Here is a 57,671-nt window from a genome sequence, read left to right as displayed (position 1 = left end):
ATCCCCATAATGGAGGTGAGCGGGTTACGCAGTTCCTGAGTTAGCTGAGCAATCAGTTCAATGCGAACGGCATTGATAGTAGATTGCAAAGAAGTTTCAGCTTTGGGTTGAAAGCTAAGGGCTGAGGTCGCAGGTGCCTGATCGCGGGAGGTTGCTTGAAATAAGCGATCGCGCTCAAACTCGCTAATGCTCCAGCGGGCGTTGAGTTCTAAAAACGCCGTGTCTTGAGCCGTGAACTGTCGAGGTACCAAGTCCATGACTGCTAAGCTGCCAACACACTCACCGCTAGAAATCATTAGCGGCACACCCAAATAAGATCGAATGCCGTAATGCTGTACTAGGCGACTTTGAGCAAATTCAGGGTGTTTGGCAATGTCTTCTACCGTTAAGACCTTAGCACTATCAATAACCTGAGAGCATAAGGCTTCTTGCCGAGGCAAGCGACGTGAGGCGGCTAGCTGGTTCATCAAGCCTAGCTGCGAAAGACCCACAGCTGACTTAAAAAACTGAAAGCCGCGATCAGCAACGCTGAAAACGCAAATAGGAACGGCTAAAATTCGAGCGGCAGTTTGAGTGGCTTCGTCAAAAACAGGAATGCTTTCGTCACTGAGCAATCCCAACTCTTGAATAGCGCGAAAACGCTGTTGTTCCGAATCTACAGGTAATGGTTTGTCCATGTGGCATGTCAAATTTTCACATGACTGAATAAGTGACATGCTAGTACCCATGACATATCTAGCACTTTGCTTCATTGACTCCGGTTGCACATCAAAAGCATTACAATTCAAGCATTCCCTAGTGTTGAGCATCTTAAACCTAAGAAAGGCAGGCGCTTTGCTAGAGAATGTGCCTAAAATTGCAGAGCTTTATTTTTAAGATTAAGTAGAAATGCTGGCGTCAGCAATACCTAATTCAGCACCGAAAAAGTCAAAGCTGTCAAAGCATTTTTGGGTAAAAGTGACGATAAAGAACTTGTAAAAAAATGCAGCATTCAGAGGCAATTCTTCAAGTTTAGATTAAGCGCAAAAACCCTTTTTGATAAAAAACTTTAAGTTCAGGCGACCCTAAGCGCTATCCCCCCAAAAGTAGAGTGAATTTGGCTTTTCTGGTTCACCCTTGGAGTAGCCCGCATTTTTTAGCTTTTTGTTAAAGCCATCTAAAAAGCTTGAATTCGTCGCTAGCTGGCAAAAAACGTCACCGTTAGGAAAGGACTAAAAGGCTTTTGGACAGCGGCGATCGCCAAATGATTTTCGCTAAGAGCTAAATTGATTTTAGTCAGTCAGCAATTATCAAACAAAGTATTTAGAAGTGTTTCAGTTTTTAGCTCCAAACCGGATGCGTCAAAAGTGAAGCCATGGCTCGAACGCCTCGCAGTTGATTAGAAAGGGGTAAATGCCCCTCAGGAGCTGATAAATCCCAAATAAATTCGTTAGGATAGCGAGTCCAGGCATTGCCTTTTTTCCAGGCAATTTTCTCCCAAAGTTTTTCCCAATTTTGATTATTGCTTAGCCATATTTGTCGCTGTTTTGAAAAGCCAAATCTACCTTCTGAATAGACCTGCCAAAGCTGATCTAAGGTGTTTAAATCTTGGCCAGGAAAATTTTCGACTTCTGTAAAGTATAGCCAGCCTCGTTGAACAGCCCCCGATCCGGCTAGCTCACAGAGTTTCTTTAGGGTAAGGCGATCTGCCGCTTCGAAGTCTTGACGCAGCAAAGACTGCTGCAACTCGCTATAGTCTAGCCCTTTGTCTGAAAGAGGGGTGACTAAACCGTCAGGCCAGTGGGCTTGCAAAAAAGTTTTTGCCTGGGGAGCATGACTCTGCCACAACAGCCGATAAGCGGTGCCATCTAGATAAGTGATAGCGGGCTGCTGACGTCTAGCTAGCAAAAAATCCATGAGAGGCTGTAGCCCTGGCTCCTCTAGCGTGGCTAATTGGTGAAGGATGGAGAGCTGTTTTTTGGGATTATCAACCTGTAGTTGAGTAAGAAGTTCGGCAATGAAGTTTGAGTCTGTGGGCACGGAGTTAGCGGCAAAGCTGCTCATATCAAAACGGCAATCGTGTTTTTAAGGGTATTTTTTATAGTCGGTATAGCCTGGTAGCTACCTCTGTGCGGAGCATGAGCCAATCGCTCACAGGCAGCGCAAAGCCGCTTTGAACAACGAAAGCGATCGCCTCAAGAGCTATCGCTAAGGTTATCCAGATTCCATAAGGCGCTACTCACTTCCCCTATCGATCATAGAGGGGATCGACCCTTCAGACTAGAGGCAATTGGCAACTCGTTCTTTTCTACTCTTCATCATGGGGTGGACGGTAGCCATGTTCAAAAGCAAAGCGAATTAGCTGTGAGCGATTTTCTAAAGAGAGTTTGCTCAGAATGTTGCTCAAATGAGTTTGTACGGTTCGAGGACTAATAAACAGGCGATCGCCAATTTGCTTATTGGTGTATCCCTGAATCACTTCCCAAAAGACTTTTTCCTCTGCAGGCGTAAGGGGCAAGGGTTGAGGAGGATTGGCATCAGACGAATCAGCATGGACGTTGGCTTGCTGGATTAACCGTACGATTTCCGTATGGATGCGGCGCGATCGCTCTAGTTGGGCTTCAATTTTGGCCACCAGTTCGCGCGGATGGAACGGTTTAACCAGATAATCATCGCCGCCAATGTTGTGGCCTTGCACCCGATCGTCAACTTCGCCGCGACTAGACAAAAAGATAAAAGGAACAAGCTGGCCAATGCGGCTTGAGCGCAAACGACCGCAAAATTCAAAGCCGTCCATCTCTGGCATTACCACGTCTGAAACGACCAGATCGGGCGGTTCCTCCTCAAACAGGGTCAGTGCTTCAACCCCAGAAGCTGCACCTCGCACTATATAGCCGCGATCTTCTAAGTGCCGGGTGAGGGCAGTTCGTAAGGTAATATCGTCATCAACTAATAAAATTCTTTTCATCCGTCTTAATCAGAAACGGTTGTGAAGAGCTATGGCTTTTACCATAAACAACTTAGGAAGCTACTGAATGTTTTGTGGATTATTCTCCACGATATCTAGCAGTTGCCTAGCGTCGACTGTAGTCAAATCTACAGTTTGAAACAAAGTTACAGCATACCTAAGAATTAGGAATGTCGTCAGCGGCTGCACTGGCTCGTTGAGTTGCTGCAACGATGGCTGATACTAGGTAAACATCGTAAATCAGACTAGCCGAACTAACCAACTTTATGTACCAAAAGATTTCGCCGCCTGAAACAGGCCATAAAATTACTTTCCAGAATGGTGAGCCCGTCGTCCCCGATGATCCTATTATTCCCTTTATTCGCGGAGACGGTACAGGCGTTGATATTTGGCCTGCGACTCAAAAGGTTTTAGATGCAGCAGTTGCGGCTGCTTACGGCAATCAACGTCAGATTGTTTGGTTTAAAGTTTATGCCGGGGATGAAGCGTGTGATCAGTACGGCACTTATCAGTATTTGCCGGAAGACACTTTGCAGGCTATCCGGGACTATGGCGTTGCGATCAAAGGCCCCCTGACGACACCAGTGGGGGGTGGCATTCGCTCTCTTAACGTGGCTCTGCGCCAAATTAATGATCTCTATGCCTGTGTCCGCCCTTGTCGCTACTATCCGGGTACCCCTTCGCCCCATAAGCAGCCAGAAAAGCTAGATGTCATTGTTTACCGAGAAAATACCGAAGATATTTACTTGGGTATTGAATGGAAACAGGGCAGTGAAATTAGCGATCGCTTAATCAAACTACTCAACACTGATTTGATCCCAGCTACCCCAGAACATGGCACTAAGCAAATTCCATGGGATTCGGGCATTGGGATCAAACCGATTAGCAAAACCGGATCACAGCGGCTAGTCCGACGAGCCATCAAGCACGCGCTTCGCTTACCCAAAGCGAAACAGATGGTGACGCTGGTTCATAAAGGCAACATTATGAAGTACACCGAAGGCGCGTTTCGCGATTGGGGGTACGAACTGGCCACCAGTGAGTTTCGGCAAGTATGCGTGACGGAGCGTGAGTCTTGGGTACTGAGCAATAAAGAAAAAAATCCAGACATTTCAGTTGATGAAAATGCCCGCAAAATCGAACCGGGCTACGACTCACTCACACCTGAAAAGCAGGCAGCGGTACAAGCAGAAGTCACGCAGATTTTAGAGAGTATTTGGGAAAGTCACGGCCAGGGGCAGTGGCAAGACAAAATCATGGTGAATGATCGCATTGCCGATAGTATTTTTCAGCAAATTCAGACCCGCCCAGATGAATATTCCATCTTGGCAACCATGAACTTAAATGGCGACTATCTTTCAGATGCAGCGGCGGCCATTGTCGGTGGTTTGGGGATGGGGCCAGGAGCCAACATTGGGGATCAGTGCGCCATTTTTGAAGCGACACACGGTACAGCTCCTAAACATGCTGGACTCGATCGCATTAACCCTGGCTCACTCATCCTATCGGGGGTCATGATGCTAGAGTATCTGGGCTGGCAGGAAGCTGCAGACCTGATTCGGCAGGGCATCAGCGCGGCGATCGCGAACCAGGAAGTAACCTACGATCTGGCGCGGATGATGGATCCGCCAGTCGAGCCACTGAAGTGTTCAGAGTTTGCTGAAGCCATTATTCGCCGCTTTAAGCAGTAGGCAGTCGCGATCGCCGCGTGGCGCTTTCGTCGTCCATCCTCTGGAAACTTGGCGATTGTCAAATCTGAGCTGAGGCTATGGGCGGCTGAGGTATGGCTGTAGCCACCAGCGTTGAGATCCTTCAACGCCTGAAAGCTACTGACAGAGAGCTTTCATTCTGCCCTCTGCCCTTGGCCTGTTACCTTTAGCAATACCTCTAGTCTGCCAAACACCTTCCTTTGTAAGTTCCCCTTTGCCAAGTAAGGACACTCTGGATCTGTTGCCTTGGCAAAGGGGAACTAGCGAGAATTTTGAAGCCAGACCCCCCCCTCTATCGCTGAATTAATTGGGGTCAAAGGCTTAATCCCAATCGGCCAGCGTGCTACGCCAGTCTTGGGCTAGGTTGAGCCACTGTTCCCGACGACGTTCAAAATCAGCCGCTATCCAAATCAGAGCCATTCCGGCCACAACGCCCAGCATCCATTTGACTAAAGGGTATTCGGCATTGAGAATAACAAGTTGCTCAAAAGCATTCACCCCAAAAGCAACTGTACCCACATAGAGAAAAGCGCGAATTCGCCAGCCCAAGCCCAACAACAGCGCCACCAGGCTAAAGGCCGCAACTGGCAAGCCACTCCAAGGTTCAAAAAGCAGACCATAGAGCAAGATGATGCCCAAGCCCAAGACCCGCAGCCTGTGCCGCTGAGTTTTGTGATTTGAGCTTTGCCAATGCGGATCTACCTGGGCAATGTAGAGCAGCGAACCGCCGCCCAGCAAAACGTAATAAAATCCTTCCCCAATATTTTGCTCAAACAGCCAACGGGCGATCGCCCAATCTATCAATCCCAGACTCAGGTAGCTCAGGCGAATTTGCTGCCGTCGCCAGCTAAGCCAACCGTAAAAGCCTGCCGCGAGCCAAAAGTTGACTAACGTTAGCGACAAGCTGCCCCCCACCGCCACTAGACTGGGCAAAACTATCGCTGCTTGCTGCCAAGGCTTTAGTAGCCAGCCCCAACGTGACCAGGGAAGCGTGTATAGCCCCACTGCTAAAACAACAGCGATCGCCCCGGCCCACGCATCAATAACGCCTAAAGGGGGAAACAACAGGCGCGTGTAAGCCACCAGCCCCAAAGCTTGCCCCAGCCCGACGTAGAGCCAGCTTTCTGATTGTTGACTACGGCTTTGCCCAATTGGATAAAGGGTAACGGCGATCGCTAAGCAAAGGGCTAATGGTGTTAGCGTCAGGCGAGTCATCCAAACGCTGGGTAAGGTTAAAAACAAGAGCAGACTGGCGATCGCCCAGTGCAAGTGAGCAGCAACCCCAAGTCTGAGCTGAGGATAGTGCAACCGCTGCATTATCCATTGGCCGCAGAGACGGTAGACACCCATGATCACAACGGCAACACCCGCCAAAATCACCAAGCCGTCTCCTGGATCACCCCCTTCAGCCTGACTCAGTTGATAAAGAACCAGTTCGTACCAGGCCGTTGAGCAGCCAATTAATGCCAGCCAGCCTAACCAGCGGCTCTGCCAGCGCCGCCCCACTTCTAAAACCATTAGAGAAACACCCAGCGTGATCCCGCCTGTTGTAGCAGTAAAATCGCCGCTGCGAAGAGCCAGCGCTAGCAGGCCGTAGAGTAAAGATAAAGTCTGCAAACTCCGCAGCGGTAGCTGAGCCTGTGGCGGTCGCCCAGTCACGATCGCTAAGCTGATTAAGCCTAAGCCAACGGTCGCAGCCGACAAAATGAGTAGATCGCCCCCTCTGCCAAGCAATGCCTCAGCCATGATCAGCTCAGCGGCCCAGCCTAGCAGATAAACTCCAGAATTTTTCGGCGTTTGCCACTGCCGCCAGAGAACCGCACCCGCCACTATTCCCATAGCGGCTAGATAGCTTATCTGCAGCGATCGCCCATCAAGGTAGAGAAAACCCACTTCCAGGCTCAGGCTCAGCAGCAAACCGAAACACAGGACATCGCCCCAAAAATCTGTAGCTTGTCCATATAGCCTCGGCAGTTGAGCAGTCGCTCCCGCTGGCTGGTGGGCTGCTGAATTTGACCAGCGTCGCCCTAAAAAGGGCGACACTTGCCATAGTCCTAAAAGGGCGATCGCACCGATGGGATACCATTGCACCCCGGTCAGTTGAGGCATTGCTGGCATTAAATCTTGAATTAAACTGGTGCCCCAGCCCAATCCCCAAAGAACCGTCAGCAGCGTTACCGCTTGTCTAGGCCAAAAGCGGCTGAGAAACGCCCCCAAACCTGTAGCCATGCCCAAGCCTACCAGACGTGTTTGGGGCAAGAACAAAGTCAACGGCACCGTAAGACCCAGCGCTAACAAACTCAGTTCATAGCTATAGCGACGGTTAGGTTCGCGCCAAGCCAACAAGGTTAGCCCCAAAGGTAGCGCCAAACCAGCTACGCTCCACGCATTGCTGAGCAAATTGCTCTGGAGGGCTGTGAGTAAGTTAAAGTAGCTGAGTCCAGCTAAGGCGCAGCCAAAATACCAAGCACTCTGCCGCCAGCGAGAAGCGCGATCGCCCACGCACAGCCCCCATTCCAACCAGGTAACACCGAGAGAAAGCAGCAACCAAGCACCTGTGGGTAAATTGGGCCAGCGATCGACGATGGCAATAGTCAGGGCTAGCAGCGCTAGAGCATGAGTGATGTTAATTAAAAAATGAGGCGACGGCGATCGCCGCAGCGTCACCCCTAAAAGCGTGATGGTGGAAACTATTAGACTGAGTGCCAACACAGTCAGGTCTAAGCTGCTAATAGCTACCAGCAGCAGCCCCAGCCCTAGCGCCAGTTTCTCGGTAAGCTGGGCTAATCGAGTTTGGCCACGGCGGTAAAACCAGTCTGCCAGACCCACCATCAGCACCAGGTAAGGTAGATAAGCAATACCTAGCAGCACTTCTGGATTCGTCTCAGTACCTGTCCAGCCAGCAGCGATCGCGGTTGCTAGCTGTTGCCAAGGTACGGGTAAGCTGCGCCAGCCCAGCCAGATTAGCTGCAGACCTATTGCTAAAGCGGCTATCAGGTGAAGCGATTGCCCCGTTTTGACCAGTTGCTGAGTACGCAATTTTAGCCCTAAGCCGCTGATCATGGCTGCCTGTAGCGGTAGCGAAAACACGCTTAAAAACCAGCCCAACCACAACAGCCCTCGCCCACTCCAGAGCCATAGCCCACCCAAAACGGGGTGAGAGGTGGCTGAAACCACCAGCCAGACCAGCAGGGCACCGCAAATGCCGATCGACAGACCTAACTGCTCGACATCAATGTCAGGCGTCCCTAGCCCTCGCAGCAGCAACACTCCCAGGCTATAAATCACCAAAAGTGAGGCCGCTGCCGCTAGCATGGCTGTTAGTTTTTCCGCGTCTTGACGACGAAAAGGCCAGAGAAAAGCGATCGCCGTTATTGCCGTGCCACAGTAGATTGCTCCCAGCGGCACCGCCAAACTGTTCCAGCCAAGCTGCAAATAAGCCAGTCCTAAAAAACTCCCTGCCCTTACCAGGCGACTGGGTCGCGCCAGGGTGCCAACCGTTTCAGGCAGGAGTGGATAGCGCCAAATTGTACAGACGGTTAAAATGCCAGCCGCCAGCAGACTGACCAAAAGCCCCAGCGGCGATCGCCCTACCTGTAGTGCATCAATCGCCCACAAATTAATGGGCACCAGCAGCAACGCCACAATTCGCAAAGTTTTGGCCGTGAGCTGTAGCCTCGGCTGGCTAGCTGCCCACCGTCCACCCAGCCAAAAAATGATGGTATAGGCCAATAGCACTAGATATTGACCTATCACGTTAAATTGGCTCCACTGGGTAGCAGCCAGCACAGCAGACGACAACACAACCAGCAACACCCCTAAACACAAGAGCCAAACTACGCTTAGCTCTGCCATGAGTCGTTCTGCCAGTTGGTGAATTGGCTGTAGCAGAGAAGTGGCGCTTAGAGCGGCTAGGTTGACCGCCGCCGGAGAGCGGCGGGGTTGAGCTTCGGCGACTGGCCTTCTGGCAGACAGAATAGCTGGAGGCTGGGTTTTGAGAGTTGGTAACTGACAGCTAAACGACGTTCGGCCTAGCGCTCGCACCTGTTCATCAGAAATCAGCGCTAACTGTAGCCAAGCTTCTAACCCTTCTAAAAGGGCGGGCTGATCGGTGGCCACTTCGATCCGAATAAATTGCTTAGACGACATCAGTAAAAACCGCAGGGGGATGCTTCATGATGATATCTCTCAGCCTTTAAGCGTCATGCCATCAGGACACTCTTTAAGGCGATCGCACTCGGCACCGATATTAAACAACCCCAAGCTTCAACAACTAGTACAGTTGCGAAAATAAAAAATGTACCAGCCAATTTTCTGCCAACTGTACTAGGTGAGGCCGGAGCAAATCGCCTACGCTGTAAAAATCGCTCACGTCGCGCCAACACCTGTGAAAATTCTTCTCGATCGCCAATCGCCTGCTCCCGTTTATTTGCAAATTCGCGATCGCCTGCGTCAGCTCATTCACGCCGGTAGCTTAAAACCGGGCGATCGCTTGCCTTCAATTCGGCAAATGGCGCGGACGGCGCAGGTTAACAAGCTGACGGTAATTGAAGCTTACGGAGTTTTAGAAGCCGATGGCTTGGTGCAAGCGCGGCAGGGCGCAGGCTACTTCGTCAATCCGTCGCCTGTCTCTACCTCATTTGAATCAACCTTTGCCCCAGCCCAAACGGTGATTATTCCAGCAGACGGCGTGCAGTCTTTTTTAGACGTTAGCAATGCTATGTTGCGGGCGCAGGTACGCCCTGATGTAATTAACTTTAGCTCCGGATTTCCGCCCCCTTGCGATATTCCTGATTTACAGCGAATTGCCCGCCGAGCGGTGAAAAATACTGCCGAACGCCTGTTTGAGCACAACTATCCCCAAGGCGATCCGCTGCTGCGGGAACAAATTACCCAGCTTTTGGTGCATCAGGGGTTGGCGATTTCAGCCGACAATTTGATCATCACCAACGGGTCAATGCAGGCGTTGTCGTTGCTGGTGCAGCAGTTTATTCAACCCGGCGATTGGGTGGTGGTTGAAGCGCCCACGTTTCACGGTTTTTTGTCGGTGCTCAAGCAGGCGCAGGCGCAGGTGATTGGTATTCCCATGACCGCTACGGGCATGAACCTGGACTTGCTAGAGCAATATTTGCAAAGCCATCGGCCCAAGCTAATTTACACCATCAGTACCCTGCACAATCCCACGGGCATTACCACCGATTTAGGCCATCGGCAGCAGCTTTTAGCCCTGGCGGAAGCCTACGACTGCCGCATTATTGAAGATAATGCTTATGAGCGGCTAAGTTTTGGGGCAACGCCACCGCCCATCAAGGCGCTTGATACTGGCGATCGCGTAATTTATCTCAACACTTTTTCTAAAACGCTCATGCCAGCTCTGCGGGTGGGTTATGCCGTCATTACCGGAGCAGACTATGGGCCGCTGCTAGAGCGCAAACTCCTCCATGACTTTCATGTCTCGCTCGTTTCTCAAGCGATCGTCAGCGAATATCTGGCCTCTGGGCACTATCGGCGGCGCTTGCATCATTTGCAAGCCCAAAATCAGCAAAACCAAGCGGTGATGCTGCAAGCTCTGGCCAAACATTTTCCGCCTGAAGCCAGTTGGACGGTGCCGCAGGGGGGTGTTTTCTTGTGGGTACAGCTATCTGCTCGGCGATCGCTGCAAAGGTTCTGCCAAGCTGCATTACAAGCAAATGTTTTAGTAGGACCAGGTTCAATTTTTTTCCCGGATCAACAAGGGTATCCAGGATTACGGCTTAGCTTTGCCCAGACGGTTGCCGATATTGAGCGGGGCATTGCCGTATTAGGGCGCTTGCTGCAGTAACTTCGCCGCATTCCTCAGCTTTGATAAATTTATTCTGAGGGGAGCGATCGCTGTCACCCGTTGCCTGGTATAACATTGGGCAATATCTCAGGCAATATTCATGAGCAGGCTCTGATGGGTGAAGCAAGCATGGCAGCGGATTCTAAAATTCATTTCACGATGCACCTGAGCGATCGCAGTTTGGATGAAGCCGAACGCGACCAGCAAATTCGAGAGCTGTTTGAAAAAATTCAGTCGCTCACTGGGATTGAAGCCCCCCGCTACATAACGGGCGCTGCTACTAACGGCCATCGCAGCGGCATTGAAATTGCCCAGCTTGAAGCCGATCGACTACGCCCCCTGCTAAGCCTGGTGGCCAATCGTCTAGACAAAAAACCGCTGGAAACACAGGTTGTTTTACAGGTGGGTACCACTCACCTGCAAATCCAGACCCGTAAATCTGAAGAAGTGTTAGCGCTGTTGCCACTGGCCGAACGTCTTTTACCCAAACATCTGGTTTATCAAGGCAAAGCGGCAGCTTACGCCCGTCGAACCGGGTTTACGCCCGTTGAGCGAGCCAATCTAGAATTGCTGCGCTACCAGCTTGACCTCAATCCTGACGAAGCTCAGGTGATTCAGGCCAAAGCCCTTGGGCCTTACGAAACCTTTGAGCAACGCTTGGGCCGCTATGAACAGGTGCTGAGCGAAGAAATTCGACGGCAATACCCCTTAAGCGATGAAACCGAAGCCGAGCTGAAGCGTTTGCAAGAGAGCTTAGGGCTGGACTATGAAGATGTAGCTGAGATTCGTGACAAGCATCTTTCTAGAGCGCAGAGCGATCAAAAGCAGGTGGATGAACTCAAAGCCACCATCACGCAGCTACAGACCCGCATTACCCAGCTACAGCAGCCTATCCCAGAGCCAGAAAAGCCGCCTGAACCACCGACGCGCGATCGCTACCGACAGGAATTTCAGCAGGTGATTCAGCATACGCTTTATCCAAACGACTTTGATCGCGGTCGCTTAGAGCAGTGCCGCCGCCTTTGGCAGCTTTCAACGGCAGAAGTTCAAGCCATTGAGCAGTCGGTTACCGACCAACTCTATGGCGCAATCACCTCTAGCAGAGGGGTAGACTATCGCCGCTTGCGCCAACTGCTGTGGTCTAAGCAGTGGCAAGAAGCCGACCGCGAAACCGAGCGGGTAATGCTACAGGCTGGTAGCCAAGATATGCGACCACTGAGCAGTTCTTTGCTCAATAGCTTTCCCTGTGTGGATTTGGTGACTGTAGATGGTCTGTGGCAACGCTACAGCGATCGCCGCTATGGCTTTGTTGCTCAACGCCAAATTTACACCGAGCAACCAACTATCCAAGATTTTTTGCGAATTGTGGGCTGGCAGGATAACTGGGGCTGGGGGGGGGTTTTGAGAATCTCCAAAGCTTACAGCGATCTCCAGTTTCATGAGGGTGCGCCCAAAGGGCATTTACCCACTTGGCGCTGGGCCTGTACAACGCTAGAAAGTATCTATGCTGTTGGCTCGGCTGAAATTGATGCTTTTTTTGATCGGCTCAATCATTGTCTGCCGTCATAGCTTTTCCAGAGGTGTCACTCCATGCAAACCACAATTCCAGCTCTGGACTACCAAGACCTCGATAACCTCTTATCAGAACAAGACTGGGAAGCGGCTGATCGGGCGACAGCCGATCTGTTGCGACAAGCAGCTAACCAACTTGAGGCGATCGCTCTCCCTACAGAGGCGATCGCCCATTTACCCTGTGCTGATTTGCATCGGCTTGATCAGCTCTGGACACAGCACAGTCGCGGTCAGTTTGGGTTTTCGGTGCAGCGAGAGATTTACACGTCTCTTGATTACAATGCGGTTCAATTTAGCCACGCCGTTGGCTGGACGCCTTGGGCCATCAAGCCCTTTGCTTTTTTTCGCTTCTATTCTCGGCTCAATTTTAGCCTCGATGCCCCCAGAGGCCAGTTCCCGGCACTTTGGTTTTGGCAGCTTTCTTTAGAAAATTCGTTTTTAGCGGGTGGATTTGGCAGCGGTCGGGGGGCAGGTTACGTAGATGCTGACAAGTTAGATGCTCTCATGCTTAGATTAGAGCGCTGTAGTTTGCAGTAAGTGCTAGCGATCGCTTAGCTCTATACTTTGCTAAACATACTGACCCCTTTCGCCTGCTGGGGGTCATCTGAGATTGAGCAATCTGAGATTGAGCAAGATGATTCACCGCCGAAATTTTCTCACAATAGCAGCGCTAACCAGTCTCATCACTCCCCTGCTGCCTCACCGCCTGGGACAGGCTACTGCTTCAGCCAAGTTAAAACCTCGCCGGCTTTTACCAGGTGATACGGTCGGTATTATCAGCCCTGCGGGGGCGACATTTCGGCGCGAAGAGTTAAACATTGTGATGGATGCCGTACGGGGGCTGGGGCTGGTGCCCAAGCTAGCTCCTCATGTGCTCGATCGCTACGGCTATTTAGCAGGCCGCGATCGCGATCGCGCTGCCGATATTAACCAGTTTTTTGCTGACCCAGAGGTAGCGGCACTGCTACCGATTCGTGGCGACTGGGGTAGTAGTCGGGTGCTGCCTTACCTAGACTATCAACGAATTCAGCAAAATCCCAAAATTGTTGTTGGCTTTAGTGACATTACAGCCTTGCTGTTGGGCATTCATGCCCAAACAGGTCTAATTACCTTTCACGGGCCGCATGGGCTAACTTCGTGGCGACCTGACCAAACGGCGTCCTTTCGGCAGGTGCTTTTTGAAGGGCAATCTCTAACCATTGCCAACACGGTCGCAGCCGAAGATTTAGATCGCCTCATGCCAGTGCGCAACCGGATTCAGACCCTCACACCGGGAGAAGCCCAAGGCAAACTAATTGGCGGCAATCTCTCAGTCATCGCTGGTATCGTCGGCTCGCCCTATATGCCCGACTTAACAGGCGCTGTCTTGTTTTTGGAAGATGTGGGTGAAAGTATTTATCGAATCGATCGCATGCTGACCCAGCTCAAGCTCGCAGGCATGCTTGACCAGCTTTCGGGATTTATTTTCGGCCAGTGTTCCCATTGTGGCCCCGGTGAAGATTACGGTTCGCTAACGCTAGAAGAAGTCCTGCAAGACCACATTGCGCCTTTGGGCATTCCGGCTTGGATGGGAGCCGCGATTGGACACGTAGAGCCAATTTTGACGTTGCCTATCGGAGCCGAAGTCCTGATCGAAGCCACTGCTGGCACCCTGCAGATGCTAGAACCCGCTGTTGCCTAGTGGTGTTTAAAGTTCTCTTTCGTTTTTGAGTGAGGCGCGATCGTAGACGCCACAATCAAAATAGTAGTCATTGATACGAAATGCTGCCAATGACCTCACACCGCTACAAACAAGGTCTTTATTTATGACGAATACTTTGTTGTCGGATGCCAACCGTCGCCTGGAGCGCGCCCTTAAGTACGCCCATATTTCAGACGACGCCAGCGAACGGCTGAGATTTCCCAAAGCTAGCCTCAAAGTTTCTATCCCAGTGCGGATGGACGATGGTTCACTCAGGGTCTTTGAGGGCTATCGAGTCCACTACGATGACACTCGCGGCCCCACCAAAGGGGGCATTCGCTTCCATCCCAAAGTAACGATGGACGAAGTGCAGTCTTTAGCCTTCTGGATGACATTTAAATGTGCGGCGCTCAATCTTCCTCTAGGCGGTGCCAAAGGAGGCATCACGCTTAATCCTAAAGAACTCTCCAAATTTGAGTTAGAGCGTTTGAGCCGAGGCTATATTGACGCGATCGCAGATTTTATTGGCCCCGACGTTGATATTCCAGCCCCAGATGTTTACACAAACGCCATGATCATGGGCTGGATGATGGATCAATACAGCATTATCCGTCGCCAGCGTTGTCCCGCAGTTATTACTGGCAAACCCATTGGCATGGGAGGTAGCCTGGGACGAGACACAGCCACGGGAATGGGCGCGTTTTACGTGCTAGAAGCCATGATGCCCAAGTTTGACAAAGCGCCCCCAGAAACCACTGTCGCTGTCCAAGGGTTTGGCAACGCGGGGAGTGTGATTGCGCAATGCTTATTTGATGCTGGTTATCGGGTAGTGGCTGTAAGTGACTCTCAAGGCGGGGTCTATTGTCCTCAAGGGCTTGACATTCCTAGCATTCGCCAGTTTAAGACTTCTACTCGCAGTGTCAAAGCGGTGTACTGTGAAGGCACCGTTTGCAACCTGGTAGACAACTACACCACCCTCAGCAATGCCGACCTTTTGACGTTGAAAGTGGATATCTTGATCCCCGCCGCTTTAGAAAATCAGATTACAGAAGCCAACGCCGCTGATATTCAGGCCAAATACATTTTTGAAGTAGCCAACGGCCCCATTTCTTCAAGCGGCGATCGCATTCTTGAAGAAAAAGGTACCTATGTCTTTCCCGATATCCTGGTCAATGCGGGGGGTGTAACCGTCAGCTATTTTGAATGGGTGCAAAACCGCAGTGGCCTTTACTGGACATTGAGCGAAATTAATAGTCGGTTGAAGCAGCGCATAGTAACCGAAGCTGAAGCTGTCTGGCGGATTGCTCACGAACTGGCTATTCCCTTACGAACCGCAGCTTATGTTCATGCCCTAGAGCGCTTAGGAGAAGCTCTCAATGCCAAAGGTACACGAGAATACTTTACAGATCCGCGCTTCTAAACCAGCGTCTGGCAGTTACCCCTCATCAGCTAGCGCGATGGGGTCGCTTGAGCAAAACGGATTGAGCAGCTAGTAGCAAATACAGCTCAGGAGGCTAGTCTGTCAGAGCTAAGCTCCTTTAGCCAAACCTTGCAGCTTTCTATACCCCCAATCCTTGCCCCATGCACGGGCACGATATTGTTTCTCTTAGTAGATGGCAGTCACTTGACTAAGATGCTACAGAAACTTTAGATACCCAGCATCTAAGTAAACGAGTTGATAGGGTAAAGCAGGAAGCTTGTATGCTAAAGCCTGGATTAGGGCACACTAAAGCTGGGAGACTTCTTGATATCTCAATAAATATCCTGTGTAGTCTAAAGATTCTTGCAAGGCATTTCATTTAGCTTTCATTAAGCTTGCAAGGCTAGATAAGTTTGATTTACTAGTCAAGTGCCCCCAGTGCATAGAATCTGCCCCCCCTGCTGCTCAATTCTGGTAAGTTCTTTATTTCACAATTTCGCTAATCCCTTTTAGGCACGGCAACTAGACGTTTATGCGTATTTTGATCTACTCATACAATTACCATCCTGAACCCATTGGCATTGCCCCCTTAATGACGGAATTAGCTGAAGGCTTAGTCAAGCAGGGGCATCAGGTTCGTGTGGTAACTGCAATGCCGAACTATCCGGAGCGTCAAATTTATCCAGAGTATCGGGGGAAGCTGTACTGCACTGAGGAAATTAACGGGGTAACGGTTCAGCGGTGCTACGTCTCTATCCGGCCTGATCCCGGTCTAGTTACTCGCGTTCTCTTAGATGGTAGCTTCATTTTCTTAAGCTTTTTTCAAGCTTTAAGGGGCTGGCGGCCAGATGTCATTCTTTCGACCAGTCCTTCTCTACCTGCATGTTTACCGGTAGCTTTGCTGAAGTGGCTTTATTCTTGTCCCACGGTTCTAAATTTGCAAGATATTTTGCCAGAAGCGGCTGTTCGTACAGGCTTAATTAGCAATCAATTTGCTATTCGAATTTTTGAAGTTTTGGAGAAGTTTGCTTACAAGAGTGCCACTAAAATCAGCGTTATTACAGAAGGGTTCGCAGAGAACTTAGTCGGCAAAGGCGTCTCTCGCGATCGCATGGTTTGCATCCCCAACTGGGTCGATATCAATTTCATTTGTCCTCAGCCAAAGCATGAAAATGCTTTCCGAGCAGCCCACAATCTAAAGGATAAATTTGTTGTTCTTTACTCTGGCAATATTGCACGAACCCAGGGTATTCGAACAATTATTCGCTCGGCTGCTTTGCTAAAGCCTTATCCCGAAATTGCTTTCGTCATTTCAGGAGAAGAGCGCCAACTCGCTCATTTAGACGAACTCCGACAAGAACTCGGTGCGACCAACGTTCTTTTGCTGCCTTTTGTAGCCCGCGAAGATTTGCCAGAAATGCTAGCCGCTTCTGATGTGGGTCTTATCATGCAAAAGAAGAGCATGGTAGGCTTCAACATGCCTTCAAAGACACAGGTACTCTTGGCAAGTGGTCGCCCTATTATTGCTTCAGTGCCTAGCGATGGAGCCGCTGCCAAGGCGGTTACTAGAAGCGGTGGAGGGTTAGTCGTAAAACCTGAAAACCCAACCAGCCTAGCCAAAGCGATTCTACATTTGTTTAAGCATCCTGAAAAAGCAGCCAAGCTGGGATATCAGGGACGACGTCACGCAGAAACCCATTACTCCTTCCATCAAGCTCTCCAAGCTTACGAAGAACTTTTTGAAGAACTGAGTCTGGTCTCTTCAAGCAGCATTGATCCAACCTCTAAAGCCTTGAGTGACCTCCGACATGGCTTATAAGCGCAAGATTCTTCCTGGGTTTTAGCCATCATTGGCGACTGAGGAAGAATCTCTCTCCGCTTCCCCACGCCGGGTTAAGGGCTATGTCACTAAGCAATTTGTAAAATCATGCCCTCTCTAGCAAGTCGGGCATTGGGAAAGTCACCTCTGATCTGCATCTCAATACAGTCTAAGGAATCATCGTCATGAGCAGGGTTATGGTGAAACATAATCAGCTCTTGGACATTCGCAGCTTTAGCCACTTCGATGCCTGATTTCCAAGGAGCGACTAAAGATTGCTTTTGAAAATTGTGATCGTTGTGATCAGCATAAGTGCCATCGTAGATTAGAACATCAGCCTGTTGCGCTAAGTATTGCAAATTTTGATTGCCTGCTTCTTGAGAATGATCGGTATCGGTTGCATAAACCACCGATCGCCCCTCCCAGGTAATGCGGTAGCCCAAAGCACTGGTTAAACGGTTGAGCGAGACAGTTTCAATCACCACATCATCAATAGAAATCACGCTGCCAGCCGAAATGTTGAGAAAATTAAGATGCGATCGCATCCGCTGTAGCGGCGTTGGAAAATTAGGCTGTAGCATCTGATCGGTTAGACACTGCTTAATGGAAGCGCCGTTAGGAGCAGTGGCTCCGTAGATGTGAAACTGGTTCCCTTCGGTAAAAGCTGGAACGAAAAAGGGAAAGCCTTGAATGCGATCCCAGTGGGTATGGGTAAAGAAAATATGAGCCTCAACCCGAGCAGTTTGCTTTAGCAGGTGTTTTCCTAAAACACTCAACCCCGTACCCCCATCTAGAATCAACCGTTTGTTGCCTACTAACACCTCGACGCAGGCCGTATTTCCTCCGTAGCGAACGGTACTAGCCCCTGGTGTGGGAATACTGCCGCGTACGCCCCAAAACTGCACTACAAAGGAAGAGCCAAGCTGCATTTCGCTAGGTAGGGAAAAGTCTACTGGATGTCCAGAGAGGTTCACATTATCAGGCAGGGAGATGGAATCGGGATCTAGCATTTGAGATTGGCTGAACTCTAATTGGTGGCGTGAATACTCGCTCTGCAATTAGGGAAAGTTTGCACTGTGGCGGTTAAAGGCAAATTAGCTTGAAAGGCGGATTTAAGGTCGACAGATCTATCTTCTCTGTATATACCGTTAACTGGATACTATTCGGGAAGGTTTCTGGTGAATTTGTCACGTAATGGCATTAGTTTAGAAGACTTTTTAGCACCATTGGTGATTTGATCCCGTTAATATAGTTCAGACAGCTAAAATAAAAAGATTGGGTATCTTAAACCCCTTGCGACCAAAACGTCTGTCAAGAGAACAGTCTTAAATAGCTAAGAACTGTTATTTTAAGATACCCAGCTTCAGTTTGGCTCTATAAGTGAGCCTTAGCTTTCGGGTTTGAAGTTATTGATGCATTCTTCAACTAAAGCGCTAACCCGCTCGACATCTTTCCAACCCAAGATTTCAGTTACCTTTTTTTCTAGATTCTTGTAGGTTTTGAAAAACTCTGCAATTTCATCTAGACGGTGGGGAGCTATGTCGTCAAGAGACTTGACGTTAGCATAGCGTGGATCAGAGTCTGGGACGCAAAGGATTTTCTCGTCGCGATCGCCTCCATCAATCATCTCTAGCATCCCAATAGGACGGGCAGCAATGACGCACCCTGGAAAAGTGGGCTGATCCATGATGACCATGCCGTCTAGCGGATCCCCGTCATCTGCTAGGGTATTAGGCACAAACCCATAGTCACAGGGATAGTGAACCGCCGAAAAAAGAACCCGATCGAGGGCGAAGGCCTGCAGATCTTTATCAAATTCGTATTTGTTCCGGCTGCCTGCAGGAATTTCAATCAGAACATTAATCAACCCAGGCTTAGGCTGAGCAGGAATGCGAGATAGCTCCACAACGCTTCTCCAAGCTTACTTTGACATAGACCGCAATTAGCTGAGCTGCTGCAAGCAGCTCAGCCAATAAACGGCTCGTTTAGAATTTTAGGCGAATTAAGCCCCAAATCCTGCCTAGGAAAACAGGCTTTAAGAAAACTGCATGCAAGCACTTACTTCTCTAAGTCGTGTTTTTCTCGCTGTTCCTTAGTCTCTGGAGCGCAGGATTCGATACGAGGGCTGATCAAGAACGTCGATCTTAGCAGAAGAAAAGTGGGCGATCGCGAACATTGGCAATACCAAGGTGGTTAGGGCAATGACAAAGCCAATAAGGCTGGACAAACGACTGTGAGGTTGTTCAGGAGGGTTGTCAGATTGACTGGCAGATTCCATACAGAGTTTAAGGCTTAGTCCTTAGAAACGAAAAACTGATTGCAAAGGAAACGCTAACGTAGAAGTGACCTAAGGTTAGCTTAGGAGCTAGGATGGATCGAAAGGTTGTTTAGAGAAACTTAAGATTTTCACCGATAGACTGTGTGACTAGCTACACAATAGATAGGTCTCCTTGCCCATTTGTTCAATTTTCTTAAAAACTAGCACTGCTGCGTTGAGATAGATAGCGCAAAGGGACGGATCTTTTGGCGGGGTACGGGTTACATTTTTCTCAATCAGGGTGGGGTCAAGGCCGCTGCGAGAGCAGTTGTCGAATACCTTTAAGCTCTTCTAGGATAGCTTTCAATAGCGCATGAGTAGCTGTCTCTGGCGACTCTCGCACTTCTATCTTGACCTGCTTGAGTCCTAAAACTTCCTGGGCAAAGCGGGCAACTTCATTGGGATGGAAGAGTAGGGGATCATCTTTGCTCAAGCGAATTTCTGGATTAAGCCGCTGGCGCTCATGGGGCGGATTGAGAATGTTCAAGTCTGTATTAGCATAACGATAGACGGAAGCCCGCGACCGATTCAAGTAGCGCTGGACGTCGTCAATCGTCATTAAGTTGCCAGGGTCATTGAGCGCTGTACTATGCCGCTCACCAAACAGCGAGCTAGCTGGGGAAGACTCCAAGTTGTCCATCCTTTTGTGCGTTAAGTCTTATTTTTATTGTAACTTGTCTCAAAATAAACCCCTGGTTGCTCGATGAGGGCTGGCTGAAGTTTGGTCAAGCGACTTCAAGGCTAAGGTGGGCATACTAGTTACGAAGACCTAGCCAACGTGCTGGCCAGGGGAACCGATGAGAGCAAAACGGATAGCGTGACGACTGATGTCTCGCGTAATTTTTAAGCGGTTTAGCGGAATCTTTGTCTTGACTGATCGGTTTTATTTAGATACTGGGGGTGCAGGTATCTATTTTTAATCATGAAGCTGGTTGAACTAATTTGTTATTGTGTCTGATGATATGCCGAATGACGCTTCCTATTCGCATTGTCACCGTACCAGTATCTTGATCGTTGACGATCAGCCAGATAGTCTGCGTGTTTTGGCTGCTATTTTGGAAGAAGCTGGTTATTTTGTGCGGAAGGCAGCTAGCAGTCAGTTTGCGCTGAAAACTGCGACAACTACTCAGCCTGACTTGATTTTGTTAGATGTCAACATGCCAGTAGTTGACGGCTATGAAACGTGCCGTCAGCTTAAGCGTCAGCCTCAAACTCAAACCATTCCGATTATTTTTGTGAGTGCCTTAGAAGCAACCGCAGACAAACTCAAAGCTTTTGAGGCTGGGGGGGTTGACTACATTACTAAGCCATTTAACATGGCTGAGGTACTGGCTAGAGTTAGCACTCAGTTGAGAGTACACCAGCTACAACACCAGTTACAAAGCCAAGCCCAGGCATTGCAGACTCAAAACGCCCAGCTACAGTTAGAAATTAGAGAGCGAAATCGCATAGAAGCAGAGTTGCGCCAGACAGAAGCCAAGTATCGCAGCATCTTTGAAAATGCGAGTGAAGGAATTTTTCAAATGACAACGGCGGGGCAGTATCTTTCAGTCAATCCTGCTCTTGCCAAAATTTATGGCTATGAGTCGCCTGCTGAACTAATGAGTTGTGTTACGGATGTGGGGCAGCAAATTTACAGCGATCCGCAGCAATACTCACAGTTAATCAGCTATTTGGAGGAATACGGCCAGCTAGTGGGTGCCGTTTCAGAAGTTTGCCGGAAAGATGGCAGCAAAATTTGGGTAATGGAAAACCTACATCGGGTTCAGGATACAGAAAATAACTTTTTGTACTACGAAGGCACGGTTCAGGATATTACAGAGCGTCGTCAAATTGAAATTCAGCTTCATCAGCAGCGGCTCGAAACAGAGCGACTGCTCACTAATATGCTGCCGCAGTTAATTGCGAAGCGGCTGAAAACAAATAACCACACCATTGCTGAGCAGTTTGACCAGGTAGGCGTTTTATTTGCTGATTTGGTTGGTTTTACGGCGACTGCGGCTCAAATGCCAGCTCACCAACTGGTAAATTTGCTCAATGAAATTTTTTCGATTTTCGATCATCTGGTTGAGCAGCACGGTTTGGAGAAAATTAAGACAATTGGCGATGCTTACATGGTGGCAGCAGGAATTCCTACGCCTAAGGCAGGTGCTCTAGAGGCGATCGCTCACTTGGCTCTAGACATGCAAGAGGCGATTGGCCAGTTTTGTAGACCTGATGGCAGACCTTTTGAGCTGCGAATTGGTCTAAGCGTTGGGCCAGTGATTGCTGGGGTAATTGGGTTGAAAAAGTTTGCTTATGACCTCTGGGGCAATACGGTAAACGTGGCGAGCCGGATGGAGAGCACCAGTCTACCTGGCAAGATTCAGGTGACGGAAGAGGTCTACCGCCAATTGAAAGGAAAATTTTTGTTTTCGTCGCGAGGCCCCGTTCCGGTTCGAGGGCTGGGGTCTGTCAGTACTTACTTCCTCTGCGATCGCCTGCCTTGTTCCGCTTATCCACCGGTTCAATCGTCGCTAAAGGTTAGCTAGTATAGCCGCAAGCACTAGGGTTGAAACCCTTGAATTGCCAAAAGTCTTTACCCAAGAAGCTTCGTTCGGCTGTTTTGGCCTTTGTCTTTGGCTATTCTTTATTCACCCCAATATGTCCTTACCTATTGAGGGCTATTCCCTGCCTTACCTAGAACTCACGTGAGATAGCTCACGACTGCCTCAGCGATCGCGTCATTACCATCAACACGAATCGGTTGAGATTGGCGAGGGGGGTGGGGGGTCTGCCGCAAAAAATCCCAGTCTCCGGCAAAAAAGCTATTTGGCTCAATAATTTGATGGCAAGCGGCGTCTTGAATGCCCTCTACTAAAAGGGCTGACTCGGCAAAGCCTTGGCGGGTGAGCGTCGCTACCGGAACGCCCAACCGACAAGCCTCTGAAAAGGTGCTAAAACCAGGTTTAGAGACAACGCGATCGCACAGCGGCATAAAGTCAATTGGCCGATACTGACGATCTATAATCCGGCGAAGATTGGGCAGTTCAGGCGCATTGCGATCAAAGCTGATAAAGGTTCGTTCTGGGAACTGTTGCAGCGTTGCATAAGGAATTTTCTGTAGCCCTAGCCCACCAAAGGAGAGTAAGATGGTTTGATTTTTAGGGGTTTTAATATCAAAGCGATCGCGCAGTTCAGCTTCGCTGTAATGAGGAGATCCTCCTGTCAGCCCCACATCGACCTTTTGGCCAAAAGCAGACATGGCTTCATGAAACGGCAGGCGAAACAGGCGATCGCACTGCTTGAAACAATCCACAATCCAATCAGCGATTTCAACAAACGCTCCCCCCCAAGGACGGTAAATAAAATCCCAACCAAAGTTGCTCATCATCCAGCAAGGAATCCCAGCCGCCTGGGCAATAGGGGCCGCTAGCGGTGGAATATCTGCCAGTATTAGTCCGACCTGATTTGCTTTAATAAATTCAACTTCAGCTTGAATGATCTCATCTTGTTGGGCACGAATTTTCTGCAACTGCACCAGCGTTTCAGCATAATTCATCGTCATACTGTCACTCTGGATAACGCCAACATCATACGCTTGCAGCCGCTGCTCAAAAGCATGGGGCAAATAAGACTGTAGCAGCCAAGCCGGCGCAGTTGTCGTCAGAATAATGCGCAACGCTGGGCAGCGGGTTTGAATTGCGGCTGCTACAGAGGCAGCACGGGTAGCATGGCCAAATCCATGATTGGTAATGGCGACATATAAGCTGGGTAAAGGCATAGCTCACATAAAGAAAAGACCCGTTCAATTGTGAACGAGTCTTTAGGATTGAAACAACCTACTGCGTCAAATACCTGACAAAAGAGCTAAATCTGATAGGCTAACTGCTCTTTTTCGGGAACAGTCGTATACTCAGAAACGATCTGGCGGAACTCATCGCCATCTAGCGTCTCTTTGTCAATCAACAGATCAGCCAAGCGGTCAATCACCACCCGGTTTTCCCGCACAATACGCTTAGCATCTTCGTAGCAATGCTCCACAATCGAGCGCACCTGCGCATCAATCCGCGAAGCAATTTCGTCAGAGTATTCAGACCGGGTCATCCAGTCACGCCCTAAGAAAACTTCTCCCTGCTGGCTTTCTAAAGACAGGGGGCCTAAATCTGACATGCCAAAGCGCGTTACCATCTGACGAGCCATATTGGTAACCTGTTGCAAGTCATTGCCTGCCCCTGTTGTTACCTCGGCATCGCCAAAAATAACGTCTTCAGCCGCCCGTCCTCCCAAAGCGCCTGTAATCCGAGCAAGCAGTTGCGCCCGCGAAATCAGCATTTGCTCCTCACTGGGGGTAAACCAGGTCAGACCTTGGGCTTGACCGCGAGGAATTAACGTTACCTTCTGCACCGGATCATGGTCTTTAACCAGGGTACCAATGATGGCGTGTCCTAGTTCATGATAGGCAATCAGCCGCTTGCTCTTGCTGTCTACCAGCGGCGTTCCTTCCATACCAGCAATTACCCGATCAACGGCGTCGTCAATTTCACTCATCGTAATCGCTTCTTTGCGACGACGGGCAGTGAGAATAGCCGCTTCGTTGAGCAGGTTGGCCAGATCAGCCCCGGTAAAGCCAGGTGTCCGACGGGCGATCGCTTCTAGAGAAATCTCATCAGCTAGCTTTTTGTTGCGAGCATGAACCTTGAGGACTTCCAAACGGCCTTTAATATCTGGTGGATCAACCGAAACCTGACGGTCGAAGCGACCAGGCCGTAGCAAAGCAGAGTCCAGCACATCAGCCCGGTTAGTAGCAGCGATGATGATGATGCCGGTGTTGCCCTCAAAGCCATCCATCTCGGTGAGCAACTGGTTGAGGGTTTGTTCTCGCTCATCATTACCACCGCCAATGCCAGCACCCCGCTGACGCCCAACAGCGTCAATCTCATCAATAAAGATGATGCAGGGGGCATTCTCTTTCGCTTTTTTGAACAAGTCGCGAACGCGAGAGGCACCTACCCCCACAAACATTTCCACAAACTCAGAACCAGAAATACTGAAGAAAGGAACGCCCGCTTCCCCAGCGATCGCTTTAGCCAACAGGGTTTTTCCGGTTCCTGGAGGGCCGACCAAAAGCACCCCTTTAGGAATTCGGGCACCGACAGCGGTGAAACGCTCTGGCTTCTTCAAGAAGGTCACTACTTCCTGCAACTCTTCTTTGGCCTCTTCAATACCCGCAACATCGTCAAACATGATGCCGGTTTTGGCTTCCATCATGAAACGCGCCCTAGACTTACCAAAGTTCATGGCTTGCCCTGGCCCACCCGGAACGTTACTGGAGCGACGGAACAAAAAGAATAGTCCGCCAATCAGCAAGATCGGAAACAGTAAATTTCCCAAAACGCCCCAAATAGCACCGTCGTTACGGGGCGGATGAGCATCAATATTGATGCCAGCATCCCGCAGGCGGCTAATCAGCTCAGGAGCATTACCCGGTAAATCTACGCGCCAGCGCTGTATGCGGTTGTCTAGCTCCGGATCAACGGCTTCAACGATAGCGGTGCGGCCTCCTTCGTAGAGATCAACTGCCGTTACCCGATCCGCTTCTAAGTAGTCTAAGAAACGTCCATAGGTCATGCGAGTATTAGCAGCATTTTGTCCTATGTTGGCAGCCGAACCTGAGAAGGCTCCCTGCCATAGGAAGAAGCCAATAATCAGCAGGGGCAGTGCCCACAGCAGGGCGACTCTCCAGGAAAATTTCATAGTTAGACGGCCTCTAAAATCACAAACGAAAACTTGACGTAAAAAAGGGATCTTGGCAGTCCCCCAACCCGTAGTCCAGACAAAGCATTTTGCTTAAAACTTTTTCTAGACGGAAGGCACTGTCTTAAACGTAGACAGCCCCAGGTTCCTCCCGATAATTAACTAGTTTATGAGACTTATCTTAACTAAATTTAACGTGTTTGTTTCAGACAGGTCAATTCTTGGTTAGGCTAGTGCTCCGAAATCAGACTTGGCTGCCGCTTCTGGGTCAACTGAGTGACTAACGACAGAGTCTTCATCTGCCGCTTTTGGCCATCGCTGACTTGTAAGCCTACCCGACCAACAATGGCTCTATTATGCGGGAAGGCCCAAGAAAGCGCTAATTTGGTTGCCGAATAGCGAGCTGGTAAGGATAATAAGCTCCCTGCCGATACGACCCCACCCAAACGTTATAGGTGCCTGCCTGCCACTGGCCAGAAAGGCGGGGATTGTGGTTAGCAGCATCGTCACTACACCAGGTACCGCCAACCCCCTGAACAATCAGCGTGGTGTCCCGCTGACTGGAAATCTGAATTTCTAGCTCTTCAAAAAAAGTATTCAGCGTTAATATGTGATCCGGCTGTTCACTAATAAAGCCATTGCAAGGCCCTGTCGGCGTTTGAGCGGTGCCTACGATGGTTTCTGCAGCGACCTCTCCTCCACTAACGCCACTCCGCTGAGTGGGGTTAGGGGTAAACCCAACAGCTAGCACAATAGGTTCTAGCACATCGTTTGTGTCACCTAAGCTCTGCTCAACCAATCCCAGAAAAGTTCCTGAAAATGCCAGCGTAAGGCTAAACCAAGCCATCATTGCCGAGTGCTGCATTGAGTTAAGTCTAACGGTAAGGGTCAATTCCTAGCCTGCTGCCCAACAGACCTTAGCTCTGTTTTAGGCAATTTGTCGCTAAAGTGCCCCAAATGATCGCCTGTATAAACTTACGCCACTTGGCGGATTAGAAATTTGCCGCCAAAGTAACGACTACCGCTAGCTTTTAGTTTTGGAGTTTTGGAGCAGGTTAGGTGCCAGCTAGGGCGATCGCGGCCTGAAGTCGTGGCTGGTCAAACCCTCGCTGATGCAAAATCAGCCAAGAATCAACCAGATCAGGCCCCTGCATATCAGCCATAAGAGCGGCTCTAAGCGATCGCATCACCAGTCCTTTTTTAGCGCCTTGCGCTTTGGTTACCTGGTTAATCAACGTCTTTGCTTCCTCAGCAGACGGGAGTGAGGTCTGGCGGAGTGCGGCTAAAACCGCTTGCAATAAAGGCGCAACCCCCGCCTGCTGAAGCTGGGTTTGGGCTGCTTCGCTAAAAGGCAGGGTTTCGCTGAAGTAAAAGTGACCCAGATCCACAGCGTCGCTGAGACGGGTAAGGCTAGGGCCAATTAGAGCCGCGATCGCGGCTAGCCAGTCTTGGTCGGCCTGGAGATCAAACGAGTAGCCAGCCTCTTGCCAGTACGGTGCTATCTGCTGGAGCAGTTCAGCCGACGGCATCTCATGCAGGTATTGGCTGTTGAGCCAGTCAAGTTTGTCCCAGTCAAACTTAGCCCCTGCTTTGTTAACTCGATCAAAGCTAAACTTTTCTGCTGCCTCTGCCAGCGTAAAGCGCTCTTGCGCATCCGGCGGCGACCAGCCTAAAAGGGTCATATAGTTGGCGATCGCGGCGGCTGTGAAGCCCATTTGTTTGAAATCTGAGATTGAAGTCACGCCATCTCGCTTTGACAGCTTAGCCCCAGCCTGGTTCAAAATTAAAGGCGTGTGGGCGAAATCAGGCACCGTTGCCGCCAGAGCTTCATAGAGCAAAATTTGCTTAGCCGTATTGGCAATATGATCTTCCCCGCGAATGACGTGGGTAATTTTCATATCAATGTCGTCTACCACTACCGCCAGGTTGTACAGCGGTTGACCAATAGAGTGGCTCGAAGCCGCCCGGGCAATCACCATGTCGCCGCCGAGGTCGCTGCCCTGCCAGGTCATAGCGCCACGAACCAGGTCTATCCAGCGAATCACGCGAGTGTCGTCGATTTTGAAGCGAATGACTGCTTGGCGACCTGCCGCCTCGTAAGCAGCTTGCTGCTCTGTGGATAAATCGCGATGGCGGTTGTCGTAGCGAGGTGCTTGGTTCTTAGCTTTTTGCTGCTCTCGCATCGCATCTAGTTCAGCAGCAGTGTCGTACGCCCGGTAAGCCAACCCCTTATCCAGTAACGTTTGAATCGCCTCGCGATAGAGGTCTAACCGCTTAGACTGAAAAAACGGCCCCTCGTCCCAATTGAGACCCAGCCACGAAAGACCCTCTAAAATGTTTTGTGTAAACTCAGGCCGCGATCGCTCTTGATCGGTGTCTTCCACCCGTAAGATAAACTGGCCGCCCTGATGTCGAGCAAAAAGCCAGTTGAAAACAGCGGTTCTGGCCGTACCAATATGCAGATTGCCAGTTGGACTGGGGGCAATGCGAACACGAACAGTCATAGTAAATAAGTTGAATTAAACGGGCCTGACGGGATTCGAACCCGCAACTTCCGCCGTGACAGGGCGGTGCTCTAACCAATTGAACTACAGGCCCCCGTTCGAGGCGATCTCTATTGTGCAGATAGACGTTGCATTCTGTCAAACATTTTTTTGAAAAATCTGCGACTTTTTCTGGTTTCAGCGGCGCAACCAGGATCGGCTAGCTTTTAAGGCCAAAAAGTTTGAGCAAAGTTCACCAACCACTCCTTTATGTGGTACGTAGCCCGACAGTCGTCTTCGTTATAGCGCAGGATAGCTTCTAAATAGGTGCGATCGCCCGTTGTCAGCCAGTCGTCATACCAGCAGATAGACTGCGCTCCATTCGCTCCCGCATCGCGCCAGTCAAAACCAATCCAGCGGGCAATGTGTTTGAGAGCGTAGCTTTCAATTGGCAACGTTACAGCTTCACTAAAGCATTTGTGAACATCAACAAAGCGATTGAGCAAAGGCTGAATTTCAGCCAAAGGGGTGCCAAATTCTTCAGCCAGTCGTTTAACCGTTTGGGCTTCGTAAGGGCAAAAATGATAAATTGGCGCTTCTGGATACTGCTGCACCAAGTTCTTAAATTGCTCCCAAGCAGCTTGCTCTTGATCAGGATCTTCCGCTAGCAACGCATAAAAAGTTTCGCTCTGGCGGCGGCGATCGACTACCAACACGCCATGCAAGTAAACTAAATTTTTGTCAGGAGCGGCTTCAATATCAAAGTAAAGCTCGATTTCAGTTGTCGGTAAATCTTCAGGCGCTAACGGAAATCCGTAAGGACTGTGAGGAGAGAGACGGGCGATCGCTTTGTTCATCAACGCCGCCTGTGCCTGATGTACTAACTTTTCTGCCACCTGTTCGCCAAAACCGGGGAGGGAGGCCAACTGCGCGGGTTGTGCCTGCGACAGATCTCGCAGAGTTGTTAGATTAGCAGCCTGCAAATGCGTGTAGCGGGCGGGGGTAATTCCTGGGATGAGCGAAAGGTGATTTTGCTGTTTGGCTTCTTGATGACAGTAGCTAAACCAGTGACACAAATCGCAGCGACTATGGGAAATAAACACCTCAGGTATTTGAGGCTGGCTCAGGGTGGCAATGCAGGCTTGCAGCAGTTCTTCCATGCGCGGCAGTTGCTTGGGCAAGTCAATTTCGCACACTTTACTGCTACGCAAAATCAAAAGACTGGTTTCTGGCCAGCGGCCTTGAACCTCAGCCAGCACATAGGCGTGAAAAGCCGCAATTAGCTGATACTCTAGCTTTGGCTTTTTACCAAATTTGATATCAGCAGGTAAATAATGCCACTCGCCAAAGTAAGCGTTGCCCGGTTGGCGAATCAGCAAATCAGGGCTGCTGAGCAAGCTTAAGTTGGGCGCAATCTCAAAAATTAAAACACCGCGACTGATGTAGTCTACTCCCTGCTCCATTAAACGATAGGTGGCGGCAGCTTGCTCAAGGCGATCGCCAGAGGGAGGTTCAGACAAAGGCTGATAGCTATGTAAAACGCTTTGGCGGTGCTCGGCGCTGTCTTGCCTAAGCTTGAGCAGATAGTCGTTCGCAGGAGCGCGTAAGCTGGTTTCACCGTGACGATCTAAAAAAGCCCGCCGACTACAGCGATGATATTGAAACAGGCAACTATCTGTAATCCAGCAGGGTTCGGCGTCAGGTTGAAGCTCCGTTGTCTGCAAATATCGTGGCAGTATTCTTGGTGGAACCGAGGTGGAACCCCCAGCTCCTGAAAAATAGGGCAGGGGGCAGCTAGCAGACAAAGGTTTCTAAACTAACGCTAACAGAGAAAAGAATCGTCTGAAGCACGCTTGACCGAAATGGCATAGACAAAGAAGAGAAAAGACTAAGTTGCCACAATGACCGCTCCCTTTCAACGATACATCATTCATCTGACAATGCTTACTTTCCAGCGAGTATTCTTTAGCCGGAAAACACAGGTTAAAGTGAAAAATGAACGGCTCACCCACTTTTGACAAAAGCTATGTCAGCTTCTTCTGCCTCTTTACCAGGGCCAGCAATGACCAAGATTCACCGCCAGCAGTTTCTGGCGCTGAACAACAAGCGCTATTTCAATTATGGGGGGCAAGGCCCAATTGCCCAGGCGGCCTTAGAAGCGATTCATGAAGCGCAGCAGCAGGTGCAGCAGAGGGGGCCTTTTGCCCAAAGCGTTAACCAGTGGATTAGCGAAACAGCAGCAGCAACGCGACAGAGTATCGCCACTGAATTAGGCACACAGCCTGACGCGATCGCTTTAACTGAAAACGTCACTGTCGGTTGTAATATCGCGCTGTGGGGTATCTCCTGGAAAGCTGGCGACCATATTTTACTGAGCGACTGTGAGCATCCGGGTGTGATTGCGGCCATTGCCGAAATTAGCCGTCGTTTTCAGGTAGAAGTGACTGTTTGCCCAATTTTAGGAACGGAAAACCCAGCAACAATCGCTGAAACCTTAGCCCAGCATCTGACTGAAAAAACGCGGTTGTTGGTTATTAGTCATATTCTCTGGAACACAGGGCAGGTGTTACCTTTAGCAGAAATTATCAACCGCTGCCATGCCCATACTCCAGAACCTGTTTGGGTCTTGGTAGATGCAGCGCAGTCCGTTGGCATGCTGCCTTTGAATTTAACAGCGTTGCCGGTAGATTTTTATGCGTTTACCGGGCACAAGTGGTGGTGTGGGCCGGCTGGCATTGGCGGCTTGTATGTTCGCCCTGACCGCCTAGAACAGTTGCAACCGACCTTTGTTGGATGGCGCAGCATTACGCTAGACAGTTCTGGCAATCCAACTGGCTGGAAGCCGAATGCTCAACGCTTTGAAGTGGCTACTGCCGATTACCCTTTGCTAGCAGGCTTAAAGACGGCGATCGCGATTCAAAACCAGTGGGGAACGGCCGAACAGCGCTATCAGCGGATTTGTCAGCTCAGCCAGCAGCTTTGGCAGCAACTCAAGGCGCTGCCAGCTATACGTTGCCTGTGTACGACCCCGCCCCCTTCAGGTCTGGTTTCTTTTCAAATTCAATCGTCAGTCGGCTCTCACCGGGAACTGCAAACCCAACTGGTGCAACATCTAGAAAAACAGGGGTTTTTCCTTCGCACGCTGCTCAATCCGCATAGTGTTAGAGCCTGCGTCCACTACCTCAGTTTAGAAAGTGAGGTTGATCAACTGACCCACGCGATCGCAGACTTTTTAGCAGCCCATTCTTGAGCATGAATATTGGTCAATCCCTTTTGGATAAAAGTCAGCAGGTCATCCAAGACTGGATCAGTTCGGTTGACCAAGAAGAAAGCATTCAAAGTAGCCACGATCTCAGTCGGCAAGCAATGCTAGATAGCCTGCCTAATCTGCTCAAAGCAATGGCCCGTACCTTAGATGATCAGTCAGCGACTGATCTGCAACAACTGGCTGAAACGGGTGTTGAACACGGCAACCATCGGGCTGAACAGGGGTTCAACGCGGAAGAAGTAGCAACGGAATATCGCCTGCTGCGGCAGGTGATTTTGACCCATCTCGAAGCTGATCTATTGCAGCTACCACAAACCCAACTGCTTTCAAGTGTACGCAAGATCGACTTACTCCTAGACGTAGTCATTGGTCAGTGTTTCAAGTGCTACGCCGACAACCGCCTGCGAGAGTTAGAAGATATCCGCGGCCAAATGCTCTTGACCAATCAAGAACTCGATCGCTTAATTACTTCTCAGCAAGAAGACATTGTGCATCTCGCTCACGACCTCAAAAGTCCGCTGACAGCAATTATTGGCTTCTCCGACTTATTTTTAAGACAGCAGCGTAAAAGCGAACAAGATAGCAGTTCTCCCCAAAATCTTCGCAGTATCGAGCAAGTCTTAGGCAATGCTCGACGCTTGTTACACATTATCAACGATGCTTTAGAGCTAGCCCGCTATCGATCCGGTAAGCTCAAGCTCACCCCCGCCCCCAATAGCGTTGCGCTTCTGTTAGACGAGGTGGTGGCTGCTTTAGAACCGCTGGCTCAGCGCAAAAACCTCGACCTTAAAATTAACAATACCTTTCCAGAGCAAGCTATCTGGATTGACGCTTTGCGGTTTCAACAGCTCCTGACTAATTTGGTGAGCAACGCAATTCGCTACACCGAAACCGGCAGTGTGACCATTACCTGCCAGCAGCAGGCAGAAGATAGGTTTACCCTTTCAGTTACCGATACAGGTTTAGGTATCAGCCCAGAAGAGCAGGCTCACATTTTCGAGCCGTATTATCGTGGCGAGCATGGCCTGCAACTCTCAGACAGCACAGGACTAGGACTCGCGATTGTGGCTCAGGTTGTTGAGCTATTGCGAGGCAAAATCAGTGTTCAATCTAATTGTGAACAGGGAACAACGTTTGGGGTTGAGCTACCGCTGCAATGGGCCGAATAATCAGCCAAAGCCAGCCAGACATAAAGCGCCACTAATCGGATTCAGCCAATATCTTCGGCACCTTGAAAAAGCTCTCCTCGCGATCGGGAGCGCGGCTGAGTAAATCTTCCCGCTCCGCAAAAGACTGTAGCTGATCGGCACGGGTGATGTTGCTGACTTCAATAGCGCGAGTAGTAGGCTCAACCGCTTCCGTGTTGAGTTCGTTCAGCTGCTCAAAGTAGTCCAAAATGTCGTTCAACTGCCCGGTAAATTGTTGTTCTTCGGCTGGTGACAGTTCTAGGCGGGCTAAGTGGGCAACTTTGCGAACTTGTTCTAAATCAATCATGGGAGGATGAGAAAGCGTGCTGGCTAAAGAGAATGAACCCCAAAAAGTTGGGGAAAGGGCACTAGCGGATAAGCAGAAAATAATGAGTTCTGTAGACGTTTGCAGGTCTTGGCTACGGGTTGAAAATGCTTTAGTAAAAAATATCTGCCTTCATCCGTCCCGTATTTTTCAGCCAGTTTTGCGCTTCGATGTAGTTGTTGGGGGCAATCGTGATGGCTTCGAGCCAGTAAGCTGCGGCCTGGTCGTATTGTTCATTGGCGGTTTGGGTATCGCCTTCTGCCTCAGCTTGTTCACCCCGATAGTGGTGAATGACGGCCATGTTATTGAGGGCTTGGGGCATCCGAGGATTGAGCGTTAGAGCCGATTGGTATTGCTCTAACGCTTTATCGTGTTCGCCATTGCTGGCGTGGATCAAACCCATGTTGTAAAGGATAAAGCTGCGATCGTAGGGATTTTCTTCTAGCTTTAGGGCTTCTTGGTAGTTTTGCATGGCTTCTGCATACTCGCCATCTGCTTGAGCTGACATGCCATCGCGATAGTAGGCGAAGGCTTCTTTGGCGCTTTGCTTCGTCGGCATCAGCTTAAGAATCAGATCTGCCATGACGGTAAAGGATTTGTCGATGAAATTATCGTTGCGCTGAGTCCTAGGCATAGGGGTCCTCTGCAGATATCACACAAGTAAATCGCGACGAACAAGATGCCCTGTCAATGTAGCCACTGGCAGGCCAAAGCTGTGTTTTTCTACTTTAGCGTCGATGGGTAGGGGTTGGAAGTGCTTGTTACAGAGTCGGCATACAGAACAGACCGCTATGAAGACGAAATGGACTGCTTGAAGCTAAGGAACTGATGCAGACAGTTAACCAGGTCTTCTAAGGTTTGTAGCTGGGTTTCGTCAAAGGTATCGCTGATGTCGATGCCGAAGGTGGCACAAAAGTCGTCGCAAAGGGCAATAGACCAGTCAAACCAGCAAACTGAAGGAAATTGTAGGTCTTCGACTAGGCGATCGCTAGGGCGCAGTCGTCCGGTTTCTAAGCCAGAGTAATCTTGCAGATGGATATAAACAAACCGAATCAAGTCTAAGCAGATGGCTTGAGGATGAGCAGCGCTACCCTGCCAGTAATTTCTAAACCACGTTTCTAAGCTAAGGCGATCGCGCGATCGCAAAGACTGATTAACCTGGCGTCGTAGCTGTAAATCAGGGCTGAGATCATGGTAGGTACTGATGCTGAAATAAAGGTTTCTGAGCTTCTGCCACATGGGTTCAAACGGCTTCGCATTAGCAGCTCAAGCCTCTTCTACAGTATGCCCTGGCAGTTTAGCTCACCAACCCGTACGCTTCGGACCCGCCACTGGCGCAATAGCGTTGGTTCAGACCAAGTTGCTATTGCGATCGCAGTAGCTTTTGCATATCTGGCTCAGCTAAAGGCGGGCTAACAAAGTTACCCTGCACCATATCGCAATCATTGGCAATCAAAAAATCCAGTTCGTGGGGAGTTTCCACCCCTTCAGCAATGACGCTTAGCTCTAGGTCGTGAGCCATTTGAATCACCGCTGTTAAGATGGCAATATTTTTGGTGTCGGCAGTCACCCCCCGGACAAAGCAGTTGTCAATTTTGAGCATGTCAATGGGCAACTGTTTGAGGTAGCTCAAAGAAGAATAGCCAGTGCCAAAGTCATCGATTGCAATACAAAGACCCAGCGCTTTGAGTTCTTTAAGCACACGCACAGCCGTTTCAGTATCTTGCATTAGCGCAGTTTCGGTGAGTTCTAGCTCTAAACAGTTGGGAGCTAATTCCGTTTCAGACAAAACTTGAGCGATTGTACGAGTCAAGTGCGGCTGATTAAATTGCACGCTAGATAAATTAACGGCAATCCGTATCGACGGCAACCCGCCCTGCTGCCAGACCCGCGCCTGCTGGCAAACGGTGCGCAAAATCCATTCGCCAATCGGTACAATTAGCCCAGTTTCTTCGGCCAGCGGAATAAACTGGCTAGGAGAGATATAGCCCTGTTCGGGATGGCACCAGCGAATTAAAGCTTCTGCCCCAATAATCTTGCCCGATTTGAGTTGCTTTTGGGGCTGATAGTAAACTTCAAATTCTTGTCGCTCTAGCGCATATCGAAGCCAGGTTTCTAGCACAATTTCATCACTAGAAACCACAGGCATATCGGTACGGTAGAACTGATAGTAGTGGCTTTTTTGCTGCTTGGCCCAGTCTAAAGCGGCATCAGCCTGACGCAGAAGGACGTTGATATCTTGCGTATCTTCCGGATAAAGGGCGATACCAATGCTGGTTGTCAGAAAGACCTCCTGACCTGGCAAAGAAAACGGGCGCGAAAGACAGTCAATAATTTCTTCTGAAATCTCTACAACTGCCTGACGATTGTCAAAAGCGGTGAGCAAAACGGCAAACTGATTCCCCGTCAGACGGGCAATGGTTGCATGTTTGGGCAAGCAGGCCGTTAGACGCTGGGCGGTTGCTTGCAAAAGCGAATCTCCGGCGGGGTATCCCATCACGTTGTTGACTTGCCGCAGGCGATCGAGGCTGACAGAAATTAAGGCCACAGGCTGATTCTGCTGCAGTGCTTTTTCAACTGATTGAGACAAACGCTGATACAGCAGCCGATGGTTGGGGAGATCGGTGAGGCTGTCGTAGTGGGCCAAGCGATTGAGGCGCTCTGCCGTATGGCGCAAAATGTTGACATAACGCTCAGTAATGGCATTTTGCTTGTCTAGGCGAGCCGCGATCGCAGAAAGCAGTTCGGCTTCTGTAAATGGCTTAACCAAGCAGTCATCTGCTCCCAATTCCATGCTTTTGCGCAGGTAAGGGGCATCAGCGCGATCGCTAAGTAAAATAAAGGGTAAGATTGCCAGTTCAGGGTCTTGCTGTATCTGGGTTAGCACCGCATGGCCTGCCATATCCCCTAGGGCTGCAGCGCAAACAATCAAATCAGGACATTGTTCGGCTGCAAGCTGAATTCCAGAATGACCATCGCCAGCCGCTGTGACGATATACCCTTCGGCTTCGAGCAGTTGTTGTAACCTCTCTCTCGCTGCAACCTCATTTTCAATCACAAGAATTTTCTGCATGGATGCTACTAAGTGCTGGAGCCTCCGCTGCAAGAAAGAAAGGTCAATCGTTGGGCTTTAGACAAGTAGACGTGTGTGTACACCTGAACAATTCATCTCTGTTGTCAATGGAAAAACCTGAAAACAGGCTGAAGAGCGATAAGCCAAAAAATATTTAGCCCAGGGAGCAGGCCATTGATTGCGCACCCTGTCTAAATCCTGGCTAGATACTGCCTAATAATACTTACTAAATTAAGCCGGATGACAAATCTTTGCCAAGGTCTTAGTAAAGTCAGGATATGAAACAGCCGCTGCTTCTGCCCGTTGAATTGAAGTTGTTCCGGTTGCTCTTAAAGCTGCGATCGCTAGGCTCATTGCAATCCGATGGTCAGTATAACTGTCTACCTGACTTCCTTGAAGGGAGGTTCCCCCCTCAATTTCCAGGCCATCGGCATGCTCAATTACATTGGCTCCAAGTTTTTGCAACTGAGAGGCCATAACTGCAAGGCGATCGCTTTCTTTTACCCGTAGTTCAGCCGCATCTTGAATCAAAGTTTTGCCTTGAGCAAACAAGGCAGCAACTGCCAGAATCGGCACTTCATCAATCATGCGAGGAATCAGGCTACCTGCTAGCCTACAGCCTCGAAGCGGTCGATAGCGAACCCGTAAGTCTGCGACAGGTTCACCCGTCACTAAACGCTCATTTTCTAAGGTAATATCAGCGTCCATCAAGGCTAGGGCATCCAGAATACCCGTGCGGGTAGGATTAACACCTACATTCTCAATCACTAGCTCAGACTCAGGCGTAATGGCAGCAGCCACAAGCCAAAAAGCGGCTGAACTGATGTCACCCGGTACAATCACCGTTTGCCCCGTTAGCTGGGCTGGCCCCGCAAGCGTTACCCGGCACTGTTCGGGATCGACGCTTAGATCAGCGCCAAAAGCACGCAACATACGTTCGCTGTGATCGCGCGAAAGGCTGGGTTCGCTGACGCTGGTTGAGCCTGCGATCATCAGCCCCGCCAGTAAAATACAGGACTTTACCTGGGCAGATGCAATCGGAGAAGCATAGTGAATCGGGTTTAATGACTGACCTTTAATGGCCAAAGGGGCGAGCGAATTTCCCTGACGACCCCAGATTTTGGCTCCCATTTGGGTGAGGGGCTGTACCACCCGCGACATCGGACGCGATCGCAGCGAATCATCCCCGGTAACGGTGAAAAAGCGATCGGGTTGAGCGGCTAATAACCCTAGCATTAACCGTAGCGTTGTCCCAGAATTACCAGCGTCTAAAACGTTGGTGGGTTCCTGCAAATTGCCCACGCCTAGCCCTTGTACGCTAATCCACTCGGCTTCTAAGTCTGAAATTTTTGCACCCATAGCTTGAAAGCAGCGAGCGGTACTATAAGGGTCTTCGCCTAGCAGCAGCCCTTTGATTCGGGTTTCGCCCTGGGCGATCGCCCCTAGCATCAAAGCTCGGTGAGAAATCGATTTGTCCCCTGGGACTTGAATTCGTCCTTGCAGTGCCAAACCGCCGCTTGGCACTGCAATGGTTAAAACGTGGTGCGGCAATGCCTCTGTCAGATGAACGATAGCAGCAGACATGAATTCACAGCTCTATACAGGCGCTTGTGATTTTACCCCTTTCTGCCGATGTTCTTAACGCTCGGCGGCGAGTTCGTGCTGCCGCAGAGGCATGGCATCAATGGTGCTAAAAAGGTCGCTTGGCTGAATGGGCTGGCGATCGCGCCGTTTAACCGTGCCGTCTTTACCAATGAGCAAAACGGCAAACTCTTTGGGGGCAACCGCAAAGCGTACACCCAAACGAGCCGCATCTTCAGCACTCAACGGTTGCCCATCGAGCGTACTAGTATCGGTAACAAAAACTTCTACAATCAGCAGATCACGCGCTTTGAGTGCTTGGCTACAGTCAGCCAGCAGTGTTTTTTGCCGTTGATAATCTTCACTGCTGCTAGCAGGAGCAAACACCAGCAGGAGGCGATTTTTCCAGCGATAGCGATCAAGATGAAAAGGCGTTGTCTGAGGAGTCATGAGTCAAGACCAAGAAATAGCAACAGACAGAAAGCTTGAAGCCAAAACTGAGGCAAATACAGGTAGATACCGGAAACCCATCCGACATCCTCCTCAGTTTTAAACTGGTTTTTGCCCTTATTCTCAGCGTCTCAGGAAAGATCTTTGCCCCCCTGAAGCGCCGCGATCGCTAACCGCCCAACCTGCCACCCTCAGGCTAGAGATTGCTGCAAGTAAAGAAACGCTTCAACTTCTTGGGCTGAGGGTTGCGCTGCGATCGCCCCCGGTCGAGTAGTGGTCAAAGCTGCCACGGCGCTGGCATAAGCAATCAGGGATTGAGCCGCGATCGCATCCTCAAGCTGAGCCATGCCTCCTTGCCTTAGCTTGTGCAAAAATCCAGCCAAGAAGGCATCTCCGGCTCCTGTAGCATCTTCGCTATCGACGGCAAAAGCGGAAAATTGATCGGTATGTCCGGCCAACCAATAGCGACAACCCATCGCCCCTGCTGTAATTAAAACGCCCTGCAAATTGTCGAGCTGTTGAGCGATCGCAGCAGGCTCTTGCGTATCAAACAACCAGTCTGCCTCATCGCTTGATAGCTTTAAGAAATCTACGGCTGGTAAAATTTGGCGAATTGTTGCTGGAGCAATCTCTGGTTGCGGCCAAAACATAGGCCGCCAGTTAACATCGATGACAACTTTGATGGCATGGGTTTGGGCATAGTCCACAGCCCAGCGAATGGATTCTCCAGTTTTGTCGTAAGCCAGTCCTAAGGTGCCCGCGACTAAAAACTGAGCATCTTGAAAGAGAGCGGCATTCAGCCGATCGACTGCAAGCTGCGCATCGGCAAACTGAGTCGGATCAGGTTGGCTAAAACCTGCAAAAGTTGGGCTACCTTGCTGATCTCGCAACACGTAAACTTGGCGAGTAGGTGCCTGATCGTGATGCTGTAAATAGGTGCAGTCAACTTTTCGACTTTGTAACAGACTTAATAACGCCTCACCCCACTGATCTGAGCCGACACAGCCAACCAGTCGAACGGGGGTGCCCAGCTTGGCCAAGGCACAAGCAACATTAGCGGGCGCTCCCCCTGGATAAGGCGTCCAAGACGTGACGGCAGACAACGGTACACCTAGCTGGTCAGCTAAGCAGTCTATTAGTGCTTCGCCCAGACAGATAACGCGGGAATCGCTCACGCCTACCCTCTGATAAGAATCTCATTTAGACTACCAGAGCAAAGTTCACGGCGTCTTGTAAACCAGTTTTGATTTAGCCACAAATTGTAAAACGCAATTGCCTGGACTAGTGCAACCGTCTTAAAACATAATCAGCAATGTCTAATAGCGCTTGGCGAGAGGTAGAAGGAGCTAGCTCCGCTAAACAAGCGTTGGCTTGCTCAATATGCTTGGCTGCTAAGGTACGCGATCGCTCAATTCCTTGACTCTGATGAATCGTGGCGATCGCTTTTTCGAAGTCACCTACTTCGGCAAATTCACGTTCAATCGCCTGTGCCAAGGCTGGCTGTTCCTCCATAGCGTAAAGAACTGGAGCGGTTAAATTACCACTGCGTAAATCGGAGCCTGCTGGTTTGCCTAGCGTTTCTGTTGAACTCGTAAAATCGAGAATGTCATCAACAATCTGAAAAGCCAACCCTAAATTGCGCCCGTACCCATAAAGCTGTTCTTTCAGCTCAGCAGAGACGCCACTCAGCACCCCGGCGGCTTTGGCGCTGTTAGCAATCAGTGAAGCCGTTTTGTAATAGCTTTTGTCTAAATAGGCTTCAATACTGAGTTCAGTGTCGAAGCGGTTCAAGCCTTGCTGGATTTCTCCCTCCGCCAAATCCATAATGACTCGCGACAGCAGCTTAACCACCTCTAGGTTGTCTAAATTAGCTAGATACCAAGAAGATTGGGCAAAGAGGAAATCACCTGCCAAGACCGCAATTCGATTACCAAAGCTACTGTGGACGGTAGGCACTCCCCGCCGCATTTCCGCTTCGTCCACCACATCGTCATGGACGAGACTAGCGGTATGGATCATTTCAGTGATTTCAGCGAGACGCCGATGCTGGGCTGTTAACGACTGATCAGACATAGTCGCACGAGACAGCAGCAGCACAACCGCTGGCCGAATTCGCTTACCGCCAGCCCCAAAAAGGTGCTCAGCAGCTGCGTGCAAAATCGGGTGGCGGGCCCCCACCAGACGCTTAAGATTTTCTGATAGCAAACTCAAGTCTGCTTCAACAGGAGAAAAAAGAGAGATGGCTGAAGTCATGGATAGCCGACTCAGGCAAGTTATTAACGAAATTTTACATTATCTGTCTTCATTCTAAGTCAAGCCATCAGTATGTTAAGCAATAACGACAGAGTTTAGCGATCCCCAACAGCCCAGGGGAGTCTTGACACCAAAAAACAGAAAAAATCTTATATTTTAAGAAAAATTAAGCGGCAGCGCTTTTATCGTCGCCGAATAAAAACCCAAAAAGCCGACCGCACAAGCGTTCTGACAACTTCTGAGATTTGTTAAGGCTTTCTCAGAATTTCGCCAACAGTCAGCAGATGTATGCTAATCTATAGATAAGATTTCCGAAAAACTTAATAATCTACTGGCTCGTAAGCAATTATGGGCTGAGGTCATAGGTTTGAGGCGAAGTGATCCTGCTTTCTTCTGCGAGATGTTGCAGCTTACGTATCCATCAAGGGTACACCAGCTAGCTTTCTGATCAGGCAATGTTTACTTGCTCTCTCAGAAGCAGGAGAAGCAGATTGAGTTCACTTCATTAAAAGGTTTTGCGGTAAGTCCTCATAACTTACTCAAAACTCTAATTTACCAACTCGCATAGCTTTTTGCGAGGATATCTGCGCATAGCTTATTTGGGCGAATGGGGAGCCTTTGGGTTCTTGAACGCCTGAAATGTCTGTGCAAGCTTTTTTCTATAAAAACTTTCCCACTCGCTCTGAATCACACGCATCATGAACTACGGCGCTATCCCGCTCATTATTCCTGTACTTGCTATTGCCTATCTTTTATCAATTTACGGTTTGCTAACGCTGGTAGCCCATCGATCTAATCGGCAACGTAAGTCAGAAAGTTAGTTTCTCAGCTCTAGGCTCGTGGGTCTTTAAAGCAGGTTAAGCGGCTAACTTCGGCTGCTGCTTTTTGCTGTGCAAAAGTTTTTAAGTTAGCCAGTTTGGCTTAATTTTGCTGGGGCTGGGCTAATCGTTGCCGCTCTAAGGTGATAGCCCCTCATCGGGGTGCCCCAACGACACCAAGCGGTGACCCTGCTGCTTCAACACAGCGATCGCAGCTTTCACCTGGGCTTGTTTAACCAGCAAATAGTCAGTGTCATAGGTAGAAATGGCGAAAATGCTAATGCCCGCTTCAGCCAGAGGAGTCGCCAGGGAAGCCAAAATACCGATTAGGGCAAAATCTAGAGGACCGTCAACTTTAAGGGCTTGCCAGGGGCGATCGCAGATGACGGTTTCTGGTATGCGTCTGTCGGCACAAACAATTGAGAGTTCTTCGGCGGTACGGGTAATAGAAAATAGAGAACCCCCGGTTGCCCAGTAAGGTAAAGGCGCTTCCGGGGCTAGCCGACAGATCGCAAACGTTTCTGGCAGCAAAATCAGCGTTAGCGTTAGCGTCATAAGCTTACATACGCTCTAGCACCGGAATGCCCAGCAGCGACAGTCCGAGCTTTAGCGTTTTAGCCGTGAGGTCGCACAACATCAAGCGAGAGGTTCGCTGAGGTTCTTCGGCCTGTAGCACTGAACAGCGATCGTAAAACTGGTTAAATTTTTGGCTCAGCTCAAACAAATACTGGCAAAGGCGGTTAGGCATTAGATCGCGTTCGACTTCTGCCAAAATTTCATCTAGCTGCAACAGGTGCTTGGCTAGGGCAAACTCGGTGTCTTCTGCTAAGTGAATTTGGGCATCTGTGCCCAGGTTGCCTAAATCAATGCCGCCTTTGCGACTGATGCCTTGTACCCGCACATAGGCATATAGCAGGTAGGGGGCTGTGTTGCCCTGCAAAGCCAGCATTTTGTCGTAGCTGAAGATGTAGTTACTGGTGCGGTTTTGGCTGAGATCGGCGTATTTGACAGCGCCGATGCCGACAGCTTCGGCCACGGTTTGAATAAACGCTTCAGATTCTTGACGATCTTCGGTGGCAATGCGCTGTTCTAGGTCAGCCCGCGATCGCCTGACGGCTTCATCCAGCAGATCTTTAAGCCGCACGGTTTCGCCAGAGCGGGTTTTAAATTTTTTGCCATCTTCCCCCTGAACCACGCCAAAAGGCACATGCACCAGTTCAACATCCGCTGGAATCCAATTGGCTCGCCGCGCCACTTGAAACACTTGAGCGAAGTGATTGGCTTGCCCAGCGTCAGTGATATAAATAATCCGATCGGCGGCGTCTTGCTGGGTGCGATAGCGAATAGCCGCTAGATCAGTGGTGGCATAGTTATAGCCGCCATCTGATTTACGCACAATCAAAGGTAACGGGTCACCTGATTTGTTCTGAAAGCCTTCTAAAAAAACGACTTCAGCCCCTTGGTCGGTTTCTAGCAAACCGCTGGCGTCTAGATCTTTTACCACATCCGGTAAGAGGGGATTATAAAAAGACTCACCGCGCTCTATCAGCTTTATGTGCAGGCGATCGTAGATTTTTTGAAATTCTTGACGCGACTGAGCACAGAGAATCTGCCAAGCTTTACCAGCGTCTAGGTCACCTGCTTGCAGTTCAACAACGGCCTGACGCGAAGCTTCTTTGAAATCTGCATCGGTATCAAACCGTTGCTTGGCCTCGCGGTAAAAAGCAACCAAATCACCTAGGTCAACGTTGCCTGAGTCAGTAATGGCTTCTGGGCACACCTGCCGCAGGTGAGTAATCAGCATCCCAAATTGGGTACCCCAGTCGCCTATATGGTTAAGTCGCAGAACGTCGTGGCCTTGAAACTCTAAAACCCGCGCAATTGAGTCTCCAATGATGGTAGAGCGCAGGTGCCCGACATGCATTTCTTTAGCAATGTTGGGGCTAGAAAAATCCACGATGACTTTTTGGGGAGTTTTGGTCGGCTCGACGCCTAAGCGCGGATCGGACTGAAACTGCTGAAGCTGGTTTTCTAGATAGGCGGTTTTGAGGGTTAGGTTAATAAACCCTGGCCCAGCAATGGCAGGGGGGTCACACAATTCGCTGACATCTAAATGAGTCACGATCTTTTCGGCGATCGCTCTGGGTTTGTCTTGCAGTTGCTTGGCTAAAGACATCGCCACATTGGCTTGATAATCGCCAAACTTGGGATTGCTGGTTGGCACCAAGATAGGATCGGTATCGGCAAGGTTGGGGCCAAACGCCTGCGCCATAGCTCTTTGAAGAGCTGTTTTTAGTTGAGCGATCGCAGATTTCATGGTTAAGCCACCCGACAGTCAGCCAGTTTTCTTCTAAAGTAGCAAGCGGTATCGACAAAAAATTTTCATCAACGCTCTGTCTCAAAACTTGTTCTCTCTCTTGTTGAGGCCACAAGGGCAGAACAAATTTTCAGTCACCAGTTCAATCCTAAAGCAGTTCGCTACCCAAAGTCTTTAGAGCAGAACTTTATCTGGCTGACAGCGAATAGGGAGAAACGACTTGAGCTGGATCGAACCCCAGCCGTTTGGGGCAAGCCGGATCAAGCTTAAATTTCTTAAAATTTCTTAAGAAAGAAAGTTGAAGTACCTGTCAATCTTTATGAATCTGAGTTTTTGGCGCGATCGCTGTCATCGACAAGTCCTTTACGATACTTTTCTTAGACTGTTTATCTACTCCAACATTTGGGTATCAGCGGCGATCGCCTCTTTGGTCTTCTTTGTCCAGCAAACGCTGGCCTTAGCGTGGCAAATATCCCCCATCTTGCTCATTTTTGTCGCGGCGCTAATTCCCTACAATTTAGATCGAGTCATTGACACTCAAGTTCAAAAAATCCCCGATCAAAAAGCCCAGGCTTTCTTCCGCCACTCTGGGGTTACGCTACTGCTAGGATTTGCAGCCATTGGGCTAAGCTGGCTAATCTACCAAGCCCCGGTTACAGTGCGCTGGGTCTGCTTGGGAGGACTCATTCCCCTCGTTTACGGCATACCTCTATGGCCGATTTATCGACATTCGCAGTGGCGCTGGTATCGCCTCAAAGATATTCCTGGGGCAAAGGCTTGGATCGTTGCTGCAACCATTACCTACGCAGTAGTTGCCGTCCCACTGGCCTATGCCAAGCAAGGCTTAGACTTGGCAGGTGGCTTGACAAGCTTGTTCTTGTTGATTTTTGTCGGCAGCAACTCGCACATATTTGATATTCGAGATATAGAGTCAGATCGTCAGCAAGGTGTCTACACCATGCCAGTGCTGTGGGGAGTCAGCAATACGCGCTGGTTTTGGCTAGCGGCCAACCTTTTGCTGATCGCTTTGCTGGCTTGGGGCTGGCAAGAAAACCTGCAAATACCCGCTCCAGCGATCGCTCTACCGTCATTGATTTTAACCCTAAGTTACATTAGCCAGGTGGATGCCAACACCCACCGCGACACTTATAACATCTGGATTGATGGCGTTTTATGGCTGCCAGCTTTACTTTCGCTCGCACTTGCCTAAAGCCCCCGGACAGCTTCGGCAAAGCGGAACAGGCTTAAATGTAACGATGCGGCAGAATTTAACCCGTTCTTTGCTGAAACAGCAGGAAGTCTTAGAAAAATTAGCAGACAGTAGTACAATCGACAGGCGTTCCCGCCCAAAGGTTGGTTGGCTTACAGCCAAAGCAGCCGCACTATTGACCGGCTGGGGCACATAAGAGGGTGTTCTAGCGTCTATCAGAGGCGCACTGCGTGAAGGGATACGAGGGCCACTCATGGTGTTTAATCGTCGCCGCCGCCGATATAGCAGCCGTTACGAACGAAAATCACGAAGATTTCGCTGGCTTCCTGTTTTGCTGCTGGTGATTGTTATTCCCATCGGAATAGAATTGCTAGCCCGACTGGTTGTCAATATGGCAGGGTTAACTGAAAGGCTGACCCAAGATCAAACCGCGCCGATTGTGCAGGCTTATCAACTGAACTTTGTTGATCCAGAAGGAGATCCTTATGAAGCGATTCCTCACAGCGGTGAACTGGCGGCAGCTCGTAATCCCCTTTTAGGCTATCAGCTTCTACCTGCACAAAGCAGCGAATTTTGGGCGATTAATGAGCAGGGTTTTCGAGATCTTGAACCGATTTCAACAACCAAAGGCAGCGACGAAATCCGCATTTTTGTTTTGGGCGGCTCAACCGCTTTTGGTCAGCTCAGCGCTAACAATCAATCAACTTTTACTGAAAAGTTAGAAGCTCAACTCAACAACCAGGTTGCTCAGCAAGCAGCCAACCCCGGGCAGTTTCAGCCTACGGTACTCCCTTATCGGGCCGACCAAGTGCAAGAAGCTTTGGCGTTGCCACCGCGAATTCGTGCTGGCCAGTATCGGGTAGTCAATGCTGCCGTTCCAGGATATGCCGCTGGCAATGAGCTAGCGCTGCTGGTACAGCGGGTGGCAGCGTACGATCCAGATATGCTTGTGGTGCTAGATAGCTATCCTGATCTGCTCCTGCCAAGTAATCAGTTAGGTACAGATTTTCCTGGTCTGGAATCGGCTTTACACAATGAGCGAGAGTCGTTCAGCCGTCGTCTGCGGCGGCAAATTGCTCAGTGGTTCAACCGTCTTTATAGCGTCCGCTTGGCTAAGTATTATCTACCGCAGTCAAAGCCACCCGATGAAAGCTCAACTCAGCCGCTGAATTTGTTGACAGCTAGGGCTGATCTGCCATTACATGAGCAGTTGGCGGCTGATGAGGCTGAGCTAAGCCAGCGGGTCAATCGCTATCGCCAACATCTTTTACAAATGGTGCGCTGGACGTCAGGGATGCGCAAACGGTTGATTATCGGCGTGCAGCCAGAAATTACCGGACGCGCTGAGGAAGCGCTGACGCCTGCTGAGGCAGCTATTGTGAAAGAGCTAGGCACAGACTATATCGAGCGCGTGCGGCAGAGCTACCCTAAGTTGGCTGAAGCCGCAAATCAGGCAGCCCAAACGTCTGAAAATGCGAAAGTAGTTGATCTCTATCGCCTATACGAAACGTTTGAAAACCAAGCTTTTCATAGCCCAACTGGGTTGACCGACGAAGCCAATACGGCACTAGCCGCAGCGTTGTATCAGGCGATCGCGGCTGATTTAGCACTCAATCCTCAACCATTTGGTACGGTACCTTAATCCTTTTTAGGAAGGAATTTGTCTTTTTGCGGCCATTGCAGAGGACAAAACGGAGATCCCTCTTTGGAACGATGTTTATTATGGCCAACTCTTTAGTATTGAATTGAGCTTAAAAAGCTAATTGATTGAGGATTTTTTGACTTAATCATTATAAAAAATACAGGAGATGCCATGAGCACACACGACGCTTCTAAAGATACTTACGATCGCAAGATTGTTCCAGCAGAAACAGCCGCCCGCAAAGAACGAGAGGGTGAAAACTATAAAAAAACGCCTCATGATCAGGGTAAACCTAACTCCGAAGGCTATACCGTCGATAGCGAAGGCTTAATCAACAATTTTGCAGTTGAGCCTGAAATGTACGTTGAAGAACCTGGCGATTTGCGAGCAGAAAAAGAAGCCAGCGCCGCCGAGCGGATGGAAGAAATGGATGAGGTTAACCAAACAGACGAAGAGGGTAAGCTCACCTCTAAGGCTGATGAGCGCGGCAAGGGAACAGGCGTTATCTAAACGCTGAAGGTTTGCCCCAATAGGGAGCTAAGCCGACGTTTAGGCGTCAGATTCTGAATACTTTGGTTTGATTTTGGCACCCCGGTAAGTTAATTCAGGGGTGCTTTTGCTTTGATTAGTTGTGCTTTGATCGAGATTATTAGTAGCTGGCTCGTTTTTGATTGTTTTGCCCCAAGGATGACCGCGATAAACGCCGCTAATTTCAGTTTGATTAGTTTTTTGCGGCGGATGGGAAGGGTGAATTTTGTAATGGACGCCGCGATAAACTAAATCAGCCGCTTGCTTTTTAGCAGGGCTTTGCTGATCAGTCGGCGGCATAGGAACGGTTGGCTTCAAAGAGGTATCGGGAACAACAGGCAACTGAGAATTGCTCTGAAGCGAAAGCCACTGAATAGCAAGTAAGCCTAAAAGTAAGACCCCCACCACAATAATCCAAGGGGCAACTAAAATGCCTGTCAGCAAAATTGAGCAAGCCGTAAAGACAGCAAAGGCGATCGCCAAAAGGATCAAAAGTTCCATTGGACTCATGCCCCCTGAGCTAGCATCATAGATACTATCGATACTAAATCATTTCCTCAATAGTCGCTGTTTATTCGTTACTTTATCTAAAATCTTTTGAAGCGCTTTTCCCGGTTTCTGGCGACCTCTCATCAGCTTGTGGGGATAGGGCCACTGTATGCCATTTTGGCTTATGGGGCGTGGGGCTTGCTGCCGATTTACTGGAAATTTCTAGACGCTGTCCCCGCCGTTGAGGTGTTGAGTCATCGCATTATCTGGTCGATGGTTTTTCTCAGCGGTATTTTGCTTTTGCAGCGGCGGTGGGCTGAATTAACTGAACTCTTGCGATCGCCGAGAAGACTAGTTTTACTGGCTTTCACCGCCTTACTGCTCTCTTTCAACTGGGGACTTTATATCTACGGCGTCAACAGTGACCAGGTGGTTGAAGCCAGCTTAGGTTACTTCATCAATCCCTTGGTCAATGTCTTACTAGGGTTTTTGTTTTTTCGCGAACGCTTGCTCCGCAGCCAACTTTTAGCAGTGGGTTTGGCCATAGTGGCTGTGGTCAACTTCATCTGGCAGCTAGGAACGGTGCCCTGGATTGCTTTGGGACTCGCCTTCTCTTTTGCTTTTTACGGCATGCTACGCAAAATCGCCTTGGTAACGCCGATGATTGGGCTGGCGGTTGAGACTTTAATGGTAACGCCCCTAGCGATCGCCTTGGTGAGCTATTGGGCGGTGCAAGGGGTGGGCAGCTTTAGCGGCCACTGGCCCATTACGCTTTTGCTCGTGGGAGCGGGCATCACCACGTCTTTGCCGCTGCTTTGGTTTAACCACGCAGCCAAACGCCTGCGCTTTTCCACGCTGGGCTTTTTTCAGTACATTGCGCCGTCGCTTCAGTTGATGGTGGGCGTTTTTCTTTACCGTGAACCTTTTACAGCTACCCACGTCGTCACGTTTGGCCTGATTTGGGTCGCGTTGTTAGCCTACTCAATTCCGGCTTTATGGCGACGACCAGTCTTGTAAATTAAAGTTGACGGTTGCTAGCGTTTGAACCAAGCGGTCATTTGCTGACCTAATTGGGCGATCGCCCCAGAAACGCCCGCTCCGGGTGCTGTCGCTAGCTGAATTGGCTCATCTTTAAATTCCTTTAAACGATAGCCATATTCCAACTGATCTTTGTGTTTGCGCAAAACCGGATAAAGCCGAAAAGCACCCTGCAACAAATCGCTTTGACTGTTAAAAATAGCCCGGTTGATCAGGCTCGATCGCTTAGCCGCGATCGCCCCTACCGGATACCAGGATTGCTTACCGCGAATCCGTATATAAATTTCAAAATCTGGCGTACCGTCAGCCTTTAAGCGATCGTATTGCTGAGAAGCTTTTGCCCGTTGCGCGGCTCCTTTTGAAGGCCGACGCTGCGGTTTAGATGAGCCGAATCCAAGTTTGGTAGACATCGGGATTAGTTCAAAAACGTCAGTAAACTTTAGAATATGAAAATCTGTTTATAAAAGTTTACAACTTTTTCAGCTCCTCTGTCGTTAGCTAGGCGATTTTGCTTTTTCCTGGCTCAATAGCGCTACGCTCAGCGTTACCACCCCAACGCCTGTGACCTGCAACCCACTCAAGCTTTCTTGAATCGCTAGCCAAGCTAGCAGTGCCGTTAGCGCTGGATTGCTAGCACCGACCATCGAAGCCCGAGTAGCCCCAATCAGGCGAATGCCAAAGTTGTTTAAAAGATGGCCTGTCAAAGTGAAAATGGCCGAAAGCACGCCGCCTATCCACAATCCGGTCCAAGCTAAAGACGTAAACTGCGATCGCCAAAACAGCAAACTCATCCCTGATAGCCCCAGCGTCACCGCAAAGCTCAACCAAGTAAACGGCACTGGATGAACCCTTTCAAAACTCTTTTGCGCGATCACCCCATACAGGGCATACGCCACCCCAGAAGCAACCCCCAAAATAGCGCCCAGCCAGCTAGTAAGGTTCAATTCAGTTCCGGTGAGGGGCATAGCTAAAAAGCTGCCCACCAAAATTAGCCCCATGATTACCCAGCGAAACCGGGAAGGCTGAGCGCCAAAAATCCACCAGTCCAGCAAGGCGGTAAAAACGGGATAGGTGAAAAACAGCGTCAGCGCGATTCCAGTCGGAATTAAGCCAATAGCGATATAAAGCAAAGCCAGGTATAAAAACATAAAAACGCCGCTAGCCGCCGCTTGCGCCAAAAAAACTCGCTGTTGCGGCATGGCTAACTGACGAATTTCTTTCCATGCAGGCCGATAGAGCGCTGGCATTAAGGTGGCTAGTAAGGGAACCACCACCACCGTACGCATGAACAACAGCAAAAATGAATTTTGCAGGGTTGGATCAACAAATCCGCCCACGGCAAAGGCACCAAAAAGGTTTTGCTGATTGAATAAAATTCTGACGATTACATTCTGAAAGCAAAAAAAGCTAGCTGCTAACAGAACAAGCAAAAAACCAAGCACTCCATTACCATTAGCCGCTAAAGGTCAGCGTACTGAAGCTGAATCTGCGCTGCCATCGCTAACAACGACAGCTAGTGACAACAGCGATCGCAAAGCCCATGCACAGTTACCTCATAAGCTTCGGCTTGCAAACCGGGTCGTAGCTGATTGAGGCTTAAGTCTGGAAAAGTATGCCAGTCAATGTCTTCAATAACACCGCACTGACGACAGACAAAATGGTGATGCGCTTCAGTATTGGCATCATAGCGGGAAACCCCATGCTCTAGTAGCACCTCACGAACCAATCCAGCGTCACAAAGAGCTTGCAAAGAGTTATACACCGTTGCCTGCGAAGAAATTGGCAAATCACGGTTGAGATCGACTAGAAGCTGCTCGGCGGTTGGATGGTCGGTTCTCTCTAGCAAGCTGGCATAGATAGAGTATCGCTGCGGCGTTATGCGCAAGCCTTTAGATTTGAGCGTTTTAACGATGGGATCGGCTAAGCGCTGACTCATGGTCTGGCTATTGGTTTTGCTTGTTTATATCAGTATGGGTTCTGCGATCGTAACGCAAAAGACACAGCCAAAGGTCTAGACAAAAGGAGTTCTTATATCAAAATTCATATTCTTTTTGAAGGCTTATATATTTGCACTTTTTCTAAAAATAGAATTATTCTAATTTGAGAGCAGTTCACTATTTGTGATGGCCTGCAAGCCAAGTTACTTCTAGAGTTAGTGAGGTATTTATGACAGTTGTTAAGCGCGTTCCAGATGTTGTGTTCAAAACTCGTGTACGTGACGAGTCGGTAGAAGGCCCGAATCCTTTTCGCTGGCAAGACCGCACCACCGAAGACATCTTTGGCGGCAAGCGAGTAGTTCTCTTCTCGCTGCCTGGTGCATTCACCCCCACCTGCTCCTCATCTCACCTGCCTCGCTACGAAGAGCTTTATGACGAAATCAAAGCTCAAGGCGTTGATGACATCATCTGCATCTCGGTTAACGATGCCTTCGTGATGTTCCAATGGGGTAAGCAGCAAGGCGCTCAAAGAGTCTTCTTGCTACCCGATGGCAACGGTGAATTCACCCGCAAGATGGGGATGCTGGTAGACAAGTCCAACCTGGGATTTGGTATGCGTTCTTGGCGCTATTCGATGGTGGTCAACGACGGCGAAATTGAAAAGGTCTTTATTGAACCTGATTTCGGCGACAATTGCCCCACTGATCCCTTTGAAGTTTCCGACGCAGACACGATGCTGGCTTACTTGAAGGGTGCGGAAGTTGCTCAACCCGCTGGTGTTGCTTAAGCTTCTGAGGTTGGCATAGGTCAACTATAAAATCTGAGCGTGCGTAGTCAATCAGTCTACGCACGCTTTTTTTTGGGACTGGCGCAAATAGCTATTTGGTTTGGCGAAACTGAAGATTGATGGAACGCTTGGCTGGTGGCAAGCTTTACAAAACTTACAACAGAGGTTTGCGATTGGCTTGCTGGAATCTTTTCTGACAGCCAAGTTCCTCGATCGCTTAGCCATTCACCACAAGCCAGATGCGTCAGGAAAAGCTGCTTTGCATTGAGCTTGCTTGTTCAGCCGCTGGAAGTCTCAGATAGTCTGCCCAATCAGGTATTTTTGGCTTTGTTCTAGCTTTAGAGCCTGTCTCAAGAGGAGAAAGCCTCTTTAGACTGGAAACAAAAGCTATGGGGGCTAAGATGGTTCAACTCAAACGCTGGCAATGGGCGGTTCTGGGGTTGCCGCTCATCGCGATCGCTACTTTTTTGCTCATTGCCGCTGGGTGGAAAATTCACGAATGGGGCTTGAGCTGGATCTGGGCAGTGTTGACGCTAATTATTGTCGGTTGGCGCTGGCTGCTGGTGCGGTGGACTCGCCCTGTGACCCAACAGCTAGAAGCGGCAGTAGCTGAGGTGAGCGAAGAACTAGAAACGGCTTTAGAACCCATTGGTTCCCCTGCTAACTGGCAGCAAGCCGAAGCTGCACTCCAAAAAATTTTAGAGGCCGCACAGCGCGATCGCCCCATTTGGGAAGACTGGTCTACCTTTTGGCAACGCTGTCAGGATACCGTTACTGCGATCGCCCATCTTTACCATCCCGAAGTTAAGTATCCCTTACTCAGTATTTATATCCCTCAAGCCTACGGTTTGATTCGGGGCACTGTGGATGATACCGATCGCTGGATGCAAAAGCTTGCTCCGGTACTCAACCAAATGACGGTTGGGCAAGCCTATCAAGCCTATGAGGTCTATCAAAAGTTGGAACCCTCGGCTCGTAAACTCTGGCAGGTTTGGAACTGGGCGCAGTGGGTGATCAATCCAGCCGCTGCTGCCGCCAAAGTAGCCACTCAGCGCTCCAGCGATCGCGCTACCCAGCAGCTTTTGTTTAACCTGAGTCAGCTTTTACGAGAAGCTGCCTTAAAAAATCTAGCTCAACAGGCGATCGCCCTTTATGGTGGCACAGCCCTACCCCCAGCCGCCCTAGCCCCAGAGTCCGCGACTGTTCCCAAAGCCCAAACCCAAACCCTGCGAACCCTGCTCGACCGCGCTGAACCCATAGAGCAGGTGGCTCAAAAGCCCGTCAGTGTTTTGCTAGCTGGCCGCACCGGGGCAGGTAAGAGTAGCTTGATCAACAGTTTATTTAAGGCAGAGCGGGCAGCCGTCGATGTATTGCCCAGCACCGATGAAATTCAAAGTTATCAGTGGCAAGCTGCCACGGGTGAAGCGCTGACGCTTTGGGATACACCGGGTTATGAACAGGTGCGGCAAGCCAGACTGCGACAACAGGTGTTGGATTATGCCGCAACTACCGATTTGATCTTGCTGGTCACGCCCGCTTTAGATCCCGCTTTACAAATGGACGTGGACTTTCTGCGAGATTTACAGGTAGACGGGGCTGATATACCCGTTATCGTGGCGATTACCCAAGTCGATCGGCTACGCCCCATTCGAGAATGGACACCCCCTTACGACTGGCAACAAGGCGATCGCCCCAAAGAACAATCCATTCGAGCAGCAACGGCTTATCGTTTAGAGCAGTTTGGCGACCTTTGCACCCAGGGCGTTCCCGTCGTCACGCAGGATAACGTAACCGGGCGATCGCCTTGGAATCTCGAAGCCCTCTCCCTAGCCCTTATCAGCCATTTAGAACCCGCCAAGCAACAGCGGCTAGCGCGGTTTTTACGCAATCAAGAAGCGCGTACGGTCGCAGCAGCCAAAATTATCGACCATTACACCTTTCAAATGGCCACCACTCAAGGGCTAACGGCTCTGCTCAAAAGCCCCATCCTACAATTTCTCTCTACTCTGACAACCGGCTCACCGACCTTAGCCTATCTGCTAGCCGAAAAAATTCCGGTAGAAGAACTGCCTGTAGTCATTGGCAAACTGCAAATGGCTTACGAGTTATTTGGCTTACTCAATGACGACCAGCCCTCCTCCCGCTCCTTTGACTTGCTAACCCTGTGGCCGCTGCTGCTAGACAATCCCAGCGCTCCCGATCGCAACGCTTGGGCCTTTGGTCACGCCTTAGTAGAATACTGGACTCAAAACCTGACGGTAGCCCAGCTTCAGACTCGCTTTAAAGCCTATCTGCAACAAACCTGAATAACTTTAATCAACCGTTGCCAAACATCTGCTTAAAGAAACTGTAAGTACTTTCTCGGAGATGGCAAGTTAGAGAGGCCAGCGACCTAGACTGAACTTATAGAGCTGTAGCCACTCAGGTTGAGCCACTTAAATTGCTAAAAGCCGCTAACAAAGAAGCTTTCATTTTGTCTTCTGGCTTTAGCCTTCCGCCTTTGGCTGTAGCTGTCCATTGGGGTGTGTCAAGTCGGTTTATCCGCTTTTGAGACTGTCACAAGTCACTGCGGAGATCACTGAAAAAACTTTGTAGCAGTGATTTAGGGAATTGCTCGGGTCAGTTCTCTACCTTTTCCCGATTCTGGCATAGCGTAACTAATTAAGGGTGCCGCAATCTAGTTGGGAAATGGGTGAGAACTAATCAATTAATTACCCGTTCACTCGTCTCATCACCACACAACTCTCTGTTTGCAGCAGGTTACATTATGGAAAACAGCGCCCTAGCCCAAGGTCGAGGACAGCGCACACTCGCAGCCATTGTCGTTACCGATGCCGTTGGCTTTAGTGCGCGAATGTCAACTGACGAGGAAGAAACGCTGACAATTATCCAGCGCGACTTACAGCTAATGGAAAAGCTGTGTCTACAGTTTGAAGGACGCGTGTTGAAGTCAACCGGAGATGGCCTGCTGATGTATTTTGTCAGTGCTGTGCAGGCAGTTAGTTGCGGCGTCAAAATTCAGCAACAGCTTGCCCAGGTCAATCAACAGCAACCGCCTCAACAAAGACTTTTGCACCGCATTGGCATTCACTTAGGGGATGTTTTCTTCAGCGAATCTGACGTCATGGGCAATGGCGTCAATATTGCAGCTCGTTTGCAAACGTCAGCCCGTCCGGGCTATCTTTGCATTTCTCAGTTGGTCTATGACGTCGTTAAGTCCCGGTTAAGCTTGCATGCCGTAGATGCAGGCCCGCTCCAGCTAAAAAATATCCAAGAAGCCGTACCTGCTTATCACGTTTCGCCCTTTGCGCCTAAATCCAAGCCTGCCTCTGTGCCACCCACACCAGCCGCCCGGTGCGCGATTGAAATTCCTCAAGGACACCTAGCGGCTGGTGACAAGGTCGCCGGACGCTATACGATTCAACGTTTGTTAGGCCAGGGAGGTTTTGGTCGCTCTTATTTGGCAGAAGACACCCAGCGATTTGGTGAACTCTGTGTGGTGAAAGAGTTTGTGCCAGCAGCGGCGAATCGCTCTAACCATGCACTGCAAAAAGCGCTTGATCTCTTTAAACGAGAAGCAAAGACACTGTACCAAATCAACCATCCTCAGGTGCCTAAGTTTCTGGCTTGTTTTGCCCAATCTCAGCGCCTTTTTATTGTGCAGGAATATATTGATGGGGTGACTTATTCTCACCTGATGAAGCACCGCCGTCAGCAGCGGCAAGCGTTTTCAGAAGCAGAGGTCATACAGTGGCTACAGCATATGCTGCAGGTTCTTGACTATTTGCATGGCCTGAAAATTGTGCATCGTGACATTTCACCTGACAATATTATTTTTTCTCAGCAGCGCAATCTGCCTGTTTTGATTGACTTTGGACTGGTCAACGACGCAATTACAAAGCTGTGTTCTGGCGTAGAGCAGGCGACTAACGACAAAGCAGCTTCTATTGTGGGTAAGTTTGGCTACTCCCCCCCTGAGCAAATTCGTTTGGGACGCTGCTATCCCTGTAGCGACCTTTATGCCTTGGGAGTGACGGCAATTGTTTTATTGACCAATCAGTATCCCCGACAGCTAATGGATCAAGATTCGCTGGAATGGCAGTGGCGATCGCAAGTTGATATCAGCCAGGGATTTGCAAAGGTGCTCACTCAAATGCTCAGCCCCCAACCCAAAGCCAGATATCAATCAGCTCGTGACGTACTAGCAGCTTTAGAAGCAAGCGGGACAGCCCCCCTTTCTACTACTTGGGCAGCTCCGCTGTCGGCGACAGCCCCGACGCTGATCAATCCTGATCCGGCCTTTGAGTTTGCTAGTTCAGACATGCCATTGCCTTCAGGTTTGATGGCAGAGCAATCTCAGTTTCTAGCCCAATGTCGTCAAGAGCTAGCCCGCTACGTAGGGCCAATGGCGTCTTTCTTAGTTGAAGACATTTTGCAGCAGTATCCTGAAATTTCTCCTCAAGGGTTTGTCGAAGCATTGGCTTCTCACATTTCTAACGCGGCTCAAGCTTCGGAGTTTACTAGCCGGATCCAGCTACCGGGTAGTTCAGGAGGCAGACAAATTTCTTTGGGAACTGCCAGCATCGCCAACCAGAGCGAATCAAGCCTCTCGTCTTCCATTAGCGATCTCTTTTTAAACCGCTGTCAGCAAGCATTAGCCCGCTGCGTAGGGCCAATGGCCTCCTTTTTGATCGAAGAAACCCTAGCTGACTATCCCGACATAGACGATCGCCAGCTTGTTTCCCTATTGGCAGCAGAAATTCCTGATGCGACAAAAGCTGAAGAATTTCAGAGCCAGTTACTTTGAAGAACCAGAACTGCGCCGACCTGAGCGATATCGTTCTAGGCGCTGCATTGCCATTTGCAAACTGAGTCGCATCCGGTTGAATGATTGAGCTAATTGCCCGACTTCATCTTTGGAGGATTGGGTAAACTCAGCGTCAGTATCGCCTGTACTGACAGCTTCTGCAACCATCGCCATACGATTGAGCGGACGCACCACATAGCGTTGAAGCCAAATATTGACCAGAAAAATGGCGATCGCAAACACTGCGACAAAAATTCCCAAAATTAACAGTAATGATTTGCGAGCGCTGCTCAATACCGTAGACGCCGGCACTGAAATTACTTGGGCACCGACAATTTCGTCCATCTGCCAATCGAATCCATGTTCACTGCCATAGCGATCGACTAAACTGGCAGGTGCTGCTGAGGCCAAACCATGGCACTCCAAACAGCTTTGCTCAACAATTTGAATGGGCCGCGCAATATAAAAGAGTTCACCGCTCGGTGTCGAGCGAAACCCGTTGACCTCTTTAGGGTTACTTTGGGCACGAAAACCTTCAATGATGCGAGTTTCAAAGGCATCCGCTTGATCCCTCGGATTGGTGGGATTGAGGGTAGCTTCTTTGTAGAAAAAATCGCTATAAAGTGGACTCGAACGAAACGTCTCAAATACCTCACGGGCAGAGTAAGAGGGCACGGTTTCTGGTAAAAACTCAGTGGCTAAACGAGCTGTCAGTTCTGGCTTAACTTCGCTGTTGGTATACTCTCGCACCGAGTTCATGGTTTCCATTAACATAAGCGCCTTGGTAGTCACTTGTACCTGGGCACCATAGTTAAGAGTGCTAGAGAGGGCAGCCCCACTGGCCACAATACCGCTTAAAAATATCAAGACTAGAAGCAGCGTAAATTTTTGACCGAGCTTGAGATCCTTGAGCTTAAACATAACGATTTCAAAGTCAACATCCTGAAAATGAGGTATGCCAAAAAAGGACTTAGCCCATCTTTGGCAACAGCGGCAGCGGTTTTGGCACCCTCAAATGGAAGCAGCAGACAGCTATCTATAGCTAAAGGCAGCAGGCTAAAAGCAGGGTGAAAGGTTTTCGACAAGAGGCTTTCAGCCGTTGAAGTGTCTTAACCTGGGTGTCTATAGCCATAAATACAGAAGACTTCTTTTATTAAGCCGTTTTTTCGAAGCGGCATGGCAAAGCTTTAGAGACTTTAAACAACTCTTCAACCAGAATCATTAGATTTTCATCAAGCCAACTGCGTCATCAGGAAGACACTGGTTTGCAGACTAGCCTACGCAAGTCACAAAAATCAGAGACAATAGACAACGGCAACTTTAGCCACTTCAATGAGAGAAATTTGTCGCCGGAGAGTTGTATATGCTACCAGATCGCCTAGAACAGCTTTCTGTGATGGGACTACCGATTCACTGGAGTCGAGACTACGCTGGCTGGTTGTTATCCAACATGCGCCAAGGCAGGGGAGCCCATGTCGTCACCTTAAATGCCGAGATGTCAATGCAGGCTGACCAAAATGTGGTCTTACGCAAAATTATTCAGTCTGCAGATTTAGTGATTCCAGATGGCGCAGGCATTGTGCTTTATTTTCGGCTGAAGGGTAAACGTATTCAGCGCTGTCCCGGCATTGAACTAGCAGCTGAATTGTTGCAGAAAGTAGCTCCAGACGAAGCGGTCTTTTTTTATGGCGGCACTCCTGGCGTCGCGGAAACAGCTATGCAGGCTTGGCAGCAGCGATCGCCTAACTTAGCGATCGCTGGTGTACAGCACGGTTATCTAACACCGGAACAGCAACCTGCTTTTCAAGAGAGCTTACGCAGCTTACAGCCCAAGTTAATCTTTGTTGGGTTAGGGGTGCCTCGCCAAGAGTTTTGGATTGCTGAACACCGACATCTCTGCCCTCAAGCTATCTGGGTGGGCGTCGGTGGTAGCTTTGATATTTGGTCAGGCAGCAAAAGCCGTGCTCCAGCTTGGTTTCGTCAAAATCATCTCGAATGGCTCTATCGGCTATATCAAGAACCCTGGCGTTGGCGGCGGATGCTTTCCTTGCCCCAATTTGCATGGCGAGCCTTGACCTATACCAAGCCATAAAACATCAAAAGTTGAGGCTGTTCATACTTTGTCAAGCCTGACTTAGCTGTTTAGATTTTCTTAACTAATAAACATAAACTTTTACTTGTAAAAACAAAACTGAGATAGCCGCAGCCATTGCAGCCTCCTTTTCTCATAAAGCCTGAAAAGCAAGCCTGAAAAGCGTTTGACGGAGGTAAGTAGACAGGAGAAATAGCTCAGTCAATAACTTTTCTGGACAAAAAGGTTTACAAAAATAAGTATTAAAGCTAATCTCTTAATGTAGGCATTCACAGATTGCTTACAAAAGTATATATTTCTTTTAGGTATTCATCCATCATGACAACGACTCTACAGCAGCGCCAAAGCGCTAACCTGTGGGAGC

Annotated in this window: 47 protein-coding genes and 1 tRNA gene (1 of these 48 running past the window's edge); 19 read left to right on the top strand and 29 right to left on the bottom strand. The window is 49.6% G+C overall.

Going from position 1 to position 57,671, the window contains the following annotated elements; translation table 11 throughout:
* From ACTS3T_RS19600 to ACTS3T_RS19590, 3 genes are all read right to left on the bottom strand, one after another.
* Positions 1 to 677, bottom strand: partial view of a GAF domain-containing sensor histidine kinase gene (locus ACTS3T_RS19600; RefSeq protein WP_377967713.1) — the start only. Its footprint begins 760 nt before the window's first position; 677 of the gene's 1,437 nt are visible here — the first part of the coding sequence; it begins with the start codon at positions 675 to 677; the stop codon falls past the left edge of the window.
* 643 nt (positions 678 to 1,320) lie between these two features.
* Positions 1,321 to 2,043: a GUN4 N-terminal ARM-like repeat domain-containing protein gene (locus ACTS3T_RS19595; protein WP_462935416.1), complete on the bottom strand. Its 723-nt coding sequence runs from the start codon at positions 2,041 to 2,043 to the stop codon at positions 1,321 to 1,323.
* 244 nt (positions 2,044 to 2,287) lie between these two features.
* Positions 2,288 to 2,947 carry a response regulator transcription factor gene (locus ACTS3T_RS19590; RefSeq protein WP_377967717.1) on the bottom strand — a complete coding sequence of 220 codons (660 nt, stop codon included), beginning with the start codon at positions 2,945 to 2,947 and terminating at the stop codon, positions 2,288 to 2,290.
* Between the two features lie 266 nt (positions 2,948 to 3,213).
* Here ACTS3T_RS19590 and ACTS3T_RS19585 point away from each other — a divergent pair, with 266 nt between their 5' ends.
* Entirely contained in the window at positions 3,214 to 4,638 is a 1,425-nt protein-coding gene (locus ACTS3T_RS19585; protein WP_377967719.1) for an NADP-dependent isocitrate dehydrogenase, read from the top strand.
* Between the two features lie 339 nt (positions 4,639 to 4,977).
* On the opposite strand, the gene ACTS3T_RS19580 is transcribed toward ACTS3T_RS19585, so the two are convergent.
* Positions 4,978 to 8,805, bottom strand: a complete 3,828-nt coding sequence (locus ACTS3T_RS19580) for a hypothetical protein (protein ID WP_462935415.1) — start codon at positions 8,803 to 8,805, stop codon at positions 4,978 to 4,980.
* Positions 8,806 to 9,043: 238 nt separating this feature from the next.
* On the opposite strand from ACTS3T_RS19580, the gene ACTS3T_RS19575 reads away from it, so the two are divergent.
* The 6 genes from ACTS3T_RS19575 (at position 9,044) to ACTS3T_RS19550 (ending at position 16,969) form a co-directional block, all read left to right on the top strand.
* On the top strand, positions 9,044 to 10,477 hold the full coding sequence (locus ACTS3T_RS19575) for an aminotransferase-like domain-containing protein (RefSeq protein ID WP_377967723.1): 1,434 nt from the start codon (positions 9,044 to 9,046) through the stop codon (positions 10,475 to 10,477).
* Between the two features lie 129 nt (positions 10,478 to 10,606).
* Positions 10,607 to 12,046, top strand: a complete 1,440-nt coding sequence (locus ACTS3T_RS19570; RefSeq protein ID WP_377967725.1) for a GUN4 domain-containing protein — start codon at positions 10,607 to 10,609, stop codon at positions 12,044 to 12,046.
* Between the two features lie 21 nt (positions 12,047 to 12,067).
* The gene (locus tag ACTS3T_RS19565) at positions 12,068 to 12,586 is read left to right on the top strand and encodes a GUN4 domain-containing protein (protein WP_377967727.1); all 519 of its coding nucleotides are present in this window, start codon (positions 12,068 to 12,070) and stop codon (positions 12,584 to 12,586) included.
* A gap of 97 nt (positions 12,587 to 12,683) precedes the next feature.
* Positions 12,684 to 13,730, top strand: a complete 1,047-nt coding sequence (locus ACTS3T_RS19560; RefSeq protein ID WP_377967729.1) for a S66 peptidase family protein — start codon at positions 12,684 to 12,686, stop codon at positions 13,728 to 13,730.
* A 124-nt stretch (positions 13,731 to 13,854) separates the two neighbouring features.
* Positions 13,855 to 15,150, top strand: coding sequence for a Glu/Leu/Phe/Val family dehydrogenase (locus ACTS3T_RS19555; protein ID WP_377967731.1), 1,296 nt, complete (start codon positions 13,855 to 13,857; stop codon positions 15,148 to 15,150).
* Positions 15,151 to 15,682: 532 nt separating this feature from the next.
* Positions 15,683 to 16,969, top strand: a complete 1,287-nt coding sequence (locus ACTS3T_RS19550) for a glycosyltransferase family 4 protein (RefSeq protein WP_377967733.1) — start codon at positions 15,683 to 15,685, stop codon at positions 16,967 to 16,969.
* Between the two features lie 89 nt (positions 16,970 to 17,058).
* Here ACTS3T_RS19550 and ACTS3T_RS19545 read toward each other — a convergent pair whose 3' ends face one another.
* The 4 genes from ACTS3T_RS19545 to ACTS3T_RS19530 all read right to left on the bottom strand — a co-directional run bounded on the left by ACTS3T_RS19545 (position 17,059) and on the right by ACTS3T_RS19530 (position 19,926).
* A complete protein-coding gene (locus tag ACTS3T_RS19545) occupies positions 17,059 to 17,979 on the bottom strand; it encodes an MBL fold metallo-hydrolase (protein ID WP_377967735.1) in 921 nt (306 codons plus the stop codon).
* Positions 17,980 to 18,356: 377 nt separating this feature from the next.
* Positions 18,357 to 18,875: an inorganic diphosphatase gene (locus tag ACTS3T_RS19540; protein WP_377967737.1), complete on the bottom strand. Its 519-nt coding sequence runs from the start codon at positions 18,873 to 18,875 to the stop codon at positions 18,357 to 18,359.
* Between the two features lie 186 nt (positions 18,876 to 19,061).
* Positions 19,062 to 19,247, bottom strand: a complete 186-nt coding sequence (locus ACTS3T_RS19535; protein WP_462935414.1) for a TLTLP motif-containing protein — start codon at positions 19,245 to 19,247, stop codon at positions 19,062 to 19,064.
* Positions 19,248 to 19,533: 286 nt separating this feature from the next.
* Positions 19,534 to 19,926, bottom strand: coding sequence for a resolvase (locus tag ACTS3T_RS19530; protein WP_377967739.1), 393 nt, complete (start codon positions 19,924 to 19,926; stop codon positions 19,534 to 19,536).
* A gap of 322 nt (positions 19,927 to 20,248) precedes the next feature.
* On the opposite strand from ACTS3T_RS19530, the gene ACTS3T_RS19525 reads away from it, so the two are divergent.
* Positions 20,249 to 21,817: an adenylate/guanylate cyclase domain-containing protein gene (locus ACTS3T_RS19525; protein ID WP_462935413.1), complete on the top strand. Its 1,569-nt coding sequence runs from the start codon at positions 20,249 to 20,251 to the stop codon at positions 21,815 to 21,817.
* A gap of 155 nt (positions 21,818 to 21,972) precedes the next feature.
* Here ACTS3T_RS19525 and ACTS3T_RS19520 read toward each other — a convergent pair whose 3' ends face one another.
* The 6 genes from ACTS3T_RS19520 to ACTS3T_RS19495 all read right to left on the bottom strand — a co-directional run bounded on the left by ACTS3T_RS19520 (position 21,973) and on the right by ACTS3T_RS19495 (position 29,229).
* Positions 21,973 to 23,049, bottom strand: coding sequence for a glycosyl transferase (locus tag ACTS3T_RS19520; RefSeq protein WP_377967743.1), 1,077 nt, complete (start codon positions 23,047 to 23,049; stop codon positions 21,973 to 21,975).
* 86 nt (positions 23,050 to 23,135) lie between these two features.
* Positions 23,136 to 25,022, bottom strand: a complete 1,887-nt coding sequence (ftsH2, locus tag ACTS3T_RS19515; protein WP_377967745.1) for an ATP-dependent zinc metalloprotease FtsH2 — start codon at positions 25,020 to 25,022, stop codon at positions 23,136 to 23,138.
* A 379-nt stretch (positions 25,023 to 25,401) separates the two neighbouring features.
* Complete coding sequence (locus tag ACTS3T_RS19510) at positions 25,402 to 25,887, bottom strand: hypothetical protein (protein WP_377967747.1); 486 nt, start codon at positions 25,885 to 25,887, stop codon at positions 25,402 to 25,404.
* Between the two features lie 190 nt (positions 25,888 to 26,077).
* The gene (gene gltX, locus ACTS3T_RS19505) at positions 26,078 to 27,526 is read right to left on the bottom strand and encodes a glutamate--tRNA ligase (protein WP_377967749.1); all 1,449 of its coding nucleotides are present in this window, start codon (positions 27,524 to 27,526) and stop codon (positions 26,078 to 26,080) included.
* Between the two features lie 20 nt (positions 27,527 to 27,546).
* Positions 27,547 to 27,620, bottom strand: a tRNA-Asp gene (locus ACTS3T_RS19500).
* A 112-nt stretch (positions 27,621 to 27,732) separates the two neighbouring features.
* On the bottom strand, positions 27,733 to 29,229 hold the full coding sequence (locus ACTS3T_RS19495; RefSeq protein ID WP_377967751.1) for a TM0106 family RecB-like putative nuclease: 1,497 nt from the start codon (positions 29,227 to 29,229) through the stop codon (positions 27,733 to 27,735).
* Positions 29,230 to 29,531: 302 nt separating this feature from the next.
* Between ACTS3T_RS19495 and ACTS3T_RS19490 the strand changes: the two genes are divergently transcribed.
* Both ACTS3T_RS19490 and ACTS3T_RS19485 read left to right on the top strand, forming a co-directional pair.
* A complete protein-coding gene (locus tag ACTS3T_RS19490) occupies positions 29,532 to 30,755 on the top strand; it encodes an aminotransferase class V-fold PLP-dependent enzyme (protein ID WP_377967753.1) in 1,224 nt (407 codons plus the stop codon).
* A gap of 2 nt (positions 30,756 to 30,757) precedes the next feature.
* A complete protein-coding gene (locus ACTS3T_RS19485) occupies positions 30,758 to 31,942 on the top strand; it encodes a sensor histidine kinase (RefSeq protein WP_377967755.1) in 1,185 nt (394 codons plus the stop codon).
* A 31-nt stretch (positions 31,943 to 31,973) separates the two neighbouring features.
* On the opposite strand, the gene gatC is transcribed toward ACTS3T_RS19485, so the two are convergent.
* From gatC to sds, 8 genes are all read right to left on the bottom strand, one after another.
* Positions 31,974 to 32,267 (bottom strand): Asp-tRNA(Asn)/Glu-tRNA(Gln) amidotransferase subunit GatC, encoded by a 294-nt coding sequence (gene gatC / locus ACTS3T_RS19480; RefSeq protein ID WP_377967757.1) that lies wholly within the window; start codon positions 32,265 to 32,267, stop codon positions 31,974 to 31,976.
* Between the two features lie 130 nt (positions 32,268 to 32,397).
* A complete protein-coding gene (locus tag ACTS3T_RS19475) occupies positions 32,398 to 32,919 on the bottom strand; it encodes a photosystem I assembly protein Ycf3 (protein WP_377967759.1) in 522 nt (173 codons plus the stop codon).
* Positions 32,920 to 33,074: 155 nt separating this feature from the next.
* A complete protein-coding gene (locus ACTS3T_RS19470; protein ID WP_377967761.1) occupies positions 33,075 to 33,524 on the bottom strand; it encodes a hypothetical protein in 450 nt (149 codons plus the stop codon).
* 124 nt (positions 33,525 to 33,648) lie between these two features.
* Complete coding sequence (locus ACTS3T_RS19465) at positions 33,649 to 35,358, bottom strand: putative bifunctional diguanylate cyclase/phosphodiesterase (protein ID WP_377967763.1); 1,710 nt, start codon at positions 35,356 to 35,358, stop codon at positions 33,649 to 33,651.
* A gap of 231 nt (positions 35,359 to 35,589) precedes the next feature.
* Positions 35,590 to 36,942: a 3-phosphoshikimate 1-carboxyvinyltransferase gene (aroA, locus tag ACTS3T_RS19460; protein WP_377967765.1), complete on the bottom strand. Its 1,353-nt coding sequence runs from the start codon at positions 36,940 to 36,942 to the stop codon at positions 35,590 to 35,592.
* A gap of 54 nt (positions 36,943 to 36,996) precedes the next feature.
* Positions 36,997 to 37,389: a DUF4174 domain-containing protein gene (locus ACTS3T_RS19455; protein ID WP_377967767.1), complete on the bottom strand. Its 393-nt coding sequence runs from the start codon at positions 37,387 to 37,389 to the stop codon at positions 36,997 to 36,999.
* 191 nt (positions 37,390 to 37,580) lie between these two features.
* Positions 37,581 to 38,564, bottom strand: a complete 984-nt coding sequence (locus tag ACTS3T_RS19450; RefSeq protein ID WP_377967769.1) for a carbohydrate kinase family protein — start codon at positions 38,562 to 38,564, stop codon at positions 37,581 to 37,583.
* A 106-nt stretch (positions 38,565 to 38,670) separates the two neighbouring features.
* On the bottom strand, positions 38,671 to 39,642 hold the full coding sequence (sds, locus tag ACTS3T_RS19445; protein WP_377967771.1) for a solanesyl diphosphate synthase: 972 nt from the start codon (positions 39,640 to 39,642) through the stop codon (positions 38,671 to 38,673).
* Positions 39,643 to 40,340: 698 nt separating this feature from the next.
* Here sds and ACTS3T_RS19440 point away from each other — a divergent pair.
* Positions 40,341 to 40,463, top strand: coding sequence for a hypothetical protein (locus ACTS3T_RS19440; protein WP_462935412.1), 123 nt, complete (start codon positions 40,341 to 40,343; stop codon positions 40,461 to 40,463).
* 135 nt (positions 40,464 to 40,598) lie between these two features.
* Here the strand turns inward: ACTS3T_RS19440 and ACTS3T_RS19435 are convergent, their stop codons facing one another.
* Positions 40,599 to 41,015 carry an ACT domain-containing protein gene (locus ACTS3T_RS19435; protein ID WP_377967773.1) on the bottom strand — a complete coding sequence of 139 codons (417 nt, stop codon included), beginning with the start codon at positions 41,013 to 41,015 and terminating at the stop codon, positions 40,599 to 40,601.
* 4 nt (positions 41,016 to 41,019) lie between these two features.
* A complete protein-coding gene (gene argS / locus ACTS3T_RS19430) occupies positions 41,020 to 42,777 on the bottom strand; it encodes an arginine--tRNA ligase (protein ID WP_377967775.1) in 1,758 nt (585 codons plus the stop codon).
* A 319-nt stretch (positions 42,778 to 43,096) separates the two neighbouring features.
* Between argS and ACTS3T_RS19425 the strand changes: the two genes are divergently transcribed.
* The 3 genes from ACTS3T_RS19425 to ACTS3T_RS19415 all read left to right on the top strand — a co-directional run bounded on the left by ACTS3T_RS19425 (position 43,097) and on the right by ACTS3T_RS19415 (position 46,139).
* Positions 43,097 to 43,987, top strand: coding sequence for a UbiA family prenyltransferase (locus ACTS3T_RS19425; RefSeq protein WP_377967777.1), 891 nt, complete (start codon positions 43,097 to 43,099; stop codon positions 43,985 to 43,987).
* Between the two features lie 253 nt (positions 43,988 to 44,240).
* A complete protein-coding gene (locus ACTS3T_RS19420; RefSeq protein WP_377967779.1) occupies positions 44,241 to 45,629 on the top strand; it encodes an SGNH/GDSL hydrolase family protein in 1,389 nt (462 codons plus the stop codon).
* A 171-nt stretch (positions 45,630 to 45,800) separates the two neighbouring features.
* Entirely contained in the window at positions 45,801 to 46,139 is a 339-nt protein-coding gene (locus tag ACTS3T_RS19415; protein ID WP_377967781.1) for a hypothetical protein, read from the top strand.
* A 39-nt stretch (positions 46,140 to 46,178) separates the two neighbouring features.
* On the opposite strand, the gene ACTS3T_RS19410 is transcribed toward ACTS3T_RS19415, so the two are convergent.
* A complete protein-coding gene (locus tag ACTS3T_RS19410; RefSeq protein ID WP_377967783.1) occupies positions 46,179 to 46,658 on the bottom strand; it encodes a DUF4278 domain-containing protein in 480 nt (159 codons plus the stop codon).
* A 96-nt stretch (positions 46,659 to 46,754) separates the two neighbouring features.
* Between ACTS3T_RS19410 and rarD the strand changes: the two genes are divergently transcribed.
* Positions 46,755 to 47,663 (top strand): EamA family transporter RarD, encoded by a 909-nt coding sequence (rarD, locus tag ACTS3T_RS19405; RefSeq protein ID WP_377967785.1) that lies wholly within the window; start codon positions 46,755 to 46,757, stop codon positions 47,661 to 47,663.
* Positions 47,664 to 47,680: 17 nt separating this feature from the next.
* On the opposite strand, the gene ACTS3T_RS19400 is transcribed toward rarD, so the two are convergent.
* The 3 genes from ACTS3T_RS19400 to ACTS3T_RS19390 form a co-directional block, all read right to left on the bottom strand.
* Positions 47,681 to 48,094 (bottom strand): HHL1-like protein, encoded by a 414-nt coding sequence (locus tag ACTS3T_RS19400; protein ID WP_377967787.1) that lies wholly within the window; start codon positions 48,092 to 48,094, stop codon positions 47,681 to 47,683.
* 84 nt (positions 48,095 to 48,178) lie between these two features.
* Complete coding sequence (locus ACTS3T_RS19395; protein ID WP_377967789.1) at positions 48,179 to 49,126, bottom strand: DMT family transporter; 948 nt, start codon at positions 49,124 to 49,126, stop codon at positions 48,179 to 48,181.
* Between the two features lie 71 nt (positions 49,127 to 49,197).
* Positions 49,198 to 49,620 carry a Fur family transcriptional regulator gene (locus ACTS3T_RS19390; protein ID WP_377967790.1) on the bottom strand — a complete coding sequence of 141 codons (423 nt, stop codon included), beginning with the start codon at positions 49,618 to 49,620 and terminating at the stop codon, positions 49,198 to 49,200.
* A gap of 230 nt (positions 49,621 to 49,850) precedes the next feature.
* On the opposite strand from ACTS3T_RS19390, the gene ACTS3T_RS19385 reads away from it, so the two are divergent.
* The 3 genes from ACTS3T_RS19385 (at position 49,851) to ACTS3T_RS19375 (ending at position 55,215) form a co-directional block, all read left to right on the top strand.
* Entirely contained in the window at positions 49,851 to 50,408 is a 558-nt protein-coding gene (locus tag ACTS3T_RS19385) for a peroxiredoxin (RefSeq protein WP_377967792.1), read from the top strand.
* A 401-nt stretch (positions 50,409 to 50,809) separates the two neighbouring features.
* On the top strand, positions 50,810 to 52,714 hold the full coding sequence (locus ACTS3T_RS19380) for a GTPase family protein (RefSeq protein ID WP_377967796.1): 1,905 nt from the start codon (positions 50,810 to 50,812) through the stop codon (positions 52,712 to 52,714).
* A gap of 461 nt (positions 52,715 to 53,175) precedes the next feature.
* The gene (locus tag ACTS3T_RS19375; RefSeq protein WP_377967798.1) at positions 53,176 to 55,215 is read left to right on the top strand and encodes a protein kinase domain-containing protein; all 2,040 of its coding nucleotides are present in this window, start codon (positions 53,176 to 53,178) and stop codon (positions 55,213 to 55,215) included.
* On the opposite strand, the gene ACTS3T_RS19370 is transcribed toward ACTS3T_RS19375, so the two are convergent.
* A complete protein-coding gene (locus tag ACTS3T_RS19370) occupies positions 55,207 to 56,136 on the bottom strand; it encodes a c-type heme family protein (protein WP_377967800.1) in 930 nt (309 codons plus the stop codon). The genes ACTS3T_RS19375 and ACTS3T_RS19370 overlap by 9 nt on opposite strands.
* Positions 56,137 to 56,578: 442 nt before the next feature.
* Here ACTS3T_RS19370 and ACTS3T_RS19365 point away from each other — a divergent pair, with 442 nt between their 5' ends.
* The gene (locus ACTS3T_RS19365; RefSeq protein WP_377967802.1) at positions 56,579 to 57,307 is read left to right on the top strand and encodes a WecB/TagA/CpsF family glycosyltransferase; all 729 of its coding nucleotides are present in this window, start codon (positions 56,579 to 56,581) and stop codon (positions 57,305 to 57,307) included.
* Positions 57,308 to 57,671: the final 364 nt, after the last annotated feature.

Source organism: Almyronema sp., assembly GCF_052168255.1.
Classification (GTDB): domain Bacteria; phylum Cyanobacteriota; class Cyanobacteriia; order Phormidesmidales; family Phormidesmidaceae; genus Sphaerothrix; species Sphaerothrix epifaneia.
The sequence above is the reverse complement of the archived record's forward strand: the minus strand, read 5'-3'. Positions and strand labels throughout refer to the sequence as shown.

Bases quoted from the DNA above. Each gene is read 5' to 3' on its own strand.
- ACTS3T_RS19525 (WP_462935413.1), top strand. From the start codon at position 20,249: ATGCCGAATGACGCTTCCTATTCGCATTGTCACCGTACCAGTATCTTG.
- ACTS3T_RS19415 (WP_377967781.1), top strand. From the start codon at position 45,801: ATGAGCACACACGACGCTTCTAAAGATACTTACGATCGCAAGATTGTT.
- ACTS3T_RS19470 (WP_377967761.1), bottom strand. From the start codon at position 33,524: ATGTGGCAGAAGCTCAGAAACCTTTATTTCAGCATCAGTACCTACCAT.
- sds (WP_377967771.1), bottom strand. From the start codon at position 39,642: ATGACTTCAGCCATCTCTCTTTTTTCTCCTGTTGAAGCAGACTTGAGT.
- ACTS3T_RS19545 (WP_377967735.1), bottom strand. From the start codon at position 17,979: ATGCTAGATCCCGATTCCATCTCCCTGCCTGATAATGTGAACCTCTCT.
- ACTS3T_RS19370 (WP_377967800.1), bottom strand. From the start codon at position 56,136: ATGTTTAAGCTCAAGGATCTCAAGCTCGGTCAAAAATTTACGCTGCTT.
- ACTS3T_RS19380 (WP_377967796.1), top strand. From the start codon at position 50,810: ATGGTTCAACTCAAACGCTGGCAATGGGCGGTTCTGGGGTTGCCGCTC.
- ACTS3T_RS19535 (WP_462935414.1), bottom strand. From the start codon at position 19,247: ATGGAATCTGCCAGTCAATCTGACAACCCTCCTGAACAACCTCACAGT.
- ACTS3T_RS19400 (WP_377967787.1), bottom strand. From the start codon at position 48,094: ATGTCTACCAAACTTGGATTCGGCTCATCTAAACCGCAGCGTCGGCCT.
- ACTS3T_RS19520 (WP_377967743.1), bottom strand. From the start codon at position 23,049: ATGCCTTTACCCAGCTTATATGTCGCCATTACCAATCATGGATTTGGC.
- ACTS3T_RS19385 (WP_377967792.1), top strand. From the start codon at position 49,851: ATGACAGTTGTTAAGCGCGTTCCAGATGTTGTGTTCAAAACTCGTGTA.
- aroA (WP_377967765.1), bottom strand. From the start codon at position 36,942: ATGTCTGCTGCTATCGTTCATCTGACAGAGGCATTGCCGCACCACGTT.
- ACTS3T_RS19475 (WP_377967759.1), bottom strand. From the start codon at position 32,919: ATGCCTAGGACTCAGCGCAACGATAATTTCATCGACAAATCCTTTACC.
- ACTS3T_RS19490 (WP_377967753.1), top strand. From the start codon at position 29,532: ATGTCAGCTTCTTCTGCCTCTTTACCAGGGCCAGCAATGACCAAGATT.
- ACTS3T_RS19510 (WP_377967747.1), bottom strand. From the start codon at position 25,887: ATGCAGCACTCGGCAATGATGGCTTGGTTTAGCCTTACGCTGGCATTT.
- ACTS3T_RS19390 (WP_377967790.1), bottom strand. From the start codon at position 49,620: ATGAGTCAGCGCTTAGCCGATCCCATCGTTAAAACGCTCAAATCTAAA.
- argS (WP_377967775.1), bottom strand. From the start codon at position 42,777: ATGAAATCTGCGATCGCTCAACTAAAAACAGCTCTTCAAAGAGCTATG.
- ACTS3T_RS19425 (WP_377967777.1), top strand. From the start codon at position 43,097: ATGAATCTGAGTTTTTGGCGCGATCGCTGTCATCGACAAGTCCTTTAC.
- ACTS3T_RS19440 (WP_462935412.1), top strand. From the start codon at position 40,341: ATGAACTACGGCGCTATCCCGCTCATTATTCCTGTACTTGCTATTGCC.
- ACTS3T_RS19550 (WP_377967733.1), top strand. From the start codon at position 15,683: ATGCGTATTTTGATCTACTCATACAATTACCATCCTGAACCCATTGGC.
- ACTS3T_RS19555 (WP_377967731.1), top strand. From the start codon at position 13,855: ATGACGAATACTTTGTTGTCGGATGCCAACCGTCGCCTGGAGCGCGCC.
- gltX (WP_377967749.1), bottom strand. From the start codon at position 27,526: ATGACTGTTCGTGTTCGCATTGCCCCCAGTCCAACTGGCAATCTGCAT.
- ftsH2 (WP_377967745.1), bottom strand. From the start codon at position 25,022: ATGAAATTTTCCTGGAGAGTCGCCCTGCTGTGGGCACTGCCCCTGCTG.
- ACTS3T_RS19570 (WP_377967725.1), top strand. From the start codon at position 10,607: ATGGCAGCGGATTCTAAAATTCATTTCACGATGCACCTGAGCGATCGC.
- ACTS3T_RS19585 (WP_377967719.1), top strand. From the start codon at position 3,214: ATGTACCAAAAGATTTCGCCGCCTGAAACAGGCCATAAAATTACTTTC.
- ACTS3T_RS19565 (WP_377967727.1), top strand. From the start codon at position 12,068: ATGCAAACCACAATTCCAGCTCTGGACTACCAAGACCTCGATAACCTC.
- ACTS3T_RS19455 (WP_377967767.1), bottom strand. From the start codon at position 37,389: ATGACTCCTCAGACAACGCCTTTTCATCTTGATCGCTATCGCTGGAAA.
- ACTS3T_RS19485 (WP_377967755.1), top strand. From the start codon at position 30,758: ATGAATATTGGTCAATCCCTTTTGGATAAAAGTCAGCAGGTCATCCAA.
- ACTS3T_RS19590 (WP_377967717.1), bottom strand. From the start codon at position 2,947: ATGAAAAGAATTTTATTAGTTGATGACGATATTACCTTACGAACTGCC.
- ACTS3T_RS19530 (WP_377967739.1), bottom strand. From the start codon at position 19,926: ATGGACAACTTGGAGTCTTCCCCAGCTAGCTCGCTGTTTGGTGAGCGG.
- ACTS3T_RS19375 (WP_377967798.1), top strand. From the start codon at position 53,176: ATGGAAAACAGCGCCCTAGCCCAAGGTCGAGGACAGCGCACACTCGCA.
- ACTS3T_RS19410 (WP_377967783.1), bottom strand. From the start codon at position 46,658: ATGGAACTTTTGATCCTTTTGGCGATCGCCTTTGCTGTCTTTACGGCT.
- gatC (WP_377967757.1), bottom strand. From the start codon at position 32,267: ATGATTGATTTAGAACAAGTTCGCAAAGTTGCCCACTTAGCCCGCCTA.
- ACTS3T_RS19365 (WP_377967802.1), top strand. From the start codon at position 56,579: ATGCTACCAGATCGCCTAGAACAGCTTTCTGTGATGGGACTACCGATT.
- ACTS3T_RS19435 (WP_377967773.1), bottom strand. From the start codon at position 41,015: ATGACGCTAACGCTAACGCTGATTTTGCTGCCAGAAACGTTTGCGATC.
- ACTS3T_RS19420 (WP_377967779.1), top strand. From the start codon at position 44,241: ATGGTGTTTAATCGTCGCCGCCGCCGATATAGCAGCCGTTACGAACGA.
- ACTS3T_RS19560 (WP_377967729.1), top strand. From the start codon at position 12,684: ATGATTCACCGCCGAAATTTTCTCACAATAGCAGCGCTAACCAGTCTC.
- ACTS3T_RS19465 (WP_377967763.1), bottom strand. From the start codon at position 35,358: ATGCAGAAAATTCTTGTGATTGAAAATGAGGTTGCAGCGAGAGAGAGG.
- ACTS3T_RS19580 (WP_462935415.1), bottom strand. From the start codon at position 8,805: ATGTCGTCTAAGCAATTTATTCGGATCGAAGTGGCCACCGATCAGCCC.
- ACTS3T_RS19595 (WP_462935416.1), bottom strand. From the start codon at position 2,043: ATGAGCAGCTTTGCCGCTAACTCCGTGCCCACAGACTCAAACTTCATT.